This is a genomic window from Candidatus Polarisedimenticolia bacterium, assembly GCA_036001465.1.
Lineage (GTDB): Bacteria > Acidobacteriota > Polarisedimenticolia > Gp22-AA2 > Gp22-AA2 > Gp22-AA3.
Genome location: DASYUH010000041.1, coordinates 1 through 57,671, shown reverse-complemented (window position 1 = coordinate 57,671; position 57,671 = coordinate 1). Strand labels below are relative to the sequence as shown.

42 protein-coding genes and 1 tRNA gene (1 of these 43 running past the window's edge) are annotated in these 57,671 nt (G+C 69.3%); 26 read left to right on the top strand and 17 right to left on the bottom strand.

Annotated features, from left to right (window positions below; translation table 11 throughout):
• The 3 genes from cysK to VGV60_08670 form a co-directional block, all read left to right on the top strand.
• Nucleotides 1-723, top strand: partial view of a cysteine synthase A gene (gene cysK / locus VGV60_08680; protein ID HEV8701332.1) — the 3' portion only. It extends 210 nt beyond the left edge of the window; the window shows 723 of its 933 coding nt (coding positions 211-933); its start codon lies off the left edge, out of view; it ends in the stop codon at nucleotides 721-723.
• On the top strand, nucleotides 723-1,862 hold the full coding sequence (locus tag VGV60_08675) for a PLP-dependent aspartate aminotransferase family protein (GenBank protein ID HEV8701331.1): 1,140 nt from the start codon (nucleotides 723-725) through the stop codon (nucleotides 1,860-1,862). Before cysK ends, VGV60_08675 begins: the two co-directional genes overlap by 1 nt.
• A gap of 87 nt (nucleotides 1,863-1,949) precedes the next feature.
• Nucleotides 1,950-2,492, top strand: coding sequence for a hypothetical protein (locus VGV60_08670; GenBank protein HEV8701330.1), 543 nt, complete (start codon nucleotides 1,950-1,952; stop codon nucleotides 2,490-2,492).
• On the opposite strand, the gene cutA is transcribed toward VGV60_08670, so the two are convergent.
• Nucleotides 2,486-2,827 carry a divalent-cation tolerance protein CutA gene (gene cutA, locus VGV60_08665; protein ID HEV8701329.1) on the bottom strand — a complete coding sequence of 114 codons (342 nt, stop codon included), beginning with the start codon at nucleotides 2,825-2,827 and terminating at the stop codon, nucleotides 2,486-2,488. The two genes, VGV60_08670 and cutA, sit on opposite strands and share 7 nt — an antisense overlap.
• An 86-nt stretch (nucleotides 2,828-2,913) precedes the next feature.
• On the opposite strand from cutA, the gene VGV60_08660 reads away from it, so the two are divergent.
• From VGV60_08660 to VGV60_08630, 7 genes are all read left to right on the top strand, one after another.
• Nucleotides 2,914-4,317 (top strand): phosphoglucomutase/phosphomannomutase family protein, encoded by a 1,404-nt coding sequence (locus tag VGV60_08660; GenBank protein HEV8701328.1) that lies wholly within the window; start codon nucleotides 2,914-2,916, stop codon nucleotides 4,315-4,317.
• A 10-nt stretch (nucleotides 4,318-4,327) separates the two neighbouring features.
• The gene (eno, locus tag VGV60_08655; GenBank protein HEV8701327.1) at nucleotides 4,328-5,620 is read left to right on the top strand and encodes a phosphopyruvate hydratase; all 1,293 of its coding nucleotides are present in this window, start codon (nucleotides 4,328-4,330) and stop codon (nucleotides 5,618-5,620) included.
• On the top strand, nucleotides 5,617-5,964 hold the full coding sequence (locus tag VGV60_08650; protein HEV8701326.1) for a septum formation initiator family protein: 348 nt from the start codon (nucleotides 5,617-5,619) through the stop codon (nucleotides 5,962-5,964). Before eno ends, VGV60_08650 begins: the two co-directional genes overlap by 4 nt.
• 38 nt (nucleotides 5,965-6,002) lie before the next feature.
• Nucleotides 6,003-6,079, top strand: a tRNA-Met gene (locus tag VGV60_08645).
• A 923-nt stretch (nucleotides 6,080-7,002) separates the two neighbouring features.
• Nucleotides 7,003-16,743 (top strand): LamG-like jellyroll fold domain-containing protein, encoded by a 9,741-nt coding sequence (locus VGV60_08640; GenBank protein ID HEV8701325.1) that lies wholly within the window; start codon nucleotides 7,003-7,005, stop codon nucleotides 16,741-16,743.
• A gap of 24 nt (nucleotides 16,744-16,767) precedes the next feature.
• Nucleotides 16,768-17,184 carry a hypothetical protein gene (locus VGV60_08635; protein HEV8701324.1) on the top strand — a complete coding sequence of 139 codons (417 nt, stop codon included), beginning with the start codon at nucleotides 16,768-16,770 and terminating at the stop codon, nucleotides 17,182-17,184.
• Nucleotides 17,181-20,429: a thrombospondin type 3 repeat-containing protein gene (locus tag VGV60_08630; protein ID HEV8701323.1), complete on the top strand. Its 3,249-nt coding sequence runs from the start codon at nucleotides 17,181-17,183 to the stop codon at nucleotides 20,427-20,429. Before VGV60_08635 ends, VGV60_08630 begins: the two co-directional genes overlap by 4 nt.
• A gap of 10 nt (nucleotides 20,430-20,439) precedes the next feature.
• Here the strand turns inward: VGV60_08630 and VGV60_08625 are convergent, their stop codons facing one another.
• The 4 genes from VGV60_08625 to VGV60_08610 all read right to left on the bottom strand — a co-directional run bounded on the left by VGV60_08625 (nucleotide 20,440) and on the right by VGV60_08610 (nucleotide 24,537).
• A complete protein-coding gene (locus VGV60_08625) occupies nucleotides 20,440-21,051 on the bottom strand; it encodes a vitamin B12 dependent-methionine synthase activation domain-containing protein (GenBank protein ID HEV8701322.1) in 612 nt (203 codons plus the stop codon).
• Between the two features lie 35 nt (nucleotides 21,052-21,086).
• Nucleotides 21,087-22,553, bottom strand: a complete 1,467-nt coding sequence (locus VGV60_08620; GenBank protein ID HEV8701321.1) for a trimethylamine methyltransferase family protein — start codon at nucleotides 22,551-22,553, stop codon at nucleotides 21,087-21,089.
• Nucleotides 22,550-23,464 carry a homocysteine S-methyltransferase family protein gene (locus tag VGV60_08615; protein HEV8701320.1) on the bottom strand — a complete coding sequence of 305 codons (915 nt, stop codon included), beginning with the start codon at nucleotides 23,462-23,464 and terminating at the stop codon, nucleotides 22,550-22,552. The genes VGV60_08620 and VGV60_08615 overlap by 4 nt, the downstream gene beginning before the upstream one ends.
• Nucleotides 23,465-23,577: 113 nt before the next feature.
• A complete protein-coding gene (locus VGV60_08610) occupies nucleotides 23,578-24,537 on the bottom strand; it encodes a DMT family transporter (GenBank protein HEV8701319.1) in 960 nt (319 codons plus the stop codon).
• 88 nt (nucleotides 24,538-24,625) lie between these two features.
• On the opposite strand from VGV60_08610, the gene VGV60_08605 reads away from it, so the two are divergent.
• Together VGV60_08605 and VGV60_08600 are read left to right on the top strand one after the other, a co-directional pair.
• Nucleotides 24,626-25,813, top strand: a complete 1,188-nt coding sequence (locus VGV60_08605; GenBank protein HEV8701318.1) for an FIST N-terminal domain-containing protein — start codon at nucleotides 24,626-24,628, stop codon at nucleotides 25,811-25,813.
• A 33-nt stretch (nucleotides 25,814-25,846) separates the two neighbouring features.
• Nucleotides 25,847-27,364 (top strand): GIY-YIG nuclease family protein, encoded by a 1,518-nt coding sequence (locus VGV60_08600; GenBank protein HEV8701317.1) that lies wholly within the window; start codon nucleotides 25,847-25,849, stop codon nucleotides 27,362-27,364.
• A 30-nt stretch (nucleotides 27,365-27,394) separates the two neighbouring features.
• Here VGV60_08600 and VGV60_08595 read toward each other — a convergent pair whose 3' ends face one another.
• Complete coding sequence (locus VGV60_08595) at nucleotides 27,395-28,921, bottom strand: glycosyltransferase family 39 protein (protein ID HEV8701316.1); 1,527 nt, start codon at nucleotides 28,919-28,921, stop codon at nucleotides 27,395-27,397.
• Nucleotides 28,922-29,035: 114 nt separating this feature from the next.
• Between VGV60_08595 and VGV60_08590 the strand changes: the two genes are divergently transcribed.
• Nucleotides 29,036-29,419: a response regulator gene (locus VGV60_08590; protein HEV8701315.1), complete on the top strand. Its 384-nt coding sequence runs from the start codon at nucleotides 29,036-29,038 to the stop codon at nucleotides 29,417-29,419.
• Between the two features lie 149 nt (nucleotides 29,420-29,568).
• Here the strand turns inward: VGV60_08590 and VGV60_08585 are convergent, their stop codons facing one another.
• Entirely contained in the window at nucleotides 29,569-30,033 is a 465-nt protein-coding gene (locus tag VGV60_08585) for a hypothetical protein (protein HEV8701314.1), read from the bottom strand.
• Nucleotides 30,034-30,334: 301 nt separating this feature from the next.
• On the opposite strand from VGV60_08585, the gene VGV60_08580 reads away from it, so the two are divergent.
• Nucleotides 30,335-33,073 (top strand): insulinase family protein, encoded by a 2,739-nt coding sequence (locus VGV60_08580; protein ID HEV8701313.1) that lies wholly within the window; start codon nucleotides 30,335-30,337, stop codon nucleotides 33,071-33,073.
• 24 nt (nucleotides 33,074-33,097) lie between these two features.
• Here VGV60_08580 and moaC read toward each other — a convergent pair whose 3' ends face one another.
• The gene (gene moaC / locus VGV60_08575; GenBank protein HEV8701312.1) at nucleotides 33,098-33,607 is read right to left on the bottom strand and encodes a cyclic pyranopterin monophosphate synthase MoaC; all 510 of its coding nucleotides are present in this window, start codon (nucleotides 33,605-33,607) and stop codon (nucleotides 33,098-33,100) included.
• Between the two features lie 143 nt (nucleotides 33,608-33,750).
• Here moaC and mgtE point away from each other — a divergent pair, with 143 nt between their 5' ends.
• The 7 genes from mgtE (at nucleotide 33,751) to VGV60_08540 (ending at nucleotide 42,810) form a co-directional block, all read left to right on the top strand.
• Complete coding sequence (mgtE, locus tag VGV60_08570; GenBank protein HEV8701311.1) at nucleotides 33,751-35,139, top strand: magnesium transporter; 1,389 nt, start codon at nucleotides 33,751-33,753, stop codon at nucleotides 35,137-35,139.
• Between the two features lie 22 nt (nucleotides 35,140-35,161).
• The gene (locus VGV60_08565; GenBank protein HEV8701310.1) at nucleotides 35,162-36,139 is read left to right on the top strand and encodes a HEAT repeat domain-containing protein; all 978 of its coding nucleotides are present in this window, start codon (nucleotides 35,162-35,164) and stop codon (nucleotides 36,137-36,139) included.
• 281 nt (nucleotides 36,140-36,420) lie between these two features.
• A complete protein-coding gene (locus tag VGV60_08560) occupies nucleotides 36,421-37,056 on the top strand; it encodes a Rieske 2Fe-2S domain-containing protein (GenBank protein ID HEV8701309.1) in 636 nt (211 codons plus the stop codon).
• 52 nt (nucleotides 37,057-37,108) lie between these two features.
• Nucleotides 37,109-37,894, top strand: a complete 786-nt coding sequence (locus tag VGV60_08555; GenBank protein HEV8701308.1) for a cytochrome b N-terminal domain-containing protein — start codon at nucleotides 37,109-37,111, stop codon at nucleotides 37,892-37,894.
• A gap of 13 nt (nucleotides 37,895-37,907) precedes the next feature.
• The gene (locus VGV60_08550; GenBank protein ID HEV8701307.1) at nucleotides 37,908-39,035 is read left to right on the top strand and encodes a hypothetical protein; all 1,128 of its coding nucleotides are present in this window, start codon (nucleotides 37,908-37,910) and stop codon (nucleotides 39,033-39,035) included.
• Nucleotides 39,036-39,075: 40 nt separating this feature from the next.
• The gene (locus tag VGV60_08545; protein HEV8701306.1) at nucleotides 39,076-42,027 is read left to right on the top strand and encodes a c-type cytochrome; all 2,952 of its coding nucleotides are present in this window, start codon (nucleotides 39,076-39,078) and stop codon (nucleotides 42,025-42,027) included.
• An 81-nt stretch (nucleotides 42,028-42,108) separates the two neighbouring features.
• Nucleotides 42,109-42,810, top strand: a complete 702-nt coding sequence (locus tag VGV60_08540; protein ID HEV8701305.1) for a carboxypeptidase regulatory-like domain-containing protein — start codon at nucleotides 42,109-42,111, stop codon at nucleotides 42,808-42,810.
• Here the strand turns inward: VGV60_08540 and VGV60_08535 are convergent.
• The 7 genes from VGV60_08535 to coxB all read right to left on the bottom strand — a co-directional run bounded on the left by VGV60_08535 (nucleotide 42,779) and on the right by coxB (nucleotide 49,314).
• Nucleotides 42,779-43,924, bottom strand: coding sequence for a c-type cytochrome (locus tag VGV60_08535; protein ID HEV8701304.1), 1,146 nt, complete (start codon nucleotides 43,922-43,924; stop codon nucleotides 42,779-42,781). The genes VGV60_08540 and VGV60_08535 overlap by 32 nt on opposite strands.
• 124 nt (nucleotides 43,925-44,048) lie before the next feature.
• Nucleotides 44,049-44,303 (bottom strand): hypothetical protein, encoded by a 255-nt coding sequence (locus tag VGV60_08530; protein ID HEV8701303.1) that lies wholly within the window; start codon nucleotides 44,301-44,303, stop codon nucleotides 44,049-44,051.
• Nucleotides 44,304-44,897 (bottom strand): heme-copper oxidase subunit III, encoded by a 594-nt coding sequence (locus VGV60_08525; GenBank protein ID HEV8701302.1) that lies wholly within the window; start codon nucleotides 44,895-44,897, stop codon nucleotides 44,304-44,306.
• A gap of 19 nt (nucleotides 44,898-44,916) precedes the next feature.
• Nucleotides 44,917-45,834, bottom strand: coding sequence for a heme o synthase (cyoE, locus tag VGV60_08520; protein ID HEV8701301.1), 918 nt, complete (start codon nucleotides 45,832-45,834; stop codon nucleotides 44,917-44,919).
• The gene (locus VGV60_08515; GenBank protein HEV8701300.1) at nucleotides 45,831-46,847 is read right to left on the bottom strand and encodes a COX15/CtaA family protein; all 1,017 of its coding nucleotides are present in this window, start codon (nucleotides 46,845-46,847) and stop codon (nucleotides 45,831-45,833) included. Before VGV60_08515 ends, cyoE begins: the two co-directional genes overlap by 4 nt.
• A 14-nt stretch (nucleotides 46,848-46,861) precedes the next feature.
• Nucleotides 46,862-48,607 carry a cbb3-type cytochrome c oxidase subunit I gene (locus VGV60_08510; GenBank protein ID HEV8701299.1) on the bottom strand — a complete coding sequence of 582 codons (1,746 nt, stop codon included), beginning with the start codon at nucleotides 48,605-48,607 and terminating at the stop codon, nucleotides 46,862-46,864.
• A 26-nt stretch (nucleotides 48,608-48,633) separates the two neighbouring features.
• Nucleotides 48,634-49,314, bottom strand: a complete 681-nt coding sequence (gene coxB / locus VGV60_08505) for a cytochrome c oxidase subunit II (protein ID HEV8701298.1) — start codon at nucleotides 49,312-49,314, stop codon at nucleotides 48,634-48,636.
• Nucleotides 49,315-49,543: 229 nt separating this feature from the next.
• Here coxB and VGV60_08500 point away from each other — a divergent pair, with 229 nt between their 5' ends.
• The 5 genes from VGV60_08500 (at nucleotide 49,544) to VGV60_08480 (ending at nucleotide 52,566) form a co-directional block, all read left to right on the top strand.
• Nucleotides 49,544-49,972: a DUF420 domain-containing protein gene (locus VGV60_08500; GenBank protein ID HEV8701297.1), complete on the top strand. Its 429-nt coding sequence runs from the start codon at nucleotides 49,544-49,546 to the stop codon at nucleotides 49,970-49,972.
• A 95-nt stretch (nucleotides 49,973-50,067) separates the two neighbouring features.
• On the top strand, nucleotides 50,068-50,685 hold the full coding sequence (locus VGV60_08495) for a heme-copper oxidase subunit III (protein ID HEV8701296.1): 618 nt from the start codon (nucleotides 50,068-50,070) through the stop codon (nucleotides 50,683-50,685).
• A gap of 24 nt (nucleotides 50,686-50,709) precedes the next feature.
• The gene (locus tag VGV60_08490) at nucleotides 50,710-51,009 is read left to right on the top strand and encodes a cytochrome C oxidase subunit IV family protein (protein ID HEV8701295.1); all 300 of its coding nucleotides are present in this window, start codon (nucleotides 50,710-50,712) and stop codon (nucleotides 51,007-51,009) included.
• 11 nt (nucleotides 51,010-51,020) lie between these two features.
• Nucleotides 51,021-51,818 carry a carboxypeptidase regulatory-like domain-containing protein gene (locus VGV60_08485; GenBank protein ID HEV8701294.1) on the top strand — a complete coding sequence of 266 codons (798 nt, stop codon included), beginning with the start codon at nucleotides 51,021-51,023 and terminating at the stop codon, nucleotides 51,816-51,818.
• Nucleotides 51,819-51,822: 4 nt separating this feature from the next.
• Nucleotides 51,823-52,566: a TIGR04282 family arsenosugar biosynthesis glycosyltransferase gene (locus VGV60_08480; GenBank protein HEV8701293.1), complete on the top strand. Its 744-nt coding sequence runs from the start codon at nucleotides 51,823-51,825 to the stop codon at nucleotides 52,564-52,566.
• Here VGV60_08480 and recG read toward each other — a convergent pair.
• Complete coding sequence (gene recG / locus VGV60_08475) at nucleotides 52,563-54,668, bottom strand: ATP-dependent DNA helicase RecG (GenBank protein ID HEV8701292.1); 2,106 nt, start codon at nucleotides 54,666-54,668, stop codon at nucleotides 52,563-52,565. The genes VGV60_08480 and recG overlap by 4 nt on opposite strands.
• A gap of 19 nt (nucleotides 54,669-54,687) precedes the next feature.
• Nucleotides 54,688-57,671, bottom strand: a 2,984-nt coding sequence (locus tag VGV60_08470) for a hypothetical protein (protein HEV8701291.1), incomplete at its 5' end; no start/stop codon positions are given.

Sequence of the window (57,671 nt, the reverse complement as noted above, 5' to 3'; positions counted from 1 at the left end):
GTCGAGCCGACGGCCGGCAACACCGGCATCGGTCTGGCGCTCGCCGGCGCGCTTCTCGGCTACCGGGTGATCCTGGTCGTGCCGGAGAAGTACAGCCGCGAGAAGAAGCAGATCATGACCGCCCTCGGCGCCACCCTGGAGATCACCCCGACGGCGGACGGCATGCCCGGGGCCATGAGCCGGGCCCGCGCCATCGCCGCGGCGACGCCCGGCGCGTTCGTGCCCCAGCAATTCGAGAACCGCGCCAACCCCGACATGCACTACCGGACCACCGCCCGGGAGATCTGGGTGCAGATGCAGGGCAAGATCGACGCGCTCGTTCTCGGGGCCGGGACCGGGGGGACCTTTTCGGGGGTGGCGCGCTACGTCAAGGAGCGCAATCCGGGCGTGCAGGCGATCCTGGTGGAATCGGAGGGATCGGTCCTGGGGGGCGGCCAGGCGGCGCCGCACAAGGTGGAGGGGATCGGAAACTCGTTCGTCCCCAGGACCCTCGACCGCGATCTCGTCGACGAGGTCGTGGCGGTCACCGATCGCGACGCGTTCGCGACGGCGGCGCTCCTGGCGCGCCGCGAGGGAGTCCTGGTGGGCGGCTCCTCGGGCGCCGCGGCCTTCGCGGCCGGGCGCGTGGCGGAACGGCTCGGGGCGGGACGCCGGATCGTGACGCTGTTCACCGACATCGCCGAACGCTACCTGAGCCAGGGTCTTTTCGACGAGGTGCGCTGATGGGATTCAGAACCGACGCGATACACGCCGGGGTCCGCCCGGATCCGACGACGGGATCGGTCATGACCCCGATCTACCAGACCTCGACGTACGTCTACGAGTCGCCCGGCAAGAGCACCGGATTCGACTACGCGCGCACCATCAATCCGACGCGCTCCGCGCTCGAGGAGAACCTCAAGGTGCTCGAGGGAGGCCTCGCCTGCTTCGCCTTCGCCTCGGGCATGGCGGCGATCAGCGCCGTCATGACCCTGCTCAAATCGGGCGACCACGTCGTGGTCAGCCACAACGTCTACGGCGGCACGTACCGCCTCTTCGCGCGCGTGCTCGAGGACTACGGGCTGTCCTTCACGTACGTCGATACCTCCCGCATCGAGAACATCGAAGCGGCCCTGCGCCCGGGCACGCGCATGGTGTACGTCGAGACTCCCACCAATCCGATCATGATCCTGACCGACATCGCGCAGGTGGCCGCGCTCTGCCGAGCCCGGCGGCTGATCTCGGTCGTCGACAACACGTTCCTGACGCCGGCCTTCCAGAGGCCCCTCGATCTCGGGGCCGACATCGTGGTCCACAGCACGACGAAATACCTCAACGGCCACTCCGACAGCGTCGGCGGGGCGGTCATCCTGGCGCGCCCCGAGCATGCCGAGCGGATCCAGTTCGTCCAGAACTCGGTGGGCGCGATCCTGTCCCCCTTCGACTCCTGGCTCGTGCTGCGCGGGCTGAAGACGCTGCCGCTGCGCATGCGGGCGCACGACGAGAACGGATCGAAGGTGGCCCGCTACCTCGAGGGGCACCAGGGGGTGGCGCGCGTCCTCTACCCGGGGCTGCCGTCCCACCCGCAGCACGACCTGGCGCGCCGGCAGACCCGCGGCTCGGGCGGCATGATCTCCTTCTATCTGAAAACGGACGAGGCCGCCCTGCGGTTCTTCGCGCCGCTGCGGCTCTGCGCCCTGGCGGAGAGCCTCGGCGGGATCGAGACCCTGATCTGCCAGCCGAGCACGATGACGCACGCCTCGGTGCCAGGGGACGAGCGGCGCAAGCTGGGGCTGACCGACTCCCTCGTCCGCATCTCTGTCGGCTGCGAGGACGTCGAGGACATCCTGGCCGACATCGAGAAGGGGCTTGCGGCGGTCTAGGAGCCTGCCCGGGCAACGCTCTTGCTGGCGGGCCCGGGCGCCGCTAGAATGTGCCGCCGGCCCGCGCCGGTCCGGAGGAGAGAGACCATGAGACGACCTGTTCTGGCCCTGGCCACGATTCTCGCGGCGGCCATCCTGCCCGCCTTCGCGCAGGACGAGCCGCCCCTCATCGAGAACCCGCCCGCGTCGGAACAGCCCGCCGCGTCACCGACGCCGCCCCCCGTGGCGCCGTCGGCGCCGCCGGCCTCCCCGCTGGGTCCCCTGCCGGCCACGCTGGATTTCCCCCGCTGGCAGAAGATGACGGCGCGCGAGCGCCAGACCTACGTCGAGGGATCGGTCACCACACTCGGCGCGACCACGCGGAAGCTCCGGGCCGACCTGGCTGCCGCCGGCCGCTCGCCGCAGGAACGGCTGGGCGTGGTGGTCCGTTTCGTGAACGACAATTCTCCGCGGCGCTCGCCAGCGGTGTACCTGAAGGAGATGGAGCGGATTTACATGACGGCCGAGGGACAGAAGCTGACGATGGAGGAGAGCTTCCAGAAGGCGTTCGAGCGGCTCAACATCCCGCCGGCGCCGGCGCCGACCCCCGAGGCGGCCAAGACCCCGGCCGGCGATGCTCCGGGTCAGTAATTCTCCCGGCCTCCCTTGACCACGCTGGCGATCCAGCCCAGGGCGTTCTTGTCGCCGTCATCGACCGAAACCGCGATGATCTCCGGGAGCTCGTAGGAGTGCAGTTCCTTCACCGTCTTCTTGACGTCCTCGAGGAGCGCCTGCGTCGTCTTGATGAGCAGGAGCTGCTCGGTTTCGGAGGAGATCTTTCCCTTCCAGCGATACACCGAGCGGATCATCGGCACCACGTTCACGCACGCCGCCTCCTCGCGCTCGACCAGGGTCTGCGCGATCTCGACGGCCTCTTTTTCGGTCGATGCGGTGCAGAACACGAGGATGACGGACGGTTCGCTCACGCCGTGAATTATGGAGCCGCGACCGGGGAGAGTCAAGCAAAGGGCCCCGCGCGGCGGAAATCCTGTCTGGCCGCGGGAGTGTCCGCGTGATCCACTTCGGAACTTCCGGCTGGCGGGCCGTCATCGCCGAGGAGTTCACCCTCGCCAACGTGCGCCGGGTGGCGACCGCCATCGCGTCCCACCTGGCGGGTACGGGCGCCGCCCGCAAGGGAGTGTTCATCGGCTACGACACCCGCTTCATGTCGGATCGCTTCGCCCGGGAGGCGGCGGAGGTCCTGGCAGGGCTCGGCGTGCCGGTGGCGCTCTCCCCCGCTCCGGTCCCCACCCCCGTCGTCGCCTTCGCCATCGTCAGCGGCCGCCGCGCCGGCGGGCTGAACATCACCGCCAGCCACAACCCGCCGGAGTACAGCGGTCTCAAATTCTCGACGGCCGACGGCGCCCCCGCCCTGCCGGAGGTCACGCGGTCGATCGAGTCGGTGGTCAACGCCCCGGCGGGCGGCGGCGCGGCTGCCGCTCCCCGTCCGGACGGGGCAGCGGGGCGCATCCGCTCCCTGGACATGCGCGCCGCCTATTTCCGGCAGATCGCCCGGCTGGTCCGCCTGCAAGCCATCCGCCGCGCCGGGCTGCGCACCGCCTGCGATATGCGGCACGGCGCCTCGATCGGCTACCTGGACGGCCTGCTGAAAAAAACGGCGCGCTCGGTGGACGCTCTGCATGATCGGGCCGACCCCCTGTTCGGCGGCCTGGGACCGGATTGCGGCGAGACCCAGCTCCGCCCGCTCGCCCGCCTGGTCGCCTCCCGGCGCCTGCACCTGGGGCTCGCGACCGACGGGGACGGGGACCGATTCGGCATCGTCGACCGCGGCGGACGGTTCATCCCGCCGAACCTGTTCCTGGCGGTCCTGGCCGACTATCTGCTGACCGCGAGGCGCCTGCCCGGAGGGGTCGGCCGCTCCGTGGCGACCACGCACCTGCTCGACGCCGTCTGCGCCTTCCACGGCCGCAAGGTCTACGAGACGCCGGTCGGGTTCAAGTTCCTGGGCGAGCACCTTCGATCCGGGCGGGCGTTCCTGGTCTGCGAGGAGAGCGCCGGCCTCAGCCTGCGGGGGCACGTCCCGGAGAAGGACGGCATCCTGGCGGGTCTCCTGGCCTGCGAGATGGTGGCGGTGCGCGGCAAGCCGATCCACGAGCAGATCCAGGACCTGTTCCGCAAGGTCGGACCCCTCCACAGCCGCCGCATCGACTATCATATGGACGCCGAGGCGCGGGATCGCCTCGCGCGGCGGCTGGAGGAAGTGCCCTCCGCCTTCGCCGGCCGCCGGATCGAGCGCCTGGACACCACCGACGGACGCAAGATGATTTTCCGGGACGGATCCTGGCTGCTGCTGCGGCCCTCGGGCACCGAGCCCGTCGTCCGCTGCTATGCCGAGGCCCGCAGGCCCAGGGACGTGGAGGCGCTCCTGGTGGCGGCGCGCGATCTGATTTGCTGAGGCTCCCCGCATGGCCCGCATCGCCGAACTGAAGGCCCGCGAGATACTCGATTCGAGAGGCAATCCCACCGTCGAGGTGGACGTCCTCCTCGACGACGGCACGATCGGGCGGGCCGCCGTTCCGTCCGGCGCGTCGACCGGATCGCGCGAGGCGCTCGAGCTGCGGGACGGCGACGCCTCCCGGTACCGTGGCAAGGGCGTCCTGCGCGCGGTCGGCAACGTGACCTCGGTCCTGGCCCCCGCGGTGCGCGGTCTCGACCCGGCCGGCCAGGAAGCGATCGACGCGCGGTTGCGCGAAACCGACGGCACGAAGGATTCGTCCCGCCTCGGGGCCAACGCCCTCCTCGGCGTCTCCCTCGCCGCGGCGCGCGCCGCCGCGGCCGCCCGCCGGCTGCCGCTCTTTCGCCACCTGGGGGGCGACGGCGCCCGCGACCTGCCGGTGCCGCTGTTCAACATCCTGAACGGCGGCGCGCACGCCGACAACAACGTGGACATCCAGGAGATCATGATCGTGCCGACGGGGGCCCGCTCGTTCAAGGAGGCGCTGCGCATGGGGGCCGAGATCTTCCACGCCCTGGGAGACATCCTGCGGTCGCGCCGCCTGCGTACCGGCAGCGGCGACGAAGGGGGCTGGGCCCCGGATCTGCGGTCCAACGCCGAGGCGGTCGACGCCGTGGTCGACGCCATCGCGGCGGCCGGCTACCGCCCCGGCGAGCAGGTCGGCATCGCGCTGGACGTCGCGGCCACCGAGCTGCACGAGGCCGGCTCGTACGTCCTCGAGGCCGAGACCCCGTCGCGCCGCACCCCCGAGCAGATGGTGGCGTACTACGCGGATCTCGTGCGCCGCCGGCCGATCGTGTCGATCGAGGACGGGATGGCCGAGGACGACTGGGAGGGCTGGGCCCTCCTGACCCGCTCCCTCGGGGACGCGGTGCAGATCGTCGGCGACGACCTGTTCGTCACGAACGTTTCCATCCTGCGCGAGGGGATCGAGAAGAAGGTGGCCAACTCGATCCTCATCAAGCCCAACCAGATCGGCACCCTCACCGAGACGCTGCGGGCCGTCGCCATGGCGCGCTCCGCCGGCTACACCACCGTGCTGTCGCACCGCTCGGGCGAGACCGAGGACACCTTCATCGCCGACCTGGCGGTGGCCCTGAACCTGGGACAGATCAAGACGGGGGCGCCGTCGCGCGGCGAGCGCACCGCCAAGTACAACCAGCTCCTACGCATCGAAGAGGAGCTCGGAAGCAAGGCGCGCTACCCCGGACGGTCGGCCCTGGGCCACGGAGGCGGCGCATGACCGCCGCCCGCGAGCAGGCGGCGCCGGTCGATCTGCGGCGCAAGGCCCTCTTCGTCCTCTTCTGGTTCATCGCCCTGTCGCTCCTGTTCAACTCCCTGTTCGGGGACATGGGCCTGATCCAGATCTACCGACAACGGGGCCTGCTGGCCCGGCTCAAGGTCGAGGTGCTCGATCTCAGGACGGCCAACGACCGCCTGGCCGCCGACATCGACGATCTCAAGCGCGATCCCTACCGCATTGAGCAGATCGCCCGCGAGGAGCTCGGCCTCACGCGCCCCGGAGAAATCCTCTTCCTGTTCGACGACAGCGGCCCGCCGGCCGGCCCCCGTCCTCGTTCTCATTGACAGCCCGGGAGCCCGCTGCCTATAATGCGCCCTCCTGACGCGGGGTGGAGCAGCCTGGTAGCTCGTTGGGCTCATAACCCAAAGGTCGCGAGTTCAAATCTCGCCCCCGCCACCAAGTACTCATGAAGTTGCGAAAGGGGTGGTCATGGCCACCCCTTTCGTCTGTCCGAGCAGTCTCCGACTTCCTCGTGAATTCTCGGCGATCCCCATGATTTGTGAACCCACCTGAGGAGAGTGCTCATCGCCGACAACCGTGAGCGGCTTCCTCGCCTCCGCGTCGATGGTGTGTACTGCCCGGGCGTCGCCATGACCTCACGGCCTCGATGCCATACAAGGTAGAAAAGGATCAACAAGGCCCTCGACACCCTGCGGGTGACGATAGGCAATCCGCCACGGTCCGAGTCCCTCATGGTCGGAGATGGCTCTTGAGTTCAAGTAGGCCTGGGTTCTCTTCATTGCGTCGCGGAGATCGCTCTCACTCGTGACGTTGTAGCGATCGACTGCCCATGACGCCATCCTGGTCCGGAGTCCTCTCGGCCCGGATATTCCGCTTGACAGGGGCGATTCTTTGCCGTAACTAGAGGGCACTCTTGTTCCGTCACACTCTTGTGCTGGAAATGGGCCCGGCCGCAGGCGGGAGCCGAGGCAGGGCTCTGGTTCGAGGGGCTGGAGCTTAGGCCGGTCCACTCAGCTCAGCCTGCCAGCTGGAGGTCACGCTATCAGTGGTCAAACCCTGGCAAGGCCTCAAAATACCAGCACAACTCCCTGCGTCAACACGGAATCCTTGCTGGAGGGACTCTGATGCCCGTCAGACTAGCCGCCTTGCTTAGGATGCCCTGGCTTCGCTCTCGTCGAAACCTCACCGCAATATTTTTTCCCCTCGCCCTCATACTCCCGGCACTCGTCATCCTGACGATCCATGCCCAGACCCTGACTTCCGTGGCTCAGGTGATTCGGCGAGAGGCCTTCCCGTCGGTCACCCATGCGACCCCTGGATCGACGGCGACTCAGGTCGACCCGCAGGGGATCAGCCCGGCGATGAGCTCCTCGACCCTCACCTTCCAGCAGGGGGTGGACGGATACGCGGGGACCGTCGACACCTTGATCGCCTTCGACACCCCGGATGCGGACAACTCGGCGGCGACGACGATCACCGTGGATGGCAGCCCGCTGCGGCACGTCCTGATCCGCTTCGACGGCATCATCGGAAACGGGGCGGGTCAGGTTCCTCCGGGCGCCACGATCCTTTCGGCCACTCTCACGGTCAATGTGAGCAACGTCAGCGCCAATGCCGCCGCGTTCCATCGCATGATCCAGAGCTGGAGCGCCACGAGCACCTGGAACTCGCTGGTCGGCGGCGTGCAGGCGAACGGGATCGAGGCCGTCGCGACGGCCGACGTGAGCGGCGCCTCGAGCGCCACCGGACCCTTCTCGATCGGGGTGACCGCGAGCCTGGCCGCCTGGTCCGCCGGCGGGAGCAACCTCGGCTGGGCGCTCCTGCCCGGCGGCACCGATGGCTGGGGGTTCGACTCGTCCGAGGCGGCGACGGTCGCGAACCGGCCGCGCCTGGCGGTGACCTTCACGACCGACCGTTCGCCCAATCCGCCTTCCAACGAGTCCCCGGCAACCGGCTCCACGGGCGTCTCGGCCAGCCCCACGCTGTGCGTGGACGCGAGCGACCCGGATGGCGGCCAGCTCACGGTGACCTTCAAGGGGCGCCCCACCGGGCAACCCGCGCCGCAGGACTTCACCCTCATCGCGCTCCCGGACACCCAGTACTACGCGCAGAGCTACCCGGCGACCTTCAGCGCCCAGACGCAGTGGATCGTCGACAACCTCCTGAGCCGGAACATCGCCTTCGTGACCCAGCTCGGCGACTGCACCAACGACGGCAACAACATCCCGTCGCAGTGGACCACCGCCAACTCGGCGTTCAGCCTCCTCGAGGACTCGTTCACGACCGGGCTCGCGCATGGCATCCCGTACGGGATCGCCGTCGGCAACCACGACCAGACTCCCTTCGCGACCGCCCGGTCCGGCGCGGACGAGGGAACGGCGTTCGGCGGCGCGGGGGGGACGTTCGGAGGCACCACGCAGTACTACAACCGGACGTTCGGGGCCTTCCGGTTCCAGGGCCGGGGGTATTTCGGAGGCCACTACGACTTCGGGGTCCCCGCGCAGTACTCCGACAGCATGGACAACCACTTCGAGCTGTTCAGCGCCAGCGGGATGAACTTCATCGCGTTCCACCTGGAGTGGGACGACGTGGACAATCCGACCCGGCAGGCGGTGCTGAACTGGGTGCACACCCTCCTGAGCACGACCTACAGCAACCGGCGGGCGATCATCACCTCCCATTACCTGTTGAACACCAACGGGACGTTCTCGAACCAGGGCCAGGCGACCTTCAACGCCATCAAGGACCTGCCCAACGTCTTCCTGATGCTGGCCGGCCACCTGGACCAGGCGAACCGTCGCACCGACCTGGCCGACGACGGGCACCCGATCCACTCGCTCCTGTCGGACTACCAGTCCCGCCCCAACGGCGGGAACGGGTGGCTCCGGATCATGACCTTCTCGCCGGCGAGCGACACGTTCCACGTGCAGACCTACTCTCCGACCCTCGGTCAGTTCATCAACAACCACGCCGACAACACGGCGGGGACGGCGCAGAACGATTTCGTCCTGGGCTACGACATGGACAGCGGCACGCCGTTCGCCACCATCGGGACGGCGTCCGGCGTGGCGAGCGGCGGGCGGGCGTGCGCCGCGTGGCCGGGGCGCGAGACGGGGCAGGAGTATGAATGGTTCGCGGAGGTCTCGGACGGCGAGCTGACGACCACGGGGCCCCTGTGGACGTTCACCGCCTCGTGCTCCACGAATGCCGAGTGTGATGATGCCATCTTCTGCACGACGGACACCTGCAACGGCGGATCGTGCCTCCACTCGCCGATCGCCGACTGCTGCGGGACGAACGCCGAGTGCGACGACGCCGACCCGTGCACCAACGACGCCTGCAATCTGTCGGGCCACTCCTGCGAGAACACGCCCATCGACTGCAACGACGGCCGGTCCTGCACGGGGCCCGATGCCTGCGTCGGGGGCGTCTGCCAGAACCCGTACACCCCGTTCGCCGGTTGCTGCGCGAGCCCCGCGGACTGCGACGACGGCATCGCGACCACGACCGACACCTGTTCGGCGGGGACCTGCAGCAACGTGAATACGGCGTGCCTGGCGAACCCCGACTGCAGCGACGGCGATGCCTGCACGACCGACAGCTGCACCGCGGCGAACCTCCGCTCCCTCGTTCTCGACGGCGTGGACGACCACGTGACCATGGGCGCCGCCGCCGGACTCAATGCCTCGCCCGCGTTCTCGATCGAGGCGTGGATCAACGGGACCAGCGGGACCGGCATCTCGACCGGCACCCAGGGTCTCGCCAGCGCCATTCCGCTGGTCGCCAAGGGGGCGCCCCAGGCGGAGACACCGGCCAACGTCAACATGAACTACTTCCTGGGCCTGGACGTCGAAGGATCGAACCGGAGGCTGGCGGCCGACTTCGAGGACGCGGCGACCGGGCTGAACCACGCCGTCTGCTCGACCGGCAACGTCCCGGCCACCGGCTGGCATCATGTGGCGGCCACCTACAGCCCGGCGAACGGCTGGCGCCTCTACCTGGACGGCGTGGCCCAGACATTGACCACCGACAACACGACCTGCACGACCTGTGTGGCGCCCAATTGCACCACCACTCCGGGCGCGACACCCGAGCCGAACAGCATCCAGCATTTCGGCATCGGCACGTCGCTGACCTCGACCGGCGGCGTGAACGGACGCTACCAGGGGAAGATCGACGAGGTGCGCGTGTGGAACGTCGAGCGGTCCGCCCCCGAGATCGCGGACGCCCGGGACGAGCTGATCGCCACCGCAGCCAATCTGATCGCGCATTACGGGTTCGACGACTCGACGGCGACCGATTCGACGAGCCCGGCGGAGAACGGCACCCTCGTCGGCAGCCCTGTCTTCGACTCCTCGGACCGGCCGGCGGTGGGCGGCGCCTGCCTGTACCTGCCGTTGAGCTGCGACGACGGCAATCCGTGCACGGCCGACAGCTGCACCGGCGGGAGCTGCCTGCACATCCCCGCCAACGACGGCGGCGCCTGCAATGACGGCGACGGCTGCACGAACGACGACATCTGCACGAACGGGGTCTGCGCCGGGACGCTGAGCTGCGACGACGGCAACGCGTGCACCGGCACGGATCAGTGCGTGTCGGGATCCTGCCAGAACCCGTACAACCCGACCCCGGGCTGCTGCACGACCGCCGCGGATTGCGATGACGGAAACCCCGCAACGGCGGACTCCTGCTCGGCCGGCACCTGCAGCAACGTGAACCTGGTCTGCGCGACCGGCGCGGACTGCAACGACTCCGACGGCTGCACGGCGGACGAGTGCGTCAGCGCCAACGTCGCGGCGCTGAGCTTCGACGGGACGGACGATTACGTGACCATGGGACCGTCCGCCGGGACCGGCAGCCTGGGGGCGGCGACCTTCACGGTGGAGACCTGGTTCAAATGGACCGGTGCGGGTGTGACCACATCCACCGGCACCGGCGGCATCGCCGCGCTGATCCCGCTCGTGGCGAAGGGGGCCGCGCAGGCCGAAACCCCGGCGAATGTGAACGCGAACTACATCCTCGGCATCGCCGGAGGCAGGCTCGCGGGGGATTTCGAGGATGCCGCGACCGGCCTGAACCACCCGGTGTGCACCGCGGCCGCGCAGCCGACGATCAGCACGAACGTCTGGCACCACGCCGCGGCCAGCTACAACGGCACCTGCTGGCAACTCTACCTGGACGGCGTGGCCGTGCCGATCGACACGGCGTGCTCGACCTGCGCCGGCGGGGCGTGCACGGTCTGCCCCGGGGCGACGCCGGAATCGACCAGCATCCAGCACTTCGGGCTGGGCACCACGCTGACATCAACCGGTACGGCGGCAGGCTTCTATCAGGGCCGGCTGGACGAGGTGCGCGTCTGGAACGTGGCGCGGAGCCTGGCGCAGATCCAGGCCGACCGGTTCCAGGAGGTGAGCTCGGCTCCCAACCTCATCGGTCGCTGGGGCCTGAACGAGAATGCCGGCACGACGGCCGGCGACTCCACGACACCCGCCGAAAACGGGACGCTCACGAGCGGCCCGGCCTGGAGCCCGACCGACAGGGCCCCGCTGACCTCCGGGACCTGCTCGTACACCCCGATCCCCGGCTGCACTCCCTGCTCGACCGCGGCCGATTGCAACGACGGCAACCCGTGCACCACCGACTCGTGCAGTCCGTCGTCCGCCTGCGTTCACACCAACAACAACGCACCCTGCAGCGAGGACGGCAACCCCTGCACCGACGACGTCTGCAGCGGCGGGAGCTGCACGCACCCGAACGACAACAGCAACGCCTGCGCCGACGCCAACGCCTGCACGGGTGACGCCTGCGTCGGCGGCGCCTGTCTGAGCTGGTACTCCCCCACCCCGGCCTGCTGCGATTCCAACGCCGACTGCAACGACGGCGTCGCGGCGACCTCCGATGCCTGCACCGGGGCGCCGGACGGGAACTGCACCAACGTCATCCCCGGCTCGTGCACCACCAACGCCAGCTGCAACGACTTCAACGGCTGCACGACCGACGCGTGCACGACCCCGAACCTCTCGGCGCTGAGCTTCGACGGGACCAACGACTACGTGACCATGGGGGCCGCGGCCGGGACCTCCGCCCTGGGGGCGACGACCTTCACGGTGGAGACCTGGTTCAAGTGGACCGGGGCAGGCGTGACCACATCCACCGGCACCGGCGGCATCGCCGCCTTGATCCCGCTCGTGGCGAAGGGGGCCGCACAGGCCGAGACCCCGCCGAACCTCAACGCGAACTACATCCTGGGGATCGCCGGAGGCAGGCTCGCGGGCGACTTCGAGGACTCCGCGACCGGCCTGAATCACCCCGTGTGCACCGCGGCGGCCCAGCCGACGATCAGCACGAACGTCTGGCACCATGCCGCGGCCGCCTACAACGGCACGTGCTGGACGCTCTTCCTGGACGGCGCCGCCTTGCCGATCGACACGTCGTGCTCGACCTGCGCCGGCGGGGCGTGCACGGTCTGTCCCGGGGCGACGCCGGAATCGACCAGCATCCAGCACTTCGGGCTGGGCACGACTCTGACCTCAACGGGTGCGGCGACCGGCTTCTATCAGGGCCTGCTGGACGAGGTGCGGGTCTGGAACGTGGCGCGAAGCCTCGCGGAGATCCAGGCCGGGAAGGACCAGGAGATCACCTCGGGCACCGGCCTCATCGGCCGCTGGGGTCTGAACGAGAACGGTGGCACGGCCGCCGCTGACTCGACGACGCCCGCTCAGAACGGCACCCTGACCAATTTCAACGTGGCCACGGCCTGGAGCGCGACGGACAAGTCCCCCGTGGCTCCCGGAACGTGCTCGAACACGCCGATCCCGAACTGCGCGTCGTGCACCGCGGACTACCAGTGCAGCGACTCGAACTCGTGCACCGCCGATTCCTGCAACACCACGAACGACGCGGCGGTTTCATTCCCCTCGCCGGGTGCGGCGGCGAACCGCGTGGACCTTGCCCTGGGCGGCGGGAGCGACTCCAGCCCCGACTACGTCAATTACTTCGGGACCGGCAGCTTCACGATCGAAGGGTGGGTGTACACCGACGGCGGCGCCGCCTCCCTGACCGGGATCTTCCGTGGCGGCCAGCAGGGAGCCTTCCCGCAGGTCGCCGTGCAGCTCACCGGGACCGGCAACCTTCAGATCGCCGGATCCGTCGAGTCGAACACCACGGGGACGCAGGTGGACGTGACCCACGGCACGGCTCTGACGGTCAATACCTGGGCGCACTTCGCCTTCGTCGTCGACCGCACACCCGGCAACCAGCAGCTTCGCCTGCACCTGAACGGCGGTGCCCCGGCCACCGCGGTAGCGAACCTCCTGGGGACGAATCCCGTCAGCTTCACGAGCCAGTCGATGATAGGCGCCGCGCGCCTCGATACAGGCGCCGTCGGGCTGCCGTTCGACGGCCGCCTCGACGAGATCCGGATCTGGAACTACGCCCGGACCCAGGCGGAGACGGCCGCGGAAATGGGACGCGAGATCGGCTCGGCCGCGGGGCTCGTGCACCGCTGGAGCTTCAATGAAGGGTCGCTGACGAACGCCTCCGACTCTGCGGGCGGCAGCGCCGGAACCCTCACGGGAGCGACGACCTGGAGCACGACGGGCCTGCCCTTCGCGGGGAGCGACATCTGCACGCACACCAGCCTCGCGAACGGCGCGGCCTGCAGCGACGGCAACGCCTGCACCCAGACCGACACCTGCCAGGCCGGCGTGTGCAACGGATCCAACACCGTCACCTGCACGGCCTCCGACGCGTGCCACGACGCGGGGACCTGCGACCCGGGCACCGGCCTCTGCTCCAACCCCGCCAAGCCCAACGGCGCGGCCTGCAGCGACGGCAACGCCTGCACCCAGACCGACACCTGCCAGGCCGGCGTCTGCACCGGATCCAGCACCGTCACCTGCACGGCCTCCGACCAGTGCCACGACGCGGGGACCTGCAACCCGGGCACCGGCCTCTGCTCCAACCCCGCCAAGCCCAACGGCGCGGCCTGCAGCGACGGCAACGCCTGCACTCCGACCGACACCTGCCAGGCCGGCGTCTGCACCGGATCCAACACCGTCATCTGCACGGCCTCCGATCAGTGCCACGACGCGGGGACGTGCGACCCGGGCACCGGCCTCTGCTCCAACCCCGCCAAGCCCAACGGCGCGGCCTGCAGCGACGGCGACGCCTGCACCCAGACCGACACCTGCCAGTCAGGCGTCTGCACCGGATCCAACACCGTCACCTGCACGGCCTCCGACCAGTGTCACAACGCGGGAACCTGCAATCCGGCCACCGGAGTCTGCTCCAACCCGGCCAAGCCGAACGGCGCGGCCTGCAGCGACGGCAACGCCTGCACCCAGACCGACACCTGCCAGGCCGGCGTCTGCACCGGATCCAACACCGTCACCTGCACGGCCTCCGACCAGTGTCACAACGCAGGGACGTGCGACCCGGGCACCGGCCTCTGCTCCAACCCCGCCAAGCCCAACGGCGCGGCTTGCAGCGACGGTAACGCGTGCACCACGACCGACGCCTGTCAGAACGGCGCCTGCGCTCCCGGGCCGGCGGCTGATTGCAACGACAACAATGTCTGCACGGACGATTCATGCGATCCGCCCGTCGGGTGCCGGCACAGCAACAACACCGCCTCCTGCGACGACGGAGATGTGTGCAACGGCACGGGGGTGTGCCATGACGGGGCCTGCGCCGGGACGCCGCCGCCGAATTGCGATGACGGCAACCCTTGCTCGACCGATTCCTGCGATCCGGTCCTCGGGTGCCGGCACGTCAACAACACCGCATCGTGCGACGACGGCAATGCGTGCACCCGGACCGACACCTGCCAGTCCGGCGTCTGCACCGGCTCCAACCCTGTCACCTGCACGGCGTCCGATCAGTGTCACGACGCGGGGACGTGCAATCCGGCCACCGGCGTCTGCTCCAACCCCGCCAGGCCGAACGGCGCAGCCTGCAATGACGGAAGCGCCTGCACCCAGACGGACACCTGTCAGGCCGGTGTCTGTTCCGGCGCCAACCCGGTGGTCTGCACCGCATCCGACCAGTGCCACGACGCGGGCACTTGCAATCCGGCGACCGGCGTCTGCTCCAACCCGGCGAAGGCGAACGGCTCGCTCTGCAGCGACGGCAACGCCTGCACGCTGAGCGACACCTGTCAATCCGGTCTCTGCGCCGCAGGCAGCGCCGTGGTCTGCGTCGCGTCCGACCAGTGCCACGTGCCGGGCGTCTGCAGCCCGGCAAGCGGTCTCTGCTCCAACCCGTCCAAGCCCGATGGCAGCGCCTGCGACGACGGCAACACCTGCACCGCGGGTGATTCCTGCATCGCCGGCACGTGCACCTCCGGGGCTGCGCCTCCCGAGGTCTGCAACGGCCTCGACGACAACTGCAATACGCTGATCGACGAAGGGAACCCGGGCGGCGGCGTCGCGTGCTCGACCGGGCAGCCGGGCGTCTGTTCCGCCGGCATCACCCAGTGCACGGGCGGGAGCATCGTGTGCGTCGGCACCACGTCGCCCGCGACGCCGAACATCGTGGCGCAGATCAACACCTCGATGAGGTACCTCGCCAACAACGCGACGACCGCGGCCGAGGATACGGTTCTGGTCCAGATCGACTCCCCGATGCGCTACAAGGCGAACTCTGCCGATCCGGGAATCGGGCTCGCCTGGATCAACGAGACGTACGACGACACCGGCTGGAATTCCGGCACGTACGGCGTCGGTTACGACACCGAGGCGCCCCCCAACGCACTGAGTCTCATCAAGACCGGCGTTCCAGCGGGAACTTTCTCGGTGTTCACCCGCGCGACCTTCAGCCTCGCCGACGTCTCGACGGTGAAGAGCCTGTTCTACGGGGCGGACTACGACGACGGGTACGTCGCCTACCTCAACGGTGTCGAGGTGGCGCGATCGTCGACCATGCCGGCCGGCAGCCCGGCCTGGAACACCAACGCCGCGCTTCACGAGTCGAGCAATGCGGCGCTGCCTAACTATGGAACGCTGATTGATCTGACCGGCAGCATTTCACTCCTGCACAACGGGACCAACGTGCTGGCGGTCGGTGTCTGGAACAGCGGCGCCGCCACCTCGACCGACCTGGTGGTCGTTCCGAAGCTGTCCATCGGATTGGACTGGACGGCCAGGAGCTTCAACGACTCGACCTGGTCGACGGGGACTTACGGCGTCGGCTACGACACGGCGCCGGCCCCGAACGCCCTCAACCTGATCAAGACGAGCGTTCCGGCCGGCACGCTGTCGGTCTTCACCCGGGCGCACTTCAACATCCCGGATGCCGCCGCATTGGCGGCGATCCAGAGCGTGACTCTGGGCGTGGACTACGACGACGGCACGGTGGCCTGGATCAACGGGGTCGAAGTGCTGGGCTCGGCCGAGATGCCTTTCGGTCCGCTCAATCCGACCACGCCGGCGGCGGACCACGAATCGAGCAACGGGGCCGCCCCGAACTACTCGCCGATCAGGGACGTCACCGCGCGGGCGCTGCCGGCGCTCGTGGTTGGCGACAACGTCCTGGCGATCGGCGTGTGGAACAACCTCTCCACGTCCACCGATCTGGTCCTCGTCCCCCGACTGTCCCTGGGAGAGGCCGAGCGGTGCGACGGGCTGGACAACGACTGCAACGGAATCGTGGACGACGGCTTCCCGGACAACGACCACGATGGGCAGGCCGACTGCGCCGATACGGATGACGACGGCGACGGCACGGCCGACGGGCAGGACTGCAAGCCGCTCGATCCGCTGTCCTCGGCGGCACCGCCCGCCGAGATCCTGGACCTGCTCTTCGTCCGGGCCCCCGATCGCTCCTATGTGATGACCTGGACAGGCCAGGGCGGCGGGCTCCACTACGATGTGGCGGGCGGACTCCTCTCGCGGCTCCGGCCGGACGGTGGCGCGCTGAACGCCACCTGCGTCCCTGGCGGGAACGATCTTGTGAACGCCAGCTTCATCGACACGCGGCCGGCACCGCCGCGGGGCGAGTCCTACTACTACATCGTCCGCTCCCAGAGCTCCTTCTGTGGCTCCGGGACTTACGGGCACGCCTCGTCCGGTGCGGAGATCCTGCCGGCGAGCGCCTGCCCGTGACCGGCAGGGCAGCGGGTTAGAGGGATGCGCCCGTCCGAGGGGGCCCGGCAGCCCTCCGCAGGCAGCCGGGCATGGCCGACGTCGCGCCTGTGCTCCGCGGCGGGCGCGCTGCTGGCCTGCCTGGCGCTCTCTCCACCGGCTCAGGCCCACGAGGCGATCGAACGGCAGATCGCCGACCTGAACGCGCGCATCGCCGCTCACCCGCAGGAGGCCGCCCTCTATCTCATGCGCGGCGAGCTGCACCGCGAGCACGCCGACTGGAACGCCGCCGCGCGTGACTACCAGCGAGCCCGGGACATCGATCCCGGCCTCGACGCGGTCGATCTCGGCTTCGGGCGGCTGCGTCTCGACACCGGGCGTCCGGCGCCTGCCATCGGATTGGCGCGCCTCGCCGTCCCGACCGGCCACGCTGGGCCGCGGGCGCGCGGGAGGAGTCGATGAGCGGGAATCGCCTGCGCACCGCGCTTCTGTTTCCAGCCCTCATCGCCCTCCTGGAAGGCGTCTCCCAGGCTCCCGGGCCGGCCGCGGCGGCCTCCGTCATCCTGGTCCAGTTCGGCTCGCCGATGACCTATCGCGCGAACTCGTCCGATCCGGGCATCGGCACGAGCTTCATCGCGGAAGCGTTCGACGACTCGTCCTGGACCCCGGGCGTCTATGGGGTCGGCTACGAGACGGCTCCCCCCGGTGCCTCCGCGCTCATCCGCACGGCGGTGCCGGCCGGAACGCTTTCCGTCTACACGCGCGCCCGCTTCACCGTCAACGATCCCTCTACGGTCACCGACCTTTCCTTCGGCGCCGACTACGACGACGGCTACGTCGCCTGGATCAACGGCGTGGAGGTGGCGCGCTCTCCCGGCATGCCCGCGGGCACCCCGGCATGGAACACGAACTCGGGGTTGCACGAGTCGAGCAACGGAACTTCTCCGAACTACGGCACGCTCGTGGACGTCTCGGCGCGGGCGCTCCCCGCCCTGCACGCCGGCGTCAACGTCCTCGTGGTCGGCGTGTGGAACAGCGGTGGCGCGACATCCTCCGACCTGGTGGTCGTGCCGTTCCTTTCCGCCAACAGGACAGGTGGCCTGACGCGGGGACCCTATCTTCAGATGGGCACGCCGACGGAGCTCGTCGTGCGCTGGCGGACCGAGGTGGCGAACGGAAGCCGCGTCCTGTACGGGACCGACCCGGCCGATCTGTCCTCTTCCGTCCTCGACCCGACGCCGACGACCGAGCACTCGCTGGCCCTGACCGGGCTGGCTCCGTCGACCCGCTACTATTACGCGGTCGGCACCCCCGCCGCGATCCTCGTGGGTGGAGATCCGTCCTACTCGTTTCAAACCGCGCCGCCCGCAGGGACCGCTGCGCCGACGCGTATCTGGGTCGTCGGCGATTCCGGCACGGCGGACGCCAACGCCCGCGCCGTGCGCGACGCGTACACCCAGTTCGCCGCGGGCAGCCCCACCAACCTGTGGCTCATGCTGGGGGACAACGCCTACCCCGACGGAACCGATTTGCAGTACCAGTCGGCCCTGTTCGACATGTTCCCCGAGATGCTGCGGCAGACCGTGCTCTGGCCGACGCTCGGCAACCACGACGGGATCACCGCAGACTCGGCGACCCAGACAGGCCCCTACTACGACATCTTCACGCTGCCACGAAACGGCGAGGCGGGCGGCCTCCCCTCCGGAACGGAGGCCTACTACTCGTTCGATCACGCCAACATCCACTTCATCTGCCTGGAGTCGTTCGAGACCAGCCGGGCCACGGGCGGCGCGATGATGACCTGGCTGCAGCAGGACGTGCTGTCCACGAATCAGCCGTGGATCATCGCCTTCTGGCACCACCCGCCCTACAGCAAGGGATCGCACGACTCGGACGCCGAGATCGAGCTGATTGAAATGCGTAAGCATGCCCTGCCGATCCTCGAGCAGGGGGGCGTCGATCTGGTGCTCACCGGGCACAGCCACTCCTACGAGCGCTCGTTCCTCATCAACGGCCACTACGGGCCCTCCACGACCTTCGGCGACGCGATGAAGATGGACGGCGGGGACGGCCGGACCGACGGGCAGGGGGCCTACAGCAAGCCGTCCGCCGGACCGGCGCCGCATGAGGGGGCGGTCTACGTCGTGGCCGGCAGCTCCGGCGAGGCCCGAGGCGGCCCCCTGGACCACCCGGCCATGTTCCTGTCGCTCAACACCCTGGGGTCCCTGGTCCTGGACGTGAACGATCGCCGGCTCGACGCCAGGTTCCTGGACTCCTCCGGTGTGACGCGGGACTCCTTCACGATGATCAAGGGTGTGACGGCGCCGGCGGCCGATTTCGACGCGACACCAACCTCGGGCACCGCGCCCCTCCTGGTCCAGCTGACCGATCGATCGCTCGGCGGCCCGACGGCGTGGTCCTGGGACTTCGACGACGACGGGTCGGTCGACAGCCTGGAGCGGAGCCCCTCCCACGCGTACGCCGCTCCCGGGCTGTACAGCGTGCGCCTCACCGCCTCGAACGTCGCGGGATCCAGCTCGAAGGTAAAGCCGAGCCTGATCTGCGTGCGGTCCGGAGACGGCACCGCGGACGCGGACGGCGACGGGACCCCCGACGGCACGGACGTCTGCCCCTGTGTCCCCGATCCCGGGCAGGAGGACGCCGACGGGGACGGCAGTGGCGACGCGTGCGATGACGACGACGACAACGACGGCGTCGCCGACGCGGCGGACTGCGCTCCCCTGCTGCGCAGCGTGTCCTCCCCTCCGTCCCCGATCGCCGACACGCTGCGACTGGAGCGGGCCGGGGCCGCCACGGACACTCTGCTGCGCTGGAATCGCAGTCGCGGCGGGTACACCGCCAATGTGTACCGCGGCACCTTCGCGCCGACCGGTCCGCGCTCCCGTAACGAGACCTGCCTGCAGGCCGAAGTCCCCGGCACGGAGCTCGTGGACCCGGAGGCGCCCCAGGCCGGCCTCTCCTTCTACTATCTGGTGAGCGCGCGCAACACCTGCGCGGAGAGCGCGGCGGGCCGGGACAGCGCAGGCGGGGACATCGTTCCCACGGTGTCCTGCCCGATCCTCAACCGGGACGGCGACGGCGACGACGTGTCCGACACGGGCGACGCCTGTCCGCTCGTCCCCGACCCTTCCCAGTACGACGCCGATTCCGACACGGTGGGGAATGTCTGCGACAACTGCCTGGAGACGGACAATCCCGGACAGGAGGACGGCGACGGCGACGGGAGCGGGGACGCATGCGACAACTGCCCGGCCATTCCGAACACCGACCAGACTGACACGGACGCCGATGGGGCCGGGGATGCCTGCGACCCGGATGACGACGGGGACGGTGCCCCGGACGGCCTCGACTGCGCCCCCCTGGACGGCGGCGTGAGCGCGCTCCCGGGGCAGATTGACGACTCCCTCGGCCTGGGCCCCGCCCCGGACGACCTGGCCTGGTCGCCGGTTCCCCAGGCCGCCGCGTTCAATGTCTATCGGGGCGCGCTCTTCATTGGACTCCCCTTCGCCTATGACCACGCCTGCCTCGTGGCGCGCACCACGGGCACGACGGCGGCCGACCCGGAGATGCCGGGGGCACAGCAGGGCTTCTATTACCTCGTGAGCGGATGGAACAGTTGCGGGGAGAGACCGTTGGGCTCCGACTCCGCGGGGGTCATCCTCCCCAATTCCTCGGCCTGCCTCTGAACGGAAGCGGCTAACGGCCCCCGATGACGCCGGTGATCGATTTGGCCGGGACCATCAGGAAGTCGTCCGTCAGCGTGATGCCGATCCGGCTGGCGTCGAGGAGAGCGTGCAGCGGGGCCTGGTCACCGAGCGACCAGTCCCCGTAGCCCGGGGCGTGCCGCTTCGTGGGCGCGAGACCTTCGGCGGCCAGGACGCGCGCGGCGAGCGCCTCCACCTCGAGCCCCAGGGCGATCGCGGCGCTGCTGGCGAACGCGTCCGCCAGGAGGCCCCGGGTCATCTCCCCTCGGTCCATCAGGTCGTGGATCCAGGCGTCCGCCTCGGGGCCGATGGTGGCGGCGAACAGGATGGCGCGACGGCAGCCGAGCAGGCGTTCGTGCAGCGACCGGCTCTCCGCCCGGATCGCGCCGGCGAGCAGGCTCACTCCGGCCTCGGGGGTGGCGGCGTCGAAGGCGCCGTAGATCGCCCGGGGGCGCAGGAGCGCCCGCCCTGCCTCCATGACCTCGTCGATGAGCAGGCCGGTCTTCGCGGGCACCTGGCCCGGTCGGCGGTAGCCGAGGCGCATCAGCACCATCGGCCGGGCCACCGTGACCGGCAGGGGATCGGCGATCTGGATGGGAGCCATGGTGTCGGGGGAGCGCGCGCGGACGGCGGGGCGCCTCAGCCGGCGAAGGCCGGGATCGCCTCCATGCCGAACTCCTTCGACTCGCGCAGGACGATCCGGTCGAGCTCCCTGACCTTGTCCTCGGCAAGGTGGAACGGCTCCATGGCGAGGAGCTCCTTCACCCTGGCCTGGGCGCGCTGGTAATCGGAGGGGCCGCCCCCGCCCTGGGGGGCGGAGCTGCGGTCGACCACCTTGCCCGGCATGTATCCCTCTTCCTTGAAGAGCTTGAGGGTCGTCGGATGGCCGAGGAAGTGTCCGGCCTTCACCGCGTCGGGGAGGAAGTCGATGGCCATCTTCTCGTGCCGGTGCTTGATCCCGTCGATCAGGCGGTACGCCATGCCGCACAGCTCGTTGTCGATGACGAGCTTCTCGAGGCTCTGGCAGGTGATGAAGTCCAGGATGCCGACGCCCGAGACGATGTTCACCCCGGCGAGCGCCGCGAACATCACTCCCATGCCCGACTCGTAGCCCGCCTGCGCATCCACCACTTTCGAGTCGGACAGGCCCATGTAGGAGTGGATCGGGAACCCGAAGGTCTTGCCGATCTGCGCGTAGGCGCAGTCGATCATGTACGTCTCGAGCGATCCGAACGGGGTCTGGCCCGCCCGCATGTCCATCAGGCACGGCGCGCCGCCATAGACCACCGGCGCCCCCGGACGGACCGCCTGCGCCAGGGCAATTCCCGCCAGGTTCTCGGCGGTGTGGACCACCAGGGTGCCGGAGAACGTCACCGGCCCCGTCGCGCCGGTCAGGGGGACGGAGATGATCTCCGACGGGAGGTTGTGCCGGGCGCATTCCATGATGCTCTCGGAGGTGAGGATGCTCCACCGCAGGGGGGACGACGGGCAGGCGTCGAAGATGGCCAGGGGCTTCTCGGCTGCCTCCTTCGCCGAGCCCCGGATGACGCTCAGGATCTCGAGCGTCGCCGGGAACGACTCCTCGCGGAACAGCCCCGTGACGATCGGCTTGTTGCAGTGCTGCACCGCCAGGTAGAGCCGGTAGAAGTCGGAGATCTCCATCGGCACGTCCGACGGGACGAGCGAGGTCGACGCGGCGCGGATGTGCGGGAGCTGCTGCACCACGCGCGCCAGGCGGATGTAGTCGGCCGAAGTCGAGGGGCGCGTGTGGCCGTCCGTCTCGAGCATCTTGATCGCCGCCGAACCGGGGTCGTACGTGACGTTGTCCCCCCCGACCTCGATCGAGGCGTCCCCCGTGACGTTCCAGATCTTGAAGGATTTCGGTGCCGTCCGGATGGCCTTCTCGACGAAGTCGCGGCTCAGCCAGGCGCGCTCGGACGCCCGGTCGATGCGCTGGCCGTGCTCGCCCAGAAGGGCCAGCGCCTTCGGGTGCTCGAACTGCAGCCCGATGGTGCCGAGGACCTCGAACGCCTCGTCGATGATCCGGTCGATCATCTCCTTGGAGAGCATCTGGATGCGGGGCCTGAAGGTGGGAACGAGGCTCAAGGGCGGTCCTCCCGGGAGGCGGCGCAGGGGGCGCCGTGCTTCACGGCCTGGCTCAGGCCGGCGATGAACTCGGGCGTGGTGCCGCAGCAGCCGCCGAAGACATTCACGCCGATCGCGGCGATGGTGCGGGCGTCGATCACGAACTCCTCCACCGTCTGCTTGTAGGCCATGGACTCTTTCTCGAGAATCGGCTTCCCCCGGTTCGGCTGCACGATGATGGGGAGGTCCGTGCTGTCCCGCAGGAGGCGCGCCAGCTCGATGAACACCGGGCTGCCGTGTGAGCAGTTGCTGCCCACGATGTCCGCCCCGTTGTCCTTGAGCACCTTCAGGCAGTGCGGCACGGTCTCCCCCATCAGGGTGAAGAAGCCGCGCGGGTTCCGATCGAACGTCATGCAGACCACGACCGGCAGCGACGACCGCTTCTTCGCGGCGCGCAGGGCGCACAGCGCCTCCTCGAGGGAGTACATCGTCTCGATCGAGATCAGGTCGACGCCCCCGTCGACGAGCCCCTCGACCTGCGCCTCGAACGAGGCGTCGAACTCCTCGCGCGTGAACTCCCCCATCGGCTTCATGAACTTGCCGATCGGGCCGACGTCCCCGGCCGCGTAGCGATCCCCGGGGCAGATCCCCTTCAGGGCCTTCGCGGCCAGGCAGTTGGCGTCGTAGGTGCGGTCCTGCAGGTCGCGCTCCGACAGCTTGATGGGGGTGCCGCCGAAGGTGTTCGTCTGGACCACGTCCGATCCGGCTTCGTAATAGGCGCGGTAGACTTCGTTGACGACCTCCGGCTTCTCCCAGTTCCAGGGCTCCGGCGACTCCCCGTCGAGGAGGCCGGCGGCGAACAGCATGGTCCCCATGCCGCCGTCGTAGACGACCAGGCGTTTCTGGACCAGCTCGCGGAAATCGGGCTTCATCCCCTATCCCGTCATGTGAAACCGGGTGCGCAGCGAGAGCTTATTCTAACGCAGCCGCCGCCGCCTCGCGAGCCCATTCGCGCTGGGAGCCGGTCCTGGGAGCCGGTCACGGATCATGCACCCGGGGTCTCGGGCAGGGCCGGGAAGGGGGCGTCGGCGGGACCGACCCGGTCCTCTTCGATGGGACCGGTCGCGGCGAGGACGAAGGCGGCCCCGATGATGAGGGCCGCGCCGGCCCACTGCAGCGGCCGGAGCCTCTCGTCGAGCAGGAAGGCGGCCAGGAGGAGGGTGCCGAGCGGCTCGAAGGTGCTCAGGACCGATGCCACCTGAGGACCGACCCTCTTCAGGCCGGCCAGGAACAGCACGAATCCGAATACCGTCGACGACAGGACGAGCCCGGCCATGCTCCCCCACTCCATCGCCGTCCGCGGCCAGAGGAACCCGCCGCCGAGAAGCGCGCTTCCCGCCCCGAAGGAGAGGGCCGCCCCGGTGATGATGTAGGCGCCGGAGACCGCTCCCGGGATGCCGGGCGTCAGGTGGTGCATCCAGATGAGGAAACCCGCGTACCACAGTCCCGACAAGACCGCCAGCGCCGCCCCCGTCGCATCCACGGCGCCGCCGATGGGGCCGGCGCACAGCCAGACGCCCATCATCGCCAGGACAATCGCCCCGAGCCGCGACGACTTCGGGCGACGTCGCGAGATCCCCCAGAGCATCAGGGCGAGAAAGGCGGGGCAGGTGTACAGGAGCACTTCCGTCAACCCCGCCGGAATCCGCTTCAGGGCCAGGAAGAAGAGGGCCGACTGCCCCGAATATCCGACGATGCCCCACACGATCAGTTCCGCCCGGCGACGGCCGGGGAGATGGACGCACGCCCGCCGGTACTCTCGCGCGCCCAGGACCCAGAGCCAGAGGATCGCGGCGGCGAACAGATAGCGGGACGCCAGGAGGGGCCAAAGCGGCAGACCGAGCGCCAGGGCGAACTTGCCGAAGATCGACAGGAGCGAATAGCAGAACGCCGAGGCGATGATGAGCGCGAATCCGCGCACATCGGGCGACGGCGACTCTCGCATTCGCGTCTCGGACGGCACGGCCACCCTCCGCGGCCGCCGGCGGCGGCAGCCCGAAGCCGCGAATTATAGTCGTGATATCGTGGCCACGATGGGGACCGGGGCCGGCGTCGGAATTTCCGGGGAGACCGAGGCGCTCGCCGCCGCGAGGAGCGCGGCGCGCCAGGCGCTCGAGGGCTGCGGCTCGGCGCGCGCCGACTGGGGCCTGGCCTTCATCACCTCCTCGCACCGGCCCCAGTACGCCGTCATGCTGGCCGAGATCCAGAGGACGCTCGGCACCGAGTTCATCGCGGGCTGCAGCGCTTCCGGCGTCCTGAGCGGGTCGGAGGAGATCGAAGGGCGTCCCGGCGCCGTCGTGCTCGCGGTGCGATCCGATCGTCTGAGCGCCGAGACCCTGTACGCGCCGATCGGCGACGACGACCCGCGCGGCGCGGCCCGCGAGATCGGCCGGCAGATCCAGGGCCGGGCCGGCGGGCTCCTGGTCCTCCTGCCGGACCCTCTGGCCGCCCGGCCCGACCACCTCCTGCACGAGATCGGGCGCGCCGCGCCGGGGCGCGAGGCGGTGGGGGCCGCGGCCTCGGGCGACCCGGCACTGCGGAGCACCTTTCAGTTCTATGGACGGAACGTCGCCAGCCGGTCCATCGCGGGGCTCCATCTGTCGGGGGGCCTGCGCCGTGCCATCGGCATCACCCAGGGCTGCCAGCCTCTCGGTCCGATGGGACGCATCACCGCCGGGGATGGCAACGTCATCCTGAAGATCGACTCGCGTCCGGCGCTGGACGTCCTGCGCGCACGACTACCCCCGCCTCTGGCCTCCTCGATCGAACGTCTCGCGGGGCACCTGTTCGTCGGCCTGCCCCCCGACCCGAACCAGGAGACCATGGCCCCCGGCGAGTACCTGGTTCGCCAACTCATCGGCGTCGACGCCGCGCGGGGCGCCCTGGTGATCGCCGCCACCGTGAGGGAGGGCGAGCCGGTCCACTTCGTGCTGCGCGAGGCGCACGCGGCCCGCCAGGACCTGAAGGAGATGCTCAGGCCGCTCGCGCCGGCGGTCGCCAGGGAGGAATTCCGCTTCGGCCTCTACTTCAACTGCGCCGCCAGGGGCTCGTCCCTGTACGGGATGCCCGGCATCGACACGGCCTACATCTCGTCCGCCCTGGGGAATCTGCCGCTCGCCGGCTTCTTCGGCAACGCCGAAATCGCGCCCCTGCGAGGCGAGAACCGGCTGTTCACGCACACCGGCGTCCTGGCGCTCATCGGCGAGAGCTCCGACGTATAATGGTGTCGCCCGCCCATCCTGCCGTCCGGAGACATGACCAGGATTCCCGCCCTCCAGAATGAGATCGTCGCGCACCTGCGCGCCACGGGGCGGGCGGAGACCAGCCGCAGTCTGGCTTCCCGCTTCCTGCGCATCGAGCATGGCGACGAAGAGACCTGCCGCCGCCTGCTGGCCCCATTTCTCGCCACGGTGCCCGGCGTCGTGCACCGCCCGGACGAAGGCTGGTCGCTGGTGAAGGGGGCCCGCGCCGCCGCGGGCGCGCCCGCCCTGGATGATGCCGCGGCGGACCGGGGCGTCCCGCCGGCGCGGCAGGGCATGGCGCTCTCGGACTTCGTCGCCCTCGCATCGGAGGGGGCCGGGCCGGCCGGGAGCGGCGCCGTCCAGGTCGTGAGCCTCCTGCCCGTTATCGCGGGGGAGGCCTGCCAGGAGGAGCACTTCCCCGCCTGGGCCGACGACGAGGACGCCCGGCCGGGGGACGAGCCGGCAGCCAGGGGACTGACTCCTGCCGTCCTCGAGGACCTGTTGCAGACGATCGGCGATCTGCCGGTCGTCTGCCATCGCGTGGCGCGCGAGGTGGAGCCGATCCGCCGCCTGGGTGCCGCCTCGGGCCTGCCCTTTCAGGCGCCGGTGATTTCCGCCGCCAAGCTGGGCCATCTGCTTCTGGGGCTCAAGGCGAACCACGCCGTCGTGGACCTGGCGGCCGCTCTGGGGGAGGAGGCCGGCGGGCCCGACGATTGCCGGGGGCGCGTCCGTCTCGTCGCCGCGTCGTTCCTGCGGCTCCTTCCCCTTCTCAAGGAGCGCGGGGTCGACTCTCTGGAGACCCTGCTCGAGTACCAGGACATGCCGGCACCGCCCGTGGATCTGTCGGGGTGCGCGTTTTCCGCGGAGGATCTCAAGGCCCTGCCCGCCGTCCCCGGCGTGTACCGCTTCCTCGATTCCCGCGGAGAGGTCTTCTACGTCGGCAAGGCCAAGAACCTCCGGGTGCGTCTCGGGTCCTATTTCGCCCCTTCGGCCCGCGGCACGGCCAAGGGACGGGCGGTCCTGGAGCAGATCCACTCCCTGGCGTACGACACGGTCGCTTCCGAGATGGAGGCGGCGCTGGTCGAGGCGGCCCTGATCACCGAGCACCGCCCGCGCCTCAACCGGCAGTTCGACGTCCACGAGCGCCCGGCGCCCTATGGCCCGCGCCTCAACCTGGTGGTCGTCCTGAGAGACGCCCCCGGCCCGCGACCGTCCGAGGCGGGATGCACCCTGCACTTCCTGCGCGGGGGGCGCTACCTGGCGCGTCTCGGCGGCGTCGACGGCGCGCTCGGGCTCCTCGAGCGGATCTTCTTTGCGGGACGCGCCGACTCTCCCGCCCGGGCCGGGGTCCCGGACGACACAGGAGTCGACATCGACTGGCAGCTGGTCAGCTCGTTCCTCCGCAGGCACAGGGACGACGTGAACGTCCTGGACGTCGACGAGTGCGCCTCGGCGAGCGAGGCGGCTGCACGGTTGCGCGTCCTGGCGGGCGCGGCGCTCTCCGGACCAGGGCGGACCGTCGCGCGTTGACCGCGGGCGTCTGGGAGCCTTTTCGGGTTCCTAGTTCACCCGGTAGACAGGGCTCTCGGGCGACAGTCCCGGGCCGCCGACCTCGACGATCGACGCCTGGGGATTGAGCTGGCGCAGGATTCCGAGGATCCGGTCGTCCCTCCTGATCAGGGCGACCAGGGCGGGTCGATCCGAAAGGGCCAGGCGCCCTGCGTCCTTCGGACCGAGAAGGACGGGCGGCCGGTCCCGGAGCTCGAACAGGTACACCTCGGCTTCGACCGGGTGGCCATTGACCGGGAATCCTGTGCCGTTCGCGACCAGGAACCGCTCGACCCCGGGGGGCGCGTCCCGCAGCACCCGGGCGGCCGCCTTCAACGCCACATCGTGCGCCTCCGCCATCCGCGGATCGTGCCCCCAGATGACGAAATACCGGTAGGCCGTGAAGTCGCCGATCAGGATCAGGGCGACGACGCCCGCGGCCAGTACGGTTCCCTCCCCCGGCCTGCGGCGGCGCGCCAGGAAGTCGACGGCGCTCTCGAGCCCGGCCCCCGCCAGCAGGGCCACCGCCGGCAGGACCCCCGAGCTCCTGAGGCCGTGCGGCACCCCCTCGACCGACAGGAGATTCGGGAGGAGCAGCGCCCCGAGCCAGCCGAGGAGGAGTGCGGGCATCCGCGCCGGTCGCCTCCACACCAGGACGAGCCCCAGGAGAAACAGGAGGCCGGTGAGCGGATCGAGCATTGGCGCGCCGCTCAGATTGTGGCGCCAGTTCGCATCCCCCGAGACGTGGAACATCAGGAGCGTGGCCTTCAGGTTCGCCGCCAGGTGCGCGGGGACCTCCGCGGCCGTCACTTTCGGACTGAAGACCGACAGGACGCGGTGAGGATAATTGAAGTGCTCCGGATGGTGCAGGTAGTGGAGCAGCATCGGCGAAGCGACGGCGAAGGCGGCCGCCCCAAACAGCAGGATGTTCCTGAGCACCGTACCCCGCCCCTCCCGCGAGCGCGACCATTCGACGAGCAGGTACGCCGGCAGGAGGAGCGGGGCGAAGCGGAATGCCGGGTAGACGTGGATCCCCAGCCCGAACAGCGCTCCTCCCACGATCGGACGCCAGGCTCCCCTGCCCCCGAGCCCCTCGACGAGCAGAGCGATCGAATGAACCAGGAGACAGGGAAGGAGGATGGCCCGGAAGCCGCTTCGGCTCAGCAGGACATGCCAGAAGGAGACGGCGAGGAGGACGGCGCCGAATAGTCCGGCCCTCTCCTGGCCGAGCGCCTTCCCGAGACGGAACACCCCAAGGCAGGTCAGGACCCCGAACAGCGCTCCCGGAGCCCGGACCGTCCAATCGGAGGCGCCGAGCAGCAGGAAGACCAGCCCCATCAGATTGGAATACAGTCCCTCGTCGTAGGCGTAGTGCAGCCGCGGGTGCCCCGAGGCGGCCCGCAGGGCGTCGGTGGCGGTCGTGGCCACGTCCCGATAGTGCGCGGGCGGAAGGCCGGACAGATCGACGAAGCGCAGGAGCGTCGCCGCGCCCAGCGCGAACCATAACAAAAGAAGAGGAGGCCCGAGCCGGCGTTCCATCCGGCCGATTATACCGTCCGGAACGCCAATGGCTTGACGGTCGGCAGCCCCCTTGCGTTCTGCATCCGGCTCCCTATATTGGGTTCAGTCGGCCACGCGCGGCCGTGGAGTGTCATGCCCCCGACCACGAAGATCCTGCTCGTCGACGACGATGCCACGGTCCTCGATCTCGTGCGCGAGACCCTGGAAGGCTGCGGCTACACCATCGACACGGTCACCAACAGCCAGGAGGCGCTCGCCCGCGTCCAGGTGGGCGGCTACTCGATGATCATCCTGGACCTTCTGCTCCCCGACATGAACGGCTTCATCCTGGCGCAGGAGATCAAGCGGCTCGATCCCGGCCTCTCCGATCGGATCCTGTTCATCTCGGGCATCCTGTTCGGGCAGAGCACCGTCGACCATCTCGGCTCGGTCGGCGCCGGCTTTCTGAGCAAGCCCTTCCAGCTCGAATCCCTGATCGAGGCGGTCGACAAGATCGCCAAGAAGCGCGTCGCCTAGCAGCCGGTCCGCGTCGGGCAGGCTCCAAACGATCGACGCCACGGACGGTGTCGCGGCCGCCCGTGGCGTCTGTTCCGTGGAGGAGGGAGCGCCCCTCAGTGCGGGCGCTTTCGTGCAGCAGTTCGTCTAACCCCAGATGATCATCGCCCTCACCTTTGATCGACCACCGCGCCGGCGCGGCGTGCCGCATCGAGCACGGAGTCCATCTGCCGATCGAGAAGGGCGACCCGTTTCTGCAATTCGAGAACGAGCGGCGCCACGGCCGCGCGGTAGCCCAGACGCGGCGCGATGACACCGGTGTCCCCCGCCAGGGCCGATTCGGAGAAGGCGATCCGGCCCATCTCGAAGTCGAGCTCCGCCTGCAGCGCGACGCGAGTCAGGTGCAGGGCGTCGTACGCCCTCTGGTACAGGGCGTCCTCCCGCGGGGGGGGCGTGTACGGCGGCAGGCCCGTGGCCGCCCGCGGCTGGATCGAAGACGGCGGCAGGCGCCTCAGGTCCTTGTTCGAGTACGCCCCGGGCATGTCGAACTTCGCGAGATCGGCGTTCGTATAGAGCTGTTGACCAAAGGTGAGAACGGGCCACACGAGGCCCAAGAGCACGACCGACACTTTCATCGTGAATCCTCCCGATGCGCCGGGCCGGGCGATTCGTCGTGCGAACCATCGCCCCATCCTGGCGGTCCGGGCCCAACCCGATTGAGCCCGGCCTCAAACTCTGCGGCGCTGAGTCCCGTTCATATACGGCGAGAGCGTGAGGCGGGCAATCGGATTCTTCGCTCGGAATTCTGCGTCAACACCGCAGCCAGAGCGGCTTTCGGCGCATCGTCAAATTCATGACGACGAGTCCCGTTGAAAGCCCGGCAGGCGGCCGCTATAATGCCCGCTTCCTCGGAGCGCCCGTCCGATGCGTGGTCTCATGAAATCGATCCTGATCCGATCAGGCCGCACGGCCGGAAGCGCCTGCCTCGGGATTCTGCTCTCGGGCGCCGCTATCCCGCGCAGCTTCGCCGCACCCGGCGTGCCGGAGAGCCGCACTCTCGCGAACGGGCTCAAGGTGGTGGTCCTCGAGGATCACACGCTCCCCCTGACCGCCGTCAGCCTGTGGGTCGGATCGGGGAGCAAGGACGAGATCGAGACATCGGCCGGCTACGCGCACTTCCTCGAGCACCTCATCCAGCGCGGCACCGACACCACCGGGCCGTTCGAGTACCAGAAACGGGCCCACCGCTGGGGGGGATCGCTCGCGGTGCGGGCCAACTACGATCGCACGCACATCACGGCGACCGGCGTATCGTCCCTCGTCGCGGACCAGGTGGACGCCGTGGCCGGCATGGCCCTGAGGGCCAAGCTGGACAACAAGGAAATCGATCTCGAGCTCGGCACGCTGTCGCAGGAGGTGCACCAGTATTACGACGATCCGTCCATGGTCGCGTTTCTGGAGGCGATGCGCGCCGCCTTCCCGAATCACCCCTATCGCTTTCCGCCCCTCGGTAACCTGAAGACCATCGGCACCTTGAAGCATGACCCGCTTTCGGCCTTCTACAAGAACCTGTACGTGCCGAACAACATGGCCCTGGTCCTCGCAGGAGACCTGGATCCGGGGCGGGGATTCGCCCTGGCCGAGCAGGCATTCGGCAAGGCGGCGCCAAGCGCCACCCTGCCGGAAAAGCCCCCGTCGCTCCAGGGGTTTGCCGGACACGACGACAAGGAGAAGCCGCTCGACCTGCGAGAGCCTTGGACCACTCTGTCGTTCGTCGGCCCCGGCTACCGGCACCCGGATCGGGCGGCGTTCGAGGTGCTGGCGCGGGCGCTGGGCGAAGCCGGACGCTCCCCCATCCAGGCGGCCCTGGTGCGGGACAGCGCGGGCTCGCAGGTGCGCGTCAGCTATTACCGGCTCGAGGAGGCCGGCCTGCTCTACATCGGCATGGTCCCCGCCACGCCGGAGCTGTCGTACGCCGCGGCAACCTCGGCCCTCAAGGAGCTCGTGGCCTTCAAGAAACGCGGCATGAAGGACGAGGAGGTCCGGGGCCACGTGCGGAGGATCCTCCTCGAAGAGCGCCTGAAGGCCGAGCGCCTGGCCGAGCGCAGCGAGGGCCTGGGAGAAGCGGCCCTGTTCGGCGGCGTGCGCTACTACTGGGACCTGCCCGATGTCTATGCCCGCCTCACGGCCGCCGAGGTCAACCGCGTCGCGGCAAAATACCTGGTGGGCGAGAACCTACGCCTCGTGGTGATCGTGCCGAAGACCACACCGGCCCAGAGGGAGGAGGACAAGGACGTTTTCCACGCGGCGCTGGACGAGCTCGGCGGGGTCGCCGCGAGCCTCCCCGCTCCCTCGCTCCAGACCGCCCTGTACGCGCCCGAGGAGGCTGCCCGCCTGCGGCCCGAGGCCTGGGGCGATCCGCGCGACGCCCGCGGGGCGAATCCTCCCGTCCGTGCGGTGCTGGACAACGGGCTGGGGCTCGTGGTCCGGGAGGATCACCGGCACTCACTTCTGGCGGTTTCCCTGCAGCTTCCGTTCGGCTCGGGACATGACCCGGCCGGCAAGGAGGGGCTGGCCTATGTGGCCGCCCACGTTCTGCCGATGGCCCCGGCCGCTTCGGCGCGCGGCCAGAGTTCCGGCGAAGCCGAGCGTCCGAGTCCGGTGCCGGAGGTCCTCGTGTCCCGCGACCTGACCGAAATTCGCTTCCGCGTCGACCCCGGCGGGCTGAACGCCGGACTGCAGGCCCTGGCGGGCTGGTTGCGGAAGGCGACCCCGACCGAGGCCTCGTTCGCGGCGGTGCGCAGGGGCAGCCGCCAGGCGCTCGAAAGGGCCGACACCGACCCCTCGTTTATGACCCTGGAGCTGTTCCGCGAGAAGGTCTACGCCGGTCACCCGTATGCGCATCCGGCCGTCGGAACGACCACAGGCCTCGATGCGCTCGCGCTGGCCGACGTCGAGGACTTCCTGAAGCGCCGGCTGGGGCCGCGGGGGGCGGTGCTGGCGATCGCGGGAGACGTGCTGGCGGCCGACGCCAGGAAGGCGGTGGAGGATCAGTTCGGCGACTGGAAGAACCCGAAGGGGGCCGACGGCCCCCCGGTGGCGCCGGGCCCGGCGGTCGAGCACGCGCAACCCGGCGAGGTCAGCCGGTTGATGAGCGGGTCGCAGAGCACCGTGCTCGTCGGGGTCCCCGCGACGTCCATCTCCGATCCCGATTTCGACGACGTTCGACTGCTGGGCGCCGCCTTGACCGTCCTGTCCTTCGAGGACATGGTGTTCGGACGGCGGGCCGCCTTTTCCGCCAGCGCGGTCCCCGAGGCCCTGCGCGACGGCGGGGCGCTGGCGATCCTGGTCGTCACCCAGCCCGCGCGGCGGGAGGAGGCGGTGTTCGACGTCCAGCGATTGATGCGCCGGCTGGCGCTCGAACCGCTCGATCAGAAGGACGTGGACGACTTCGCGCGCGTCGAGGCCGCGCGAGAGACGTCCGAGCTCCAGGGCGTCGCGGCGCTCGCCAGCAGCCTCGGGTATCGCGAGGTGGCCGGGCTCGCGACCCGGGCCCGGGGCAAGCCTTCGGCCCCGGCCTCCGCTCCTTCCCCCGCCCGGTTGAAGGACATGGCGTCCCGCTTTCTCCGTCCCGAGTCCTGGATCGTCGTCAAGGTCGGGCCGCAGGCGAACTAGCCTGTCCGGGTCCGGCGCCGGCTCCTAGGTCCGGGTGTACAGGCCGCTCCGGCCGCCGCTCTTCCGCAGAAGCCGGACCGACTCGATCGTCATGCCGCGATCGACCGCCTTCACCATGTCGTAGAGGGTGAGCAGGGCGGTCGCGGCGGCGACTAGGGCCTCCATCTCGACGCCGGTGCTCCACCGCGCGCGCGCCGTCGCCTCCACGTCGACGCTCATCCCGTCCCTGCCAAGGCGGATGTCGACGCCGACGTGCTCCAGGGGAATGGCGTGGCACAACGGGATCAGCTCGGAGGTCCTCTTGGCCGCCGCGATGCCGGCCACGCGCGCCAGCGCGATCGCGTCCCCCTTGCCGGCCCGGCCCGAGCGGATGGCGCGCCAGGCCGGGCGGCTCATCCGGATCGATCCGCCGGCGACCGCCTCCCTGAGGGTCGGCGGCTTGCCGCTCACGTCGACCATGCGCGCCTGCCCCTTCCGATCCAGGTGGGTCAGGCGCGCGGGGGTGTGCCCTCGTCTTCGGGGTGATCGTTTCATGCCGCCTCCGGGCCGCCCACGATAGCACGCGGGGCGGACTCTTCGGGGAGCCGGGTCCGATTCTCCCGGCGCGCCGTTCGGATCGTTGAGAGTAGAATACGACCCGTCCGGCACCGTTCCCCGTTCCGTCCGGAGATCATCCCGTGACCTCAACCCAGACGCACGTCCAGGCGCCCAAGCCGCCGCGCGGCGGGCGCGCCTACACGCGGGTCATCCGCCGGTTCGTCCGGCTCGGAGCCCTCGAGGACGTGGCGCGCCTGCTCGATCGCATGCGCGCGCCGGACGTGGTGCAGATTCTGAGGTCGCTCGCGCCGGCGGAGCGCAAGGCGTTCCTGGAGGTCCTCCTCGCCCACGAGCGCGCCGGCGAGGTCCTGGCCGGCCTGCCGCAGGCCCAGATGGCGGAGATCCTGGCTCACGCGGGGGACGAGCGCGTCGCGACGCTGGTGTCGCGGCAGGCCCCCGACGAGGCGACCGATCTCCTCCGCCTCCTTCCCGAAGAACGGGCCGACGCCGTCCTGAAGCTCCTGGACGAGAAGACCGCCGCCACCCTCTATCGCCTGATGACCTATGGCCCGGCGACGGCCGGCGGCATGATGACCACGCGGTTCGTGGCGCTCGATCGGCACACGCGCGTCGGCGAGGCGATCGCACGCATCCGCAGCGAGCCGGAGGCGGAGATGGTCTTCTACCTCTACGTCGTTGACGAAACCATGCGCCTGGAGGGCGTGGTGTCCCTGCGGCAGCTCGTCCTGGCGCGGCACGACCAGGAGCTGCGGGAGATCATGAATCAAAAAGTAATCCAGGTGCGCATCGACACGCCGCGCGCCGAGGTCGCGGAGGTCATCGCGCGCTACAACCTGCTGGCGGTGCCGGTGGTCGACTCCGGCAACGTGCTCGCAGGGATCATCACCGTCGACGACGTCATCGACGCCATCACCGACGAGACGACGCGCGAGATGTACCGCATGGCCGGACTGAACACCGAGGACCGCATCGGCACGCCGGCGCGCGAGTCGGTGCGCCGCCGGCTCCCCTGGATGGTGATCAACCTGGGGACCGCCGTCCTGGCCTCGTCGGTCGTGTCGCTCTTCGAGGGGTCCATCGCCCGGGTGGTGGCGCTCGCGACCTTCATGCCCGTCGTCGCCGGCATGGGGGGCAACGGCGCCACCCAGGCCCTGACCGTCATCATCCGCGGCATCGCGCTGGGGGAGATCGACTTCAGCTCGGCGCGGCGCGCCATCCTCAAGGAGGTCACCGTCGGCGCCTCGATCGGTGTGGCGACCGGCCTCCTGATGGCGCTGATCGCCATCGTGTGGAAGGGAAACCCGATGCTCGGCCTGGTGATCTGCCTCGCGATGATGATCAACCTGCTCGTGGCCGGCGCCGCCGGCGCCGCCATCCCGCTGGTCCTGAAATGGATGAAGCTCGATCCCGCGCTGGGATCGGGGGTGATCGTCACGACCTTCACGGACTGCTGCGGCTTCCTGGCGTTTCTGGGGCTCGGCACGCTCCTTCTCGACTACCTCTCGTAGCGCCGCACCTATAATGACCGCCATGAGAGACCGCAGGCAGGATGAGACGCCCGATCTGCGTTCGGACACCGACATCCCGGGCGGCATCCGTTACGATCCCGACCTGGCGGTGCACGAGCCGGCCGAGGTGCCGGCGGAGCCGGCCGCGCCGTCGCGCCGCCTGTCGCCCATCCTGCTCTTCCCCGTCGGGCTCGCGGGACTGGCCATCGCGGTCTATGTCCTCTTCGGCATGATCGCGGGCGAGGGGAAGCCCCCCTCCTCCTACCTCGATGAGATCCGCCTGCGTCGCGTGGACGCATGGCAGCCGGCCTTCGAGCTGTCGAGACTCCTGGCCCAGGAGGGCCATGCGGTCCGTGACCCCGGGTTCGCCACTGATCTCATCGCGCTCTTCGAGGCCTCGCGCGACGCCGATCCGCGGGTTCGCCGATACCTGGCGCTGTCGCTGGGAGAGATCCGCGATCCCCGCGGCGTCGACGCCCTCACGGCCGCCCTGGCCGACGCGGACGAGCAGACCACGATCTACGCCGCCTGGGCGCTGGGGGCGATCGGCGACCGGCGCGCCGCGGCGGCTCTCCTGCCCCTCCTCGATCACCCGGATGCGGGGCTCCGCAAAATCGCGGCCTATGCGCTGGGGGGGATCGATGCGCCCGAGGCCCTGGCGCCCCTCCGGACCCTCCTCAACGATCCGGTCGAGGACGTCGCCTGGAACGCCGCTCTGGCCCTCGCACGCAGGCAGGACCCTGCCGGCCTTCCGCTCCTGGCGCGCATGATCGATCGCACCTACCTCGATCAGGTGCAGCGGCCGGACGACACGGGGCGCCCCCGATCCCTCACGGAGGACCAGAAGGAGGACGCGATCCTGAACGCCCTCCGGGCCCTCGCCGGACTGCGCGACCGCGGACGGCTCGACGCCCTGCAGGCCCTCGGGGCATCCGACCCGAGCCTGCGTGTCCGCCAGGCCGCCCTCGAGACCATCGAGGCGCTCGGGAAGACCCCCTAGATCCTGCGCTCTCCGAGCCGTCCTCGGCCCCGAGTTGCGGGCCAGGGCGGGCGGCCGCGAATCCGAGTGTCTCCTCTCCTCCTCGCCATGCGAGAACTGTCTCCCGGCTAACGGAGCGAGGCTCTTCCGGCGTCGGGAGGCGGGGTGCTTTGGTATTGACAGCCCGGTCGATTCGGTTGAAGATACACCGCCTTTCGGGACGCCCCGCATTGACCGATCGATCGCACGAGGCGCGGCAGTGCGTCCCTGGTTGTGATTTTTTTCACGAACAGGGTCGCTCCGTGACGGACGAGAACCGGAACCCCACTCCAGGAACGCCGGCGCCGCAGGGCCAGGCCCCCGCGCCGGGGCCCGCGGCCGCTCAGCCGGTGGTCCCTCCCGCCGCCGCGAAGCCGGCCGCCCCCTCCCCCGCTCCGGCGAAGGCGGCCGCGGACATGACGCGCCGCGGCTTTCTCTCGACCCTGGGCGTCGCCTGGACGGCGTTCGCCGCCGCCTGCGGGGCCGGGGCGATCGCGACGACACGCTTCATGTTCCCGAACGTCCTGTTCGAGCCGCCGCAGCAGTTCAAGGCCGGCTTTCCGAGCGATTTCCTCGTCGGCACCGTCGATCAACGCTTCAAGGAGTCCTTCGGGGCCTGGATCGTGCGCAACGAGCAGGAGATCTACGTGCTCCGGACGGTCTGCACGCACCTGGGATGCACGCCGAACTGGCTGGAGGCCGAGAACAAGTTCAAGTGCCCCTGCCACGGCAGCGGCTTCTACCGTTCGGGGATCAACTACGAAGGTCCCGCCCCGCGCCCGCTGGAGCGCTACCGCATCGTGCTGGCGGACGACGGGCAGATCCTGATCGACAAGACGAAAATCTACGCCTACGAAAAGGGCGAGTGGGAGAATCCCGAGTCGTTCCTGAAAGTCTGAGGGCGGGGAGATCGCCGCGGCTGCGCCGCGAGCCCCCGGGGAGATTCGTGCCATGTCTCTTCTGAAGAAGCTCTGGGAGTACACCCGCAACACCCAGGTGTGGAATTCCATCTTCCGGCACGGCCCGCCGGACACCGCCCGCAACCGCGGCCTGGCCGTCCTGACGAACGTCTACCTGCACCTGCACCCGGTCAAGGTGCGCAAGAGCGGAATCCGCCTGCGCTTCACCTGGTGCATGGGGGGGATCACCTTCTTCCTGTTCCTGGTGGAGGTGGCGACCGGCCTGCTGCTGATGTTTTATTACCACCCCACGGTCGAGTACGCCTACGTGGACATCGTGGACCTGCGCGAGCAGGTGCCCCTGGGCGTGATGCGCGAGCTGCACCGCTGGGGCGCCCATGCCATGGTGATCACCGTGTGGCTGCACATGCTGCGGGTCTTCATGACCGGCTCGTACAAGCCACCCCGCGAGTTCAACTGGAACGTCGGCGTGCTGCTCCTGGTGCTGACCCTCCTCCTCTCGTTCACCGGCTACCTGCTCCCGTGGGACCAGCTGGCCATGTGGGCGGTCACGGTCGGCTCGAACATGGCGCGGGCCACGCCGCTCCTGGGGCACGAGGGCCCCGGGGCGAGCCTGCTCAAGATCGGCGACATCAGCCTGGTGAACGCCGGGAACGACGCGCGCTTCGCGCTCCTGGCCGGCCGGTTCGTCGGCGCCGGCGCGCTCCTGCGCTTCTACGTCCTGCACTGCGTGGGCATTCCGCTGGTCGCGACCATCCTGATGGCCGTCCACTTCTGGCGCGTCCGCAAGGACGGCGGAATCTCGGGACCCGTCTGAGGACACGCCGTTCATGATCGAGACGCTCAAGCACGCGGTCAACTGGCTGTCCGAGCCGTCCCGCTTCTTCACCCTCACGGTGGTGGCGTTCTTCGCCCTCCTGTTCCCGGGCGAGATGGGACCAGCCTGGCTGCGCCGCATGACCCGGCCTCTCGGGGCGATCTACCGGCCGAAGACCGGCGGCATCGCGTTTGCCGTGCTCGGCGTCTTCTTCCTCCTCGCCTGCTTCGACGCGAATTTCGCGGCCATCGTCCTCAAGCCCGACAACGTGCCGATCGCGGCGATGATCTTCCTGGTCGCCTTCTTCGTCTGGTTCGCTCTCAAGGAGGGGCGCCGCAACGACGCCCTGGCGGGGGCCGGACAGCCGATTGTCGAGAAGCAGGAGGCGGGCGACGGGAAGGTCCTGGTGTGGCCCGATCTCGTCCACACCGAGTTCATCTGCCTGATCCTCTGGACCGTCTTCCTGATCCTCTGGTCGATCGTCCTCAAGGCCCCGATCGAGGAGCCGGCCAACCCGGCGAAGACCCCGAACCCGAGCAAGGCCCCCTGGTATTTCCTCGGGCTGCAGGAGATGCTCGTCTACTACGACCCCTGGATTGCCGGCGTCCTCCTGCCGGGGCTCATCATCGTGGGGCTGTGCGCCATCCCTTACATGGACAAGAACCCCAAGGGGAACGGCTACTACACCTGGAAGGACAGGAAGCCGGAGATCACGATCTTCCTGTTCGGCTTCGTGGTCCTGTGGGTCTGGCTGATCATCATCGGGACCTTCCTGCGCGGGCCGAACCAGAACTTCTTCGGTCCGTTCGAGTACTGGGACTCGCACAAGCTGGTGCCGCTGATCAACATCGACCTGTCGCAGATCATCTGGGTGAAGACCCTGGGAACGGCCCTGCCCAAGAACCCGCTGATCCGCGAGAGCTTCGGGCTGATCCTGGTGGCGGCGTTCTTCCTCGGGCTGCCGCCGCTCCTTGCGAAGACGTGGCTGAAGACCCACTACGAGAAGCTCGGGCCGGCGCGCTTCCACATCATGGTGTTCCTGGGGCTGACCATGCTGAGCCTGCCGATCAAGATGATGCTGCGCTGGACGTTGAACATGCACTACATCGTGACCATCCCGGAGATCTTCTTCAACATCTGAGGGCGGAGAGGGTCCAGCACCCCCGGAGGCCGAAGCGGCCGTGCCGAAGCGAACCGACGAATACCTGAGAAACATGAAGGCGATGAACGCGCTCTTCGCCGCGAGCAGCGTCGGCCTCTTGCTGACCCTGGTGGCGATGGTCTACGAGGACTACCACCGCGGCTGGAAGGGGTACCAGCAGGGCTTTCAGCGCCTCGAGGCCGAGAAGACGCGGGCGCAGATCCAGGCGGAGGAGCAGAAGATCGACCAGTCGGCCCTGCAGGCCCTCAAGGACCAGCTCGCGGAGGCGCAGAAGGCGGCCTCCCAGCACGGCAAGGACCTCGAAGAGGCTCGAGCGAAGCTGCGCGCGATCGAGGTGGCCAACTACAGGGACGACCTCAGCTACCGGACGATCAAGTCGACGTTCGACGCCCGGAAGTTCGACTACGAGGAGGCGGCCCACAAGGGCGCTCCGAACGCCGAGGCCGTCAAGAAGGACGTCGACGAGCTCGCGAAGCGGCTCGAGGACCTGCGCGTCCGGCTGCTTCTCCACGAGAAGGAGAAGGCCGAGGCGCAGGCCGCGATCAACGTCCTCACGGGGCGGACGGACGAGGCCGCAAAGAAGATCGGCGAGCTGACCGCGGGGATCACCCGGCTCGAAAAGAGGCTGCAGAAGGTGGCGCCGTCCGGGCTGATGAAGGTCGCCATCGATCTGCTCAACGCTCCCCTGCTGGACTTCGTCGCCCCGACGCTCCGCATCCAGCAGGTGGTCCTCGACCAGGTGCCGATCGACATCAACTTCGCCAAGGTCCCCCGGGCCGACCGCTGCCAGACCTGCCACCTCGCCGCGGACCGGGCCGGGTTCGAGGAGGACCCCCAGCCCTACGCGACCCACCCGAAGCTGAACGTCTTCCTGGGCGGGTCGTCCCCCCACCCGATCGAGAAGTTCGGCTGCACGCCTTGCCACGGGGGCCGTGATCGGGCCGTGGACTTCCTGTACGCGGTCCACACCCCCGACTCGGCGGATCAGAGGAAGGAGTGGGAGGAGACGCACGGCTGGGAGCGCGATCACTACTGGGAGCATCCGATGCTGGCCCGGAGCGCCACGGAGGCCTCCTGCCTGAAGTGCCACCAGGGAGTGGTGGCGGTGCCGCAGGCCCCCCGCCTGAACCATGGCACCGAGGTCGTCGACCGCTACGGCTGCTATGCCTGCCACAAGATGCGCGGCTTCGAGAACCGGCCGAAGGTGGGCCCGATCCTGACGCGCCCCACCGCCAAGCTGCTGCCGGAGTGGACGGCGCGCTGGATCAAGAACCCGAAGGCATTCCGCCCGAGCACGCGCATGCCGCGTTTCTTCGGGCTGTCGAACAACCAGGAGCCGGGCGATGCGGAGCGCGAGGACGCCGAGGTCCTGGGCGTCCTGGCCTACCTGACCTCCAAGTCGGAGACCATCTCCTACCCGCCGCTCCCCGGACGCGGCGACGCGATGCGCGGCCGGAGGCTGGTGCGGACGGTCGGCTGCATGGGCTGCCACGCCATCGAGCGTGACGAGGTCAAGCCGGACGTCCTCCAGGCGCGGGCCCGCGGCGAGACGGCCGACCCGATCGCCTGGGAGCGGCGCTTCGGCCCCGACCTGTCGCGCATCGGCAGCAAGGCCCGGCCGGAGTGGATCTACCAGTGGATCCGGAACCCCAAGCAGTACAATCCCGAAACGCGCATGCCGAGCCTGCGCCTCACCGAGCAGGAGGCGCTCGACGTCACGGCTTACCTGGCGTCCTTGAAGGACGACTCCGCGCCCGCGGAGCAGGTCGCCCCCCCCAGGCCCCAGCCCGAGGCGCGCGACCGGGCGCTCCTCGCCTACCTGTCGCAGCGCATGCCGCCGGCGGACGCGCAGGGGAAGATCGACGCGATGAGCGATGCGGATCGCGACGTCCTGCTCGGGGAGCGGACGATCGCGCGCTACGGCTGCTTCGGGTGCCACCTCATCCCGGGATTCGAGAAGACGCCGCAGATCGGCACCGACCTGTCCGAGGAAGGGAGCAAGCCGGCCGACCTCCTGCTCTTCGGATTCGAGCCCATCGAGCACACCGCCCCGGTCTGGTTCCTGCACAAGCTCAAGGATCCGCGATCGTTCGATGCCGGACACCAGGCGCCGTTCTACGACCGCCTGCGCATGCCGCAGTTCGGCTTCAGCGAGGAGCAGGCCTCGTCCGTCACGCTCCTCCTGCAGGGCCTGACCAAGGAGAAGATGCCGAAGGAGAGCATGCGCCTCCTGTCGGCGCGCGACGAGGCGATTGAGTCCGGCCGCCGCCTGGTACGGGACTTCAACTGCCAGGGATGCCATGCGCTCGACGGTCGCGGCGGCGCCGTCAAGGACGCCATCGCCCAGAACCTGGTCGCCGAGGGGCGCTCCGAGGAGGAGGCGCAATCGATCGCGCCGAGCTTCTCCCCTCCCATCCTGGAGGGGGAGGGGGACAAGGTGCAGCCGGACTGGCTGTTCTCCTTCCTGAAAAACCCCACGCCGATCAGGCCGTGGCTGGACGTGCGCATGCCGACGTTCGGCTTCACGGACGAGGACGCCGATCGACTCGTCCATCACTTCGCCGCACGCGAGCAGCGGACCTTCCCCTTCCAGACGCTGCCTCAGGCCCCCCCGCAGGGACCGGAGATGCAGGCGGCTCTCAGGATGTTCGGTCCCGACTATTTCAACTGCTGGAACTGCCACCAGCAGGGGGCGCGCAAGCCGTCCGGACCGCCCGAGGGATGGGCCCCCGACCTGACGCTGGCCTTCCGGCGGCTCAATGCCGACTGGATCGAGCGCTGGCTGGCGAACCCGCAGAAGATGATGCCCGGGACGAAAATGCCGACCTTCTACGATCCGGAGGATCCCGCCGGGTCGGCTCCCCCGGACGTCCTGGGCGGGGATCCGCACCGACAGATGAAGGCGCTCAGCGCCTACGTGTTCACGCTCGGCCTGAGGCGCTCCGGTGCGGGCGGGCCGGCGCAGCCCTAGGGATGGGTCCGGGCATTCGCCTGGGCCGCGGACCACTTCGAGGTTAGAATCGTCGTTCCTGTGCAGAAGGAGCCCACGACCATGAGCAGATCCCGCATGATTCCGGTGTCCCTCCTCGTTCCCATCCTGGCGCTTTGGGCCGCGGGGCCCGCGCGCGCCGGCGACATCGTCGGCAAGGTCCGGTACGCCGGAACGGCGCCGGTCCCGGCGAAGATTCAGGTCACCAAGGACCAGGCCGTGTGCGGCAAGGCGACGCATGTCGACGAGTCGCTCATCGTCGGCCCCGACAAGGGCGTGATGTATGTCGTCGTCAAGGTCGCCGATCCGAAGGACGGAAAGAAGATGACCCCGCCCAAGAAGCCGGCCCTCGACCAGAACGGCTGCAAGTTCGTCCCGCACGTGGAGATCGTGCCGGCGGGGCAGGAGATCGACATCATCAACAGCGACGGCATCCTGCACAACATCCATTCCTTCCCCAAGAACAACCCGCCTTTCAACAAGGCGCAGCCGAAGTTCAAGAAGGTGATGCCGGCCACGTTCGCGAAGCCGGACATCGTCCAGGTCAAGTGCGACGTCCACAGCTGGATGAACGGCTGGGTCGTCGTGGCGGAGCATCCGTACTACGCCCTCACCGACGCCTCCGGGGCCTACACGATCAGCGGCGTGCCGGCCGGGACCTATACGATCGAGACCTGGCACGAGAAGCTCGGCAAGCAGACCAAGTCGGTCACCGTTCCGGCGACCGGCTCGGTCACGGCCGATCTGGAGTACGCCGCGAAGTAGGCTCGCGGTCCGGCCGGATACTCGGACCTGCTTCCACGAGGGTCCTCACGTAGTCGATCAGGAGGCGCCGGGAGCTCGCATCGGGCACCGCGTCGGCGTACGACGGCATCGCGGTCCCGATCCCCCAGCGGATCGATCGGTCGAGCGCCTCGGGCGAGGCGCCGGCGCGGAGCGCGCAGGCATGCGTCAGGTCCGGCGCGGAGCCCGGTATCCCGGCCGCGTCGTTTGCGTGGCAGGTGGCACAGCCGAGTCCATCCCAGAGCCGCCTGCCAGCCTCGAGTCGGGCCGCATCCGGTTGCCCCACGGCTCCGGGGCGGTCTTCTTCTGCGTCCCCCGGCACCGCAGCGAGGCCCGTGCCGTTCAGGGCCGGTGAGAACCCCTTCACGGCCAGCACGAGCGCCCAGCGGTCCCGCTCCCCCAGCCAGTAGAACGACGGCATCGCCGCGCCGGTCCCGGAGCCGAGAGTGATCGTCCGGAACAGGTCGGCGTCGGCGGGCGGCTGTGCGAGCGGCGTCGATCGGAACCTGAACGACGCGGCGGCCAGGTCACGCGGCGCGATAGTGAAGAAGCCGGCGGCCTCTCCCCTGCCGTCACCCGCCTCCCCGTGACACGAAGCGCAGTGCCGGCGGTACAGTTCCCGTCCTCGATCGGCGAGCGCTCCGTCGGAGGCGGGAGGATGCGGGACCTCCACCTCGCGCCCCCGCCATTCCGCCCAGATGTCGCGCCGCCCGCGGCCGAGCGCCTGGAGGTAGGCGACCAGGCGGCGTGCGTCGGGCGTCGGCGAGGGAAGCCCGCCGGAGGGACGGAACAGGTGCCGCGATGCGGGCATCCGCGAGCCGCGCACGACCGCGCCTGGCGCGTAGAGATGGGCGTAGTGCCACTCGTCGCTGTGACGGTGCCCCTCCAGTCCGAGGTCGGGACCGACCCGCGATCCGGCGCCCGTCGTTTCGGGGAGAGGGGACGGCGGGAGGACGGGTCGGGCGTCCTCTCCCGGCCGGTCGAACAGAGTATGGCAGCGCGCGCAGTTCTCCGCGCGGTAGACCCCCTCGCCCGCCCTCTCATCCTCGGTCGCGAGGAGGGTCTCCTCGCGACCCCCGCCCTCCGTGGCCGGCACTCGGTGCGGGCCTGGCTCCCCGCTGCACGCCGGGACGAGAGCGGTCGCGGCGGCCAGGAGAACAAGGAGTCGGACCGGGCATCCGGCCGGGCCGGACGGATGCGTGGCGCCGCTGCGGATGATCCTATTTCCCCGCCGGTGGGGGCGCCTCGCCCGAGGCGTGTCCGGCATGTCGTTGCGCCCTGTAGATGAGGGCGATGAACCAGGACACGACCAGGATCAGGATGCCGAGCAGGAAGTACACACTGAAGGCGATCCCCCGCCCGACCTTCCCCGATGCCGCCGCCGCGCCGCACATGGCGCACTGGGCCAGGACCTCCGGCGCGCGCAGGAGCCCGCAGGAGAGGGCCAGGAGGAGGGCGGACCGCCGGCGCTTCATTTATATAAGATACAGCACGACGTACAGGCCGATCCAGACCACCCCGACGAAATGCCAGTACAGGGCGCACACCTCGATGGCCCGCTGCCGCCTATCGGGCACCCACAGCTCGCGCTGCCTGAACGCGATGATGAGGAGCCAGACGATCCCGCTCAGCGCATGGGCGGCGTGCATGCCGGTCAGGACGTAGAAGGTCGATCCGTACGTCGTCCCCGAAAAGGACAGGCCCGCTCCGAAGAGGATCGTCCACTGGGCGACCTGCAGGGACATGAACAGCACCCCCAGGCCCGCCGCGGCGAACAGGGCGCGCCTCAGCCCGGCGGCGTCCAGTCCGCGAAGCGCGCGCACGCCTCGATGCAGCGCGAGGCTGGACAGGGCGATCACGACGGTGCTGCATCCGGCAAGGCGCACGGGCAGCCGCGGCAGCCCGGGTCCGGGCCAGACGGGGGCGCCGTAGCGCAGGACCAGGTAGCCGCCGATCATCCCGGCGAACAGCATCGTCCCGGCCATCAGGAACACGAGCGTCGCGAGCCGGTGGTTCTGCGTGCCCGGCCCCGAGGGAGCGTGCCTGCGATCGTCGGGCTGGAGGGTCATCGGGTTCCGCGCCGCGACTCTATCCGAACGGCGGGGCCGTCCGATCGAATGCCATCAGGCAGAGGAGGACCGGCAAGTAGATCACCGAGGCGAGCAGGAGACGCCTCGCCGCCCTGGGCGTCGGGTTCAGGACGATCGGGACGGCGCAGGCCGTCAGAACGATCCCGAGCATCAGGGCGCCGTAGAAATAGTAGACGCCGGACAGAGCGAGCAGGGACGGCGTGAGGCTGAGGGGCAGGAGGACCAGGCAGTGCGCCAGGATCTGCCTCCCGGTCGAGCCGCCATGGGGATCCACGACCGGCAGCAGGCGGAACCCGCCCCGGGCGTAGTCCTCGCGGTAGAGAATGGCGATCGACAGGGAGTGCGGGAGCTGCCACACGAACAGGATGGCGAACAGGGCGATTCCGCCGGCGGCGATGTCGCCGTGTGCCGCGGTCCAGCCTCCGAGCGGCGGCAGGGCTCCAGGTAGGGCGCCGACCAGAGTGCACAGCGATGAAACCCGCTTGAGCGGCGTGTAGACCAGCACGTAGCTGAGGAGCGTCAGCGCGGCCAGACCGGCGGTGAGCAGGTTCACGGTCAGCGCCAGGTGCACGAGCCCCGCGGCGGCCAGGCCGCTCGCGAACACCAGGGCGTGATTCGGATCCATGCGGCCGGCGGGAAGCGGCCGCTGCCGGGTGCGCAGCATCAGGCCGTCCTGCTCCCGTTCCACGTACTGATTGAAGGCGCTGGTGCCGGCCGCGACGAGGGCGGTCCCGAGAAGCGTGTTCAGCAGGAGCACGAAGTCCAGGCTCCCCCGCGATCCGAGATAGAAACCGACGAGCGTCGTGACCAGCACCAGGGAGGTCACGCGCGGCTTGGTCAGCTCGACGAAATCACCGAGGCGTTCGCGCACGCTCGGACGGACCAGCGGCTGGGCGGCCTCGTGCAGGGCGCTCACGCCGCGCTCCCCGCCGTGGTCACGGGGGCCTCCGCGGCACGTCCCGGCCGGAGCGTCCCCCGCGAGGGGACGTCCGAACGCTGCCGGCTCCGTGCCCGGGCCGCCCGCACCGTCACCACGAGGCAGGTCGACAGCAGAAGGGCTCCCACGACCACATGGGCGGTCGCCGGCAGAACCGCGAGCCGGGTGAGGACGGTGGCCGCCCCCAGCCCGATCTGCGCGGCCACCATGAGCAGCAGCCATCGCGCCGGCACGGCGAGCCCGGTGATGCCGGAATGATTCACCAGGATGCGTCCGGCGAGGACGAAGACGGCGACGGCCACGAGGAGCGCACCGATGCGATGGGCGAAGTGGATCACAATCTCGGACGACGCCAGCGGGGGCACGATCCGTCCGAATGCCAGCGGCACGTCCGGAATCGCCAGGCCCGCCCCCGTATGCCGCATGACGGCGCCCAGGATGAGCTGCAGGTAGACCAGCCCGGTCGCGAGCGCCCCCAGCTTCCAGAGAGAGGGCGGGACGATCGCCCCGGCGTCCGTCCTCGGGGAGAGGAACGGCTCCGAGGTCGCCAGGGTCAGGACCACGACGATGCAGAAGAAACCCTGGGCCAGGCAGGCGTGCAGCACCGAGACGGATGGAGGCAGGCGCAGGAGCACGGTCAGCCCCCCGAGCAGCCCCTGGGCGAACACCGTCCCCACCGCCGCATACGCCAGACGGCGCACCCAGGGGCGGCGCTCACGTCGATGGAACCAGAGGGCCAGTCCGAGGGTGAGGAGGCCGACGCACGCGGCCACGAGCCTGTGGCCGTGCTCGAACAGGACGCCGCCCGTCATCGGTGGAAAGACGCGGCCGAACGACAGCGGCCAGTCCGGCACGGCAAGACCCGATCCGGTGCTGGTCACCAGCCCGCCGGCCAGGAGGAGCAGCAGGGTCGCGAGGGTGCAGAGCAGCGCGTACCGGTGCCGCCATGTCTCGAAGGGGGTCACCGTCGGGGTCTCGGAGCGCGGCAGCATGCGCCGTACGAAGCCTAGGACCGCGCCGGCGTCATGACGGTCCTGCCCGGCGTGGGCGCGCCGGCCCCGGGGAGATCCTGCGGCATGTAGTCCTCCGTCATCCCCGGCAGGCTGTACTCGAACGGCCCGCGGTAGACCGTCGGCACCTTCTCCCCCCAGTTGCCGTGCGGCGGGGGCGAGGGGGCGGCCCATTCCAGCGAATTCGCATGCCAGGGGTTGCGTTCGGCCTTCTTCCCCCAGAACAGGCTGCAGATGAAATTGGCCGCGAACAGGATCTGCACCCCCCCCAGGATGAAGGCATTGACGCTGATGAACTCGTTCATCGGCTGCATCGGCTTGAGGAAATCGTACAGGGTCGGGTCGTAGATCCGCCGCATGTGGCCGCCCATCCCGAGGATATGCATCGGGAAGAAGGTCAGGTTGAAGAAGATGAACGACAGGACGGCGTGGACGAGGTTGACGGTGGGGTTGAGCATCCTGCCGAACATCTTCGGGTACCAGAAGTTGATCGCCGCGAAGACCCCGAACAGGCTGCCGCCGAACAGGACGTAATGCAGGTGCGCCACGATGAAATAGGTGTCGTGGATGAACATGTCGACCGGCGTCGAGGCCATGAAGATGCCGCTCAGGCCGCCGATGATGAACGTCGAGACGAACGCCAGGGCGTGGAGCATCGCCGGCGTGAAACGGATGGCCCCTCCCCAGAGGGTTCCGAGCCAGTTGAAGGTCTTGATCGCCGACGGCACGGCGATGACCATCGTCGAGATCATGAAGGTAGTGCCCAGGGTCGGGTTCATGCCGCTCTGGAACATGTGGTGGCCCCAGACGATGAAGCCGAGTCCGGCGATCCCCATGAGCGAGAAGACCATCGCCTTGTAACCGAAGATCGGCTTGCGCGCGAACGTCGACATGATGTCGGATACGAACCCCATGGACGGCAGGATCATGATGTAGACCGCCGGGTGCGAGTAGAACCAGAACAGGTGCTGCCAGAGAAGCACCTGCCCGCCGCCCGCCGGATTGAAGAAGTGGGTCCCGAGGGTCCGATCGAAGAGCAGCATGCCGAGCGCCGACGCCAGGACCGGGGTCGCCATCAGCTGCAGGATCGCCGTGATGAACAGCGCCCAGACCGACAGCGGCATCCGGAAGAAGTGCATTCCGGGGGCTCGCATGTTGACGATGGTCGTGATGTAGTTCACCGCCCCCATGATCGAGGCCGTCCCGACCAGCAGCACCCCGACGATCCACAGGGTCTGCCCGAGCGCGACTCCGGTGTACTGCGGGTCGGCGCTCAGTGGCGGGTAGGCCGTCCAGCCCGTCGCGGCCGTTCCTCCTTCGACGAAGAACGAGGAGGCGATCACGGCCCCGCCCGAGAACCCCACCCAGAACGACAGCATGTTGAGCTTCGGAAAGGCCATGTCCCGGGCGCCGATCATCAGCGGAATCAGGAAGTTCCCGAACGCACCGGTGAGGATCGGGATGATCACCAGGAAGATCATGATCGAGGCGTGCATGGTGAAGACGGCGTTGTACTGCGCCGGGTCCGCAGGGTTCCAGCTGGTGGGGAGGACGTTCGCCAGCGGGATCTCCTTGTCCGGAAAGCCGAGCTGCCAGCGCACGATCATCGCCAGGAAGCCTCCGAGGACCATGAAGGCCAGGCTCACGAACAGGAACTGGATCCCGATGATCTTGTGGTCCTGCGAGAAGATGTATTTCCCGATGAAGGATGGCGAGTGCTGCGCGTCGTGCTGGGCGGACATGGTGTCAGGTCCTCCGATGGGGAGCCTCAGGCAGCCGGCGCTTCAGCCGGAACGACGCCGGCCTCCTGCTCGCTGAGCCACTTCCGGTACGCCTCGGGCTCCATGACCGTGAGCACGCCCCGCATCGTCCCGTGGCCGAAGCCGCAGAGCTCGGCGCAGGCAATCTCGTATTCGCCGGTCTTGGTCGGCTGCACCCAGATGTCGATCGTCAGCCCCGGCACCGCGTCCTGCTTCAGGCGGAACGCCGGCACGAAGAAGCTGTGGATCACATCCTTGGAGCGCAGCCGGATCTTCACGGGCGCGTTCACCGGCACGTGCATCTCGTTGTGCACCACGACGTCGTCCGCCGTCTCGAACTGCCCGTCCGCCCCCTTGTACCGCACCTCCCAGTCGAACTGGGAAGCGAGGACCACGATCTCCTGGTCGGTCGGCGGAACGTGCCCCTTGATCTCGTCCCAGACCTTGCGGCTCGCCAGGCCGAGAAAGACCAGCATCACGGCCGGCACGATGGTCCAGATCACTTCGATCCGGGAGTTCCCGTGGGTGTAGTGGGCCCGCACGCCCTCGCGGTGCCGGTAGCGCCACGCGAAGTAGAAGAGCACCGTCTCGGTCACCACGAAGGCCACGCCCGTGACCGCCAGGATCACGTAGAACATCAGGTCGATCCGACCGCTGTAGGTCGATACCCCTTCGGGGAGCAGGTGCACGGGGTCGATCTCTCCTGTCGCCTGGGACTTCCCGTATGCCGGGACCGCGCGGGCACGTGCACGCCGGCGATCCCCTCGATCCCGCTGCGACCGCCGGTTTATACGCGACCGAAGCGGGCGAAGTCAAGAGTTTCACGGAACGGGCGGCTCGATGCGCCGGCCCGATGCGGAACGCGTCGCGCCGATCCGTGCGGCGCCGGTCCGCACGCCTCCGATCCTTTTTGTTATCATGGCGCTCCCGATGACCGTCTCGGATCTGCCGGCCCTCAACGCTCTGCTGAACGGATCGTGCGCCGTTCTCCTGGTCGCCGGGTACGCCTTCATCCGGAGCCGGCGGATCGCGGCCCATAGAGCCTGCATGATCCTGGCCCTTCTCACCTCGGCCCTCTTCCTCGCGTCCTACCTGACGTATCACTACCATGTCGGCTCGGTCCCCTACCGCGGCAACGGATGGGCCCGGCCCGTCTATTTCACCATCCTTCTGACGCACACCGTCCTGGCCGCGACCGTCGTGCCGCTCGCCCTGGTCACCGCGGGCCGGGCCGTGCGCGGCCGGTTCGATCGCCACATGCGGATCGCGCGCATCACGCTGCCGATCTGGCTGTACGTGTCCGTGACCGGGGTGGTGATCTACCTGATGCTGTACGGGGCGAACTAGCGCGCCCTCCTGCCGCGCGCCGACTCTTGCCCGGCCCCCCGGGACCTGTGCTAGAGTTCCGCGCCGCGCGGGGACTTGCCGCGACGGGGGAATCTATGGCGCACGCCGCGACCATGAACGAAGTCGAGCGCTTCGAGAACCAGCTCACCCCGGGATGGGGCAAGCTGATGATGTGGATCTTCCTCTGCTCGGACGCCATGTCGTTCGCCGGGCTCCTGGCGGCTTACGGCGCCGTGCGCCTCGGCAGCAGCAACTGGCCGAACCCCGCGCAGATCCTCGACGTGCCGCTGACGGCGATCAACACCTTCATACTCATCTGCAGCAGCGTCACCATGGTGAAGGCGCTGTCGGCGATCCGCCATGGTGACCGGAAGGGGCTCCTCCTCTGGCTCTTCGGAACGATTCTCGGGGGCTCGACCTTCCTGGGCATCCAGGCGTACGAGTGGACGCATCTCATCCATGAAGGCCTGACGATCCAGGGGAACCCGTTCGGCGTCTCGACTCTGTTCGGCGCCACGTTCTACATCCTGACCGGGTTTCACGGCTGCCACGTCCTGTCGGGCGTCATCTACCTGATCTGCATCTTCATCAAGGGCGCCCGCGGGGGATATTCTCCCGAGCGCAACAGCTCCGTCGAGATCGCCGGTCTCTACTGGCACTTCGTGGATCTGATCTGGATCCTGGTGTTCACCTTCGTGTACCTTATCGTCTGAGCGTCACCCCGGAGGAGGATGCCCGTGTCGAGCCAAGCCGACGGACACGCCGAACCGAACTACTGGATGGTCTGGCTCGCCCTGGCCGTCCTGACCGTGATCGAGCTGGCCGTGGCCCGGGTGCCCAACGCGAAGGCCTTCGTGATCATTTCGCTCTGCGCGCTGGCGCTCACCAAGGCCGCCCTGGTGGCGCTCTATTTCATGCATCTGAAGTTCGAGAAATACGCGCTCGTCCTGATCGTCCTCAGCCCGCTCGTCCTCTCGGCCATCATGTACGTCGGGCTGGTGCCGGACGCCACCACCCACATCCACTGGCTGCCCTGAGGCCCCGCACGATGCCGGGCCTCAGGGACGCCTCCCGCGCTGTTCTCCTCCTGGCGGTGCTCGCCGCGTGCGCCTGCGGCGGCAACCCCGAGACACCGTCGCGGGAAGGCACCTCGGCCCCCGCGCCCCCCGCCGCGACCGCGACACCGGAATCCCCGGCCTCCGCCGGGACGGCGACGGGCGATGGCGGGCGCATCACCGGACGGGTTCTCTTCTCCGGCGCTCCCCGTCCGCCACGACCGATCCAGGTGACCAAGGACCACGCGGTCTGCGGCGCCAGGATGCACGTGGACGAAGGTCTCGTGGTCGGCCAGGATGGCGGCGTGCGGAACGCGGTCGTCTCCCTCGGCCCGATCGCCCCGGGCGGGGCGTGGCCCGAGGCCCCGAGGCCGACTCTCGACCAGCACGGCTGCTGGTTCACCCCGCACGTCCTTCTGGTCCCGGCCGGGGCGAGCATCGACGTGGTCAACAGCGACGGCATCCTGCACAACATCCACACGTATCCGAAACGCAACCCCCCGACGAACCAGGCGCAGCCGAAATTCAAGAAGGTCCTGAACCTGATCTTCAAGGAACCGGACACGGTCCAGGTCAAGTGCGACGTCCACAGCTGGATGAACGCCTGGATCATCGTGGCACCGCATCCCTACTACGCCGTCACGGACGCGAGCGGGGCCTTTACGCTGGCCGGCGTCCCGCCCGGAAGCTACACGCTGACGGTCTGGCACGAGACCCTGGGGACCCGCGAGCAGCCGATCTCCGCGACGTCCGGCGGAGTCTCCGAAGCCACCATCACCTTCCAGGATTAGGAGTGTGCGCGGGACGCCGAGGCGAACGACTTCCGCCCTCGTTCTCTATGCGCGGGTCCCCCGAGTCGGCCAGGTCAAGACGAGGATGACCCCCTGGCTCGGCGCGGACGAGGCGCTGCGCCTGCACCTGGCCCTCCTGCTCGACAGCCTTGCGCTGCTGCGGGCGGGGGCCGTGGAGGCCGGAGCGCTTCCTGTTCTGTCCTTCAGCGAAGCGTGGGACCCCGAAGAGGCGGCGGGCCAGGACGAATTGGCTGCCGCGGCCCGCGGCCTGATCCTGCGGCCGCAGCGGCAGGGCGATCTGGGCCGGCGGCTGCAGGACACATTCACCGGCCTGCTTGCGGACGGCCATGCCGAGATCGTGGTGATCGGCTCCGATTGCCCGGGGCTCCCCCCTTCAACCGTTCGTGCCGCCTTCGAGGCGTTGCGGCAGGGCGCACGGGCCGTCCTCGGCCCCGCGGTGGATGGCGGGTACTACCTCGTGGGTGCCCGGCACCCGCTTCCCGCGATCTTCTCAGGAATACCCTGGAGCACCGGCCGCGTCATGGAAGCGACTCTCGCCGCCCTGGATCGCGCCTCGGTGGGCCCTTCTCTCCTGCCCCCGTTCCACGACGTCGACGTCCCGGCCGACCTCGACAGGCTCGCGGCCGGCCCCTCCCGACCCTGGCCCGGAGCCGGCACCAGGACGGCCGACTTCGTCGAGGCGCTGCGGCGCGCCGGGCGCCTGCCCGCCCCGGCCCGAAGCTCCTAGCCAACCTGAATCAGTCCCAGCCGGCCGGACCAGCGGCGCTCGAGGTGGCGCACCAGGCTCTGGCGCTCCGGCCCGGCGGCCAGCGCCGCGGCGCACCGGAACGCCTCCCGGCGGGCGTCCTCCAGAAGATCGTGATCGCGCAGGATGTCGCCGATGCGCAGGTCGGGCAGTCCCGACTGCCGCGTGCCGAGGAACTCACCGGGCCCCCGCAGGCGCAGGTCCTCGCGGGCGATGGCGAAGCCGTCACCCGATCGGGCCACGATGTCGAGGCGCCGGCGCCCCTCCTCGCCCGCCGGCGCCCCCTGGAGGAGGATGCAGTGCGACTCGTGCGCGCCGCGCCCGACGCGCCCACGCAGCTGGTGGAGCTGCGACAGGCCGAAGCGCTCCGCCTGCTCGACGACCATGACCGTCGCGTTCGGCACGTCGATGCCGACCTCGATGACGGTCGTGGCGACCAGGATCGGCAGTCGACCGGCCGCGAAATCGGACATGACCCGGTCCCGCTCCTCCGCCTTCAACCGGCCGTGCAGGAGGCCCACCTGAAGGTCGGGGAAGACCTCCCCCTGGAGCCTGCGGTGCATCTCGACCGCGGCCTTGAGATCGACGGAATCGCTCTCTTCGACCAGCGGGTAGACGACGTAGGCCTGCCTCCCCTCGCGGACCCGGGCGCGCAGGAAGTCGTACACGCCGGGCCGCGCCTCCTCCTCGCGCACGACCGTCCTGATGGGGCGGCGCCCCGGAGGCATCTCGTCGACGACCGACAGATCGAGGTCGCCGTACACCGTCAGCGCGAGCGATCGCGGGATGGGCGTGGCGGTCATCACCAGCACGTCGGTCCGCTTTCCCTTGGCGCGCAGGCGCGCCCGCTGCGCCACTCCGAAGCGGTGCTGCTCGTCGATGATCGCCAGCCGGAGGGAACGGAAGCGCACGTCCTCTTCCAGGAGCGCGTGCGTGCCGATGAGAAAGGGGATGGACCCGGCGCGCAATCCACCCAGGACCTGGCGGCGGGCGGCGCCCGTCACGCCGGCGGTCAGGAGGGCGACGGGGCGGCCGCTCCCCTGGAGCATCCTGCCGAACGAGCGATGGTGCTGCTCCGCCAGGAGCTCGGTCGGCGCCATGACCGCCACCTGGTGGCCGTTCTCCACGACCAGGAGCGCCGCGAGCAGGGCCACCACCGTCTTGCCGCAGCCGACGTCCCCCTGGAGGAGGCGGTTCATCGGCCGCCCGGACATCAGGTCCTGGGCGATCTCCTTCAGGACCCTGCGCTGGGCGCCCGTGAGGTGGAACGGCAGGGCGGCGCGCAGCCGGTCGCGGATGGCATCGTCCACCCGCAGCCCCGGCTCGCTCGGCCGGGTCTCGCGCTCGCGTCGCGCCAGGGCGAAGCCCAGCTGCAGGAAGAAGAACTCCTCGAAGATCAGCCGGCGGTGAAAGGGGGATCGGAACTCGTTGAGCGCCTCGAGATCCGCGTCCTGCGGCGGGAAGTGGGCCAGCCCGAGCGCCTCGCGGCGGGAAAGGAACCCCCGATCGCGCGTCATGCCGGGAGGCAGCGGATCCGGCAGGACGGCCGGCAGCCCCTCCAGGACCGAGTGCGTCAGCCGCCGGATGGCCCGCGAGGACAGTCCCGGAAGCCGCGGGTAGATCGGCACGACCCTGCCGGCGTGGACGGCCTCCTGGTCGTCGTCGGACAGGACCTCGAACTGCGGAGTCTGGAGCACCAGGCCCCGGCGGCCGAAGCGCGCCGGTCCCGCCTCGCCGTACAGGATCACCTCGCGCCCCGGCGGCATCGCGGTGCGCAGGTAGGGCTGGTTGAAGAAGAGGACCCGGATCGCGCCGCTGTCGTCCTCCACCAGGGCCTCGAAGATCGTGAAGCCGCGCGCCCGCGTCCGCCGCAGCACGGCGGTCCGCACCCGTCCGCGCACCGTGGCGCGGAATCCGGGGGCGAGCGAGGCGATCGGGAGGAAGCGGCTCCTGTCCTCATAGCGGAACGGCAGGTGGAAGAGCAGGTCCTCGACCGTCACGAGCCCCCGTTCCCGAAGCTCCTCCGCGCGCTTCGGGCCGATGCCCTTGAGGTTCCCGAGAGGGGTCGCGAGGTCGATCGCCACGGGGCGATTATAGGCGAGGCTAGAACTCGATCTGGAAACCGACCTGGAAGCGCCGCCCGAACCGGCGAACCCCGTCGACCTGCAGGGGGGCGGTGCGCTGGCCGAGCTCGTCGCGGCCCGCGTTATCCCCGCGGTCGGGCTCGTACGTGTACACGCGCAGATCGTCCCGGTTCAGGAGGTTGTAGACCTCGAAGAACACACCGGAGGAGTACTTGCCGACCACCAGGGCCTTCTTGGCGCGCAGATTCACGTCGAGGGTGGCATCGTTTCGATGGCTGTTGCGCCGCTCCGGGATGAACGTCGCCTGCGCCCCCTCCGTCGCCTGGCTGAACCCGAACCGCGTGCGGAACTGCTGGTAGTCCACGTTGTCCATGGCGAAGAAGCGCGAGATGACCGAGTACGGCAGCCCCGAGGCCCAGCTCATCGACGCGCCGACCTGCCAGTCTCCCGGCAGATAGGTGGTCGCGTTCAGCTTCACCACGTGTCTCTGGTCGAAGTCGAGGTAGCCGAATTCCTGCTCGAGGGTCGAGGGATCGTTGCCCAGCCTGGAATCGAAGCTCTCCGCCGCGCCCGTCGCCCGGGAATACGTGTAGGACGTCTGCATCTCCCAGCGGCGCGACAGGCGCTTGAGCAGCTGCACCTCGACCCCGGTGTAGCGGGCCTCGTTCGTGTTGGCGATGCGCAGGACCTGGTTGAAGAAGAAATTGTGGATGTACAGGTCCGGCTTGCCGTCCGCACGCCTCTGCAGCTTGAGGTTGATGCTCCCCTCCCCCGTTCCGGGCTGCGGCACAGTCGCGCCGATTTGATCGCGCCACCGGCCGGTTTCGCGGTCCAGGCGCAGCTCGTGGTTCACGTCGACGTCCTGGAGCTGGTCCCTGTAGGCGCGCCGGATATAAGTCACCATCAGCGCCGTCTCGGGGGCGAGCTCGCGCTCGAAGCCGACCGTGATCTCGTCGGAGAAGGGCGTTCGCAGGCCGCGGTCGACCTGGGTGGCCGAGGGGGGGGCCTTCGACGTCGCCAGCCCGATCCGGTTGTTGGGAACCCCCGCACCGGTGATCCCGTCCCAATCGATGAGGTACTCGCGGTTGATCGAGTCCGGGCCCTCTTCGCCGACCAGGGCGCTCAGGAACAGCTTGTCGTAGAAGCGTCCCCAGGTGGCGAACAGCTTGGTGCGGCCGTTCGACGCCGGGTCCCAGGAAAACGACACCCGGGGCGCCAGGTTGTTGTTGGTGAGACGAAATCGCTCGCGCTGCTGCGGCAGGACGCCGTGCGCCGTCAGGCGCCGGGGATCCACCTCTCCCCCGGTCACCAGGTCGCCGAAGAGGGCCGCGAGCTGGCTCGAGACGAAACGCGCCTCGGTGTGGTGGCGTGTCATGCGGCCGATCGCCGCCTGGTTCAGCGCATCGACGAGGGAGGCGCTCCCCTGCGTGAACCCCTGCGGCGCCGCGACGAGGATCGGATCCCCGGCAATGCCGAAGCTGTGGCGCCCGTCGTTGTTTCCCACCTGGAAGTCGTCGGTGAGCAACTTCTCGCCGCCGGAGAGCGCCACGAGGCGATCGTAGATGGCGCGCTCCGTGGCCGGCTCGAAGAACGCATATCCGAAGGTGTCGTCCGCCTCGCGATCGAACCGCAGACCGAGCGCCAGGGTCATGTTGGGGAACGGCTTGTAGATGTCCTGGGCGTACAGGCCGCCGGTCTCCGAGTGGCCGTCGTTCTCCACGCGGCGCTCCGCCGGCAGGAGCGCGCGGACGGTGCTCGGCGCCGCGCGGGGCGGCAGGATGAGGGGGGCGAGGAGCGGGCGCTCCTCGGTGGCCCGGTCGAAGTCCTCTTTCTCGAAGACATAGCCGAACTTCAGGTCGTGGCTCCCCCAGTAATCCGGGACGTAGACGTTCAGGTCCTGGCGCACGGTGACGCGCCGCCTCGAGTCCGAGAAATCGAGGTAGTAGGGGCCGCTGGTGATCCCGAGTGTCTGGTCGATGGTGTAGTCCCGGTCGGACGGCAGCGGAGCACGATGCCCGTAGGGATACACGCCGGACCCTAACGGGGCATCGTCCAGGTAGAAGTTGCCGTTCCTGTCTTCGATCCCGAGATCGAGGTGCCCGTCGCCGTCGATGTCCTCGTACGGGTCCATGATGCCGTTGCCGTTCTGATCTTCCTTGAAGGTGTCGAGGCGGCCGTCGCAGTCGAGATCCTCGCGCAGGATCCCCTCGCATCCGCCGGGCAGCCCTCCGCGTCCCGAGAGGGTCAGGTGATTGTCCCCGTCCCGGTCCTCTCCCGGATCGAGCTGTCGGTTCCGGTTGAAATCCTCGAACACGTCGAACCTGCCGTCGACGTCGTAGTCCTCCCCCGCGTCGCGATCCGACGCCTCGAAGAAGCCGTTGTGGTTCCTGTCCGTGACCAGGAGCCCGTTGTCGTTCGTGTCGGGATCGAGCGTCGGCCCCCGCGAAGGGCGCTCGTCGAAGTGGGCCAGCGAGGTCTCGAGCACGATGTAGGGATTGAGGATCGTCGTCAGCTTGGCCGTGAGAATCGGCCCGCCCTGACGGCTGGTATAGCCGCTCTCGACACGGGTCAGGCTGTTCAGTCCCTGGTTCAGGTATTTCTGGGGGTCGTAATTGATCGACAGGGCCAGGCGGTTGCTCGGAGTGGCCTGCCAGGTCAGCTTGGCGAACTCCCGGAACTCCCGGATGCCGGTCACGAAGGCGCTGTTCAGCGCGTTGACCGGGTCCTCCTTCTGGATGTATTCGTGCGCCATGAAGAACCACGCCCGGTCCTTCACGATCGGCCCCTCCAGGGACAGGAACGGCGTGAAATCGTTGAAGCGCAGGTCCCTGAGTCCCAGCTCCCCCAGGCCGCCGTGCTGCCGCGGGTCGTCGATCCCCGCCCCGTCGCCGTCCAGGGCATTCCCGCGCCAGAAGAACTTGAACGTCCCCTTGAACTCGTTGCCGCCCGACTTGGTGGTGATGTTGGCGAAGCCCCCCTGCGCCCGGCTGAACTCCGCCGTCG

Coding starts and splice junctions, on each gene's coding strand:
- VGV60_08675 (HEV8701331.1), top strand. CDS start 723: ATGGGATTCAGAACCGACGCGATACACGCCGGGGTCCGCCCGGATCCG.
- VGV60_08670 (HEV8701330.1), top strand. CDS start 1,950: ATGAGACGACCTGTTCTGGCCCTGGCCACGATTCTCGCGGCGGCCATC.
- eno (HEV8701327.1), top strand. CDS start 4,328: ATGGCCCGCATCGCCGAACTGAAGGCCCGCGAGATACTCGATTCGAGA.
- VGV60_08650 (HEV8701326.1), top strand. CDS start 5,617: ATGACCGCCGCCCGCGAGCAGGCGGCGCCGGTCGATCTGCGGCGCAAG.
- VGV60_08640 (HEV8701325.1), top strand. CDS start 7,003: ATGAGCTCCTCGACCCTCACCTTCCAGCAGGGGGTGGACGGATACGCG.
- VGV60_08635 (HEV8701324.1), top strand. CDS start 16,768: ATGCGCCCGTCCGAGGGGGCCCGGCAGCCCTCCGCAGGCAGCCGGGCA.
- VGV60_08630 (HEV8701323.1), top strand. CDS start 17,181: ATGAGCGGGAATCGCCTGCGCACCGCGCTTCTGTTTCCAGCCCTCATC.
- VGV60_08625 (HEV8701322.1), bottom strand. CDS start 21,051: ATGGCTCCCATCCAGATCGCCGATCCCCTGCCGGTCACGGTGGCCCGG.
- VGV60_08615 (HEV8701320.1), bottom strand. CDS start 23,464: ATGAAGCCCGATTTCCGCGAGCTGGTCCAGAAACGCCTGGTCGTCTAC.
- VGV60_08610 (HEV8701319.1), bottom strand. CDS start 24,537: ATGCGAGAGTCGCCGTCGCCCGATGTGCGCGGATTCGCGCTCATCATC.
- VGV60_08605 (HEV8701318.1), top strand. CDS start 24,626: ATGGGGACCGGGGCCGGCGTCGGAATTTCCGGGGAGACCGAGGCGCTC.
- VGV60_08600 (HEV8701317.1), top strand. CDS start 25,847: ATGACCAGGATTCCCGCCCTCCAGAATGAGATCGTCGCGCACCTGCGC.
- VGV60_08595 (HEV8701316.1), bottom strand. CDS start 28,921: ATGGAACGCCGGCTCGGGCCTCCTCTTCTTTTGTTATGGTTCGCGCTG.
- VGV60_08590 (HEV8701315.1), top strand. CDS start 29,036: ATGCCCCCGACCACGAAGATCCTGCTCGTCGACGACGATGCCACGGTC.
- VGV60_08585 (HEV8701314.1), bottom strand. CDS start 30,033: ATGAAAGTGTCGGTCGTGCTCTTGGGCCTCGTGTGGCCCGTTCTCACC.
- VGV60_08580 (HEV8701313.1), top strand. CDS start 30,335: ATGAAATCGATCCTGATCCGATCAGGCCGCACGGCCGGAAGCGCCTGC.
- moaC (HEV8701312.1), bottom strand. CDS start 33,607: ATGAAACGATCACCCCGAAGACGAGGGCACACCCCCGCGCGCCTGACC.
- VGV60_08565 (HEV8701310.1), top strand. CDS start 35,162: ATGAGAGACCGCAGGCAGGATGAGACGCCCGATCTGCGTTCGGACACC.
- VGV60_08555 (HEV8701308.1), top strand. CDS start 37,109: ATGTCTCTTCTGAAGAAGCTCTGGGAGTACACCCGCAACACCCAGGTG.
- VGV60_08550 (HEV8701307.1), top strand. CDS start 37,908: ATGATCGAGACGCTCAAGCACGCGGTCAACTGGCTGTCCGAGCCGTCC.
- VGV60_08540 (HEV8701305.1), top strand. CDS start 42,109: ATGAGCAGATCCCGCATGATTCCGGTGTCCCTCCTCGTTCCCATCCTG.
- VGV60_08530 (HEV8701303.1), bottom strand. CDS start 44,303: ATGAAGCGCCGGCGGTCCGCCCTCCTCCTGGCCCTCTCCTGCGGGCTC.
- VGV60_08525 (HEV8701302.1), bottom strand. CDS start 44,897: ATGACCCTCCAGCCCGACGATCGCAGGCACGCTCCCTCGGGGCCGGGC.
- VGV60_08515 (HEV8701300.1), bottom strand. CDS start 46,847: ATGCTGCCGCGCTCCGAGACCCCGACGGTGACCCCCTTCGAGACATGG.
- VGV60_08510 (HEV8701299.1), bottom strand. CDS start 48,607: ATGTCCGCCCAGCACGACGCGCAGCACTCGCCATCCTTCATCGGGAAA.
- VGV60_08500 (HEV8701297.1), top strand. CDS start 49,544: ATGGCGCTCCCGATGACCGTCTCGGATCTGCCGGCCCTCAACGCTCTG.
- VGV60_08495 (HEV8701296.1), top strand. CDS start 50,068: ATGGCGCACGCCGCGACCATGAACGAAGTCGAGCGCTTCGAGAACCAG.
- VGV60_08485 (HEV8701294.1), top strand. CDS start 51,021: ATGCCGGGCCTCAGGGACGCCTCCCGCGCTGTTCTCCTCCTGGCGGTG.